The sequence below is a fragment of the Vibrio sp. 10N.261.55.C5 genome, assembly GCF_041470505.1.
Classification (GTDB): Bacteria; Pseudomonadota; Gammaproteobacteria; order Enterobacterales; family Vibrionaceae; genus Vibrio; species Vibrio crassostreae_C.
In genome coordinates, this window is record NZ_JBFRMS010000057.1 from 1 (window position 1) to 57,671 (window position 57,671).

56 protein-coding genes, 1 riboswitch and 1 other annotated feature (1 of these 58 running past the window's edge) are annotated in these 57,671 nt (G+C 44.3%); of the genes, 16 read left to right on the top strand and 40 right to left on the bottom strand.

Annotated features, from left to right (window positions below; translation table 11 throughout):
• Positions 1 to 146: 146 nt before the first annotated feature.
• Entirely contained in the window at positions 147 to 989 is an 843-nt protein-coding gene (gene focA, locus AB4263_RS20060; RefSeq protein WP_065583873.1) for a formate transporter FocA, read from the bottom strand.
• 363 nt (positions 990 to 1,352) lie between these two features.
• Positions 1,353 to 2,660, bottom strand: a complete 1,308-nt coding sequence (locus tag AB4263_RS20065) for an ATPase (protein ID WP_372098771.1) — start codon at positions 2,658 to 2,660, stop codon at positions 1,353 to 1,355.
• Positions 2,661 to 2,917: 257 nt separating this feature from the next.
• On the opposite strand from AB4263_RS20065, the gene AB4263_RS20070 reads away from it, so the two are divergent.
• The 3 genes from AB4263_RS20070 (at position 2,918) to AB4263_RS20080 (ending at position 4,775) form a co-directional block, all read left to right on the top strand.
• On the top strand, positions 2,918 to 3,148 hold the full coding sequence (locus AB4263_RS20070; protein WP_017060280.1) for a TIGR02647 family protein: 231 nt from the start codon (positions 2,918 to 2,920) through the stop codon (positions 3,146 to 3,148).
• Positions 3,149 to 3,262: 114 nt separating this feature from the next.
• Entirely contained in the window at positions 3,263 to 4,117 is an 855-nt protein-coding gene (locus AB4263_RS20075; protein WP_372098772.1) for an NAD(P)H-binding protein, read from the top strand.
• On the top strand, positions 4,110 to 4,775 hold the full coding sequence (locus tag AB4263_RS20080) for a YdcF family protein (protein WP_372098773.1): 666 nt from the start codon (positions 4,110 to 4,112) through the stop codon (positions 4,773 to 4,775). The genes AB4263_RS20075 and AB4263_RS20080 overlap by 8 nt, the downstream gene beginning before the upstream one ends.
• Before the next feature lie 149 nt (positions 4,776 to 4,924).
• Here AB4263_RS20080 and AB4263_RS20085 read toward each other — a convergent pair whose 3' ends face one another.
• A complete protein-coding gene (locus AB4263_RS20085; RefSeq protein ID WP_017060277.1) occupies positions 4,925 to 5,503 on the bottom strand; it encodes a thymidine kinase in 579 nt (192 codons plus the stop codon).
• Positions 5,504 to 5,601: 98 nt separating this feature from the next.
• On the bottom strand, positions 5,602 to 6,987 hold the full coding sequence (cysS, locus tag AB4263_RS20090; RefSeq protein ID WP_017060276.1) for a cysteine--tRNA ligase: 1,386 nt from the start codon (positions 6,985 to 6,987) through the stop codon (positions 5,602 to 5,604).
• A gap of 189 nt (positions 6,988 to 7,176) precedes the next feature.
• On the opposite strand from cysS, the gene AB4263_RS20095 reads away from it, so the two are divergent.
• The 4 genes from AB4263_RS20095 (at position 7,177) to AB4263_RS20110 (ending at position 10,474) form a co-directional block, all read left to right on the top strand.
• The gene (locus AB4263_RS20095; RefSeq protein ID WP_017060275.1) at positions 7,177 to 7,671 is read left to right on the top strand and encodes a peptidylprolyl isomerase; all 495 of its coding nucleotides are present in this window, start codon (positions 7,177 to 7,179) and stop codon (positions 7,669 to 7,671) included.
• Positions 7,672 to 7,749: 78 nt separating this feature from the next.
• Entirely contained in the window at positions 7,750 to 8,484 is a 735-nt protein-coding gene (lpxH, locus tag AB4263_RS20100; RefSeq protein WP_017060274.1) for a UDP-2,3-diacylglucosamine diphosphatase, read from the top strand.
• 123 nt (positions 8,485 to 8,607) lie between these two features.
• Positions 8,608 to 9,825 carry an EAL and HDOD domain-containing protein gene (locus AB4263_RS20105; RefSeq protein WP_372098774.1) on the top strand — a complete coding sequence of 406 codons (1,218 nt, stop codon included), beginning with the start codon at positions 8,608 to 8,610 and terminating at the stop codon, positions 9,823 to 9,825.
• 136 nt (positions 9,826 to 9,961) lie between these two features.
• The gene (locus AB4263_RS20110; protein WP_017060272.1) at positions 9,962 to 10,474 is read left to right on the top strand and encodes a YchJ family protein; all 513 of its coding nucleotides are present in this window, start codon (positions 9,962 to 9,964) and stop codon (positions 10,472 to 10,474) included.
• A gap of 217 nt (positions 10,475 to 10,691) precedes the next feature.
• On the opposite strand, the gene hisIE is transcribed toward AB4263_RS20110, so the two are convergent.
• The 9 genes from hisIE to AB4263_RS20155 all read right to left on the bottom strand — a co-directional run bounded on the left by hisIE (position 10,692) and on the right by AB4263_RS20155 (position 19,938).
• Complete coding sequence (hisIE, locus tag AB4263_RS20115) at positions 10,692 to 11,342, bottom strand: bifunctional phosphoribosyl-AMP cyclohydrolase/phosphoribosyl-ATP diphosphatase HisIE (protein ID WP_017060271.1); 651 nt, start codon at positions 11,340 to 11,342, stop codon at positions 10,692 to 10,694.
• A complete protein-coding gene (gene hisF / locus AB4263_RS20120; protein WP_017060270.1) occupies positions 11,339 to 12,112 on the bottom strand; it encodes an imidazole glycerol phosphate synthase subunit HisF in 774 nt (257 codons plus the stop codon). Before hisF ends, hisIE begins: the two co-directional genes overlap by 4 nt.
• Complete coding sequence (gene hisA, locus AB4263_RS20125) at positions 12,094 to 12,831, bottom strand: 1-(5-phosphoribosyl)-5-[(5-phosphoribosylamino)methylideneamino]imidazole-4-carboxamide isomerase (protein WP_012604374.1); 738 nt, start codon at positions 12,829 to 12,831, stop codon at positions 12,094 to 12,096. The genes hisF and hisA overlap by 19 nt, the downstream gene beginning before the upstream one ends.
• A 43-nt stretch (positions 12,832 to 12,874) precedes the next feature.
• Complete coding sequence (hisH, locus tag AB4263_RS20130) at positions 12,875 to 13,489, bottom strand: imidazole glycerol phosphate synthase subunit HisH (protein WP_017060268.1); 615 nt, start codon at positions 13,487 to 13,489, stop codon at positions 12,875 to 12,877.
• Between the two features lie 9 nt (positions 13,490 to 13,498).
• On the bottom strand, positions 13,499 to 14,587 hold the full coding sequence (gene hisB / locus AB4263_RS20135) for a bifunctional histidinol-phosphatase/imidazoleglycerol-phosphate dehydratase HisB (protein ID WP_372098775.1): 1,089 nt from the start codon (positions 14,585 to 14,587) through the stop codon (positions 13,499 to 13,501).
• 131 nt (positions 14,588 to 14,718) lie between these two features.
• The gene (gene hisC / locus AB4263_RS20140) at positions 14,719 to 15,759 is read right to left on the bottom strand and encodes a histidinol-phosphate transaminase (RefSeq protein ID WP_017060266.1); all 1,041 of its coding nucleotides are present in this window, start codon (positions 15,757 to 15,759) and stop codon (positions 14,719 to 14,721) included.
• Positions 15,760 to 15,768: 9 nt separating this feature from the next.
• Positions 15,769 to 17,070 carry a histidinol dehydrogenase gene (hisD, locus tag AB4263_RS20145; RefSeq protein WP_017065318.1) on the bottom strand — a complete coding sequence of 434 codons (1,302 nt, stop codon included), beginning with the start codon at positions 17,068 to 17,070 and terminating at the stop codon, positions 15,769 to 15,771.
• Positions 17,070 to 17,966 carry an ATP phosphoribosyltransferase gene (gene hisG, locus AB4263_RS20150; protein ID WP_017060264.1) on the bottom strand — a complete coding sequence of 299 codons (897 nt, stop codon included), beginning with the start codon at positions 17,964 to 17,966 and terminating at the stop codon, positions 17,070 to 17,072. The genes hisD and hisG overlap by 1 nt, the downstream gene beginning before the upstream one ends.
• 53 nt (positions 17,967 to 18,019) lie before the next feature.
• Positions 18,020 to 18,155 (bottom strand) — a sequence feature (His leader region).
• A gap of 190 nt (positions 18,156 to 18,345) precedes the next feature.
• A complete protein-coding gene (locus tag AB4263_RS20155) occupies positions 18,346 to 19,938 on the bottom strand; it encodes a Na+/H+ antiporter NhaC family protein (protein ID WP_017060263.1) in 1,593 nt (530 codons plus the stop codon).
• A 112-nt stretch (positions 19,939 to 20,050) separates the two neighbouring features.
• Positions 20,051 to 20,228, bottom strand: a riboswitch (Lysine riboswitch).
• A gap of 364 nt (positions 20,229 to 20,592) precedes the next feature.
• Here AB4263_RS20155 and AB4263_RS20160 point away from each other — a divergent pair.
• Positions 20,593 to 21,003 carry an H-NS family nucleoid-associated regulatory protein gene (locus AB4263_RS20160; protein WP_017060262.1) on the top strand — a complete coding sequence of 137 codons (411 nt, stop codon included), beginning with the start codon at positions 20,593 to 20,595 and terminating at the stop codon, positions 21,001 to 21,003.
• 194 nt (positions 21,004 to 21,197) lie between these two features.
• Here AB4263_RS20160 and AB4263_RS20165 read toward each other — a convergent pair whose 3' ends face one another.
• On the bottom strand, positions 21,198 to 22,502 hold the full coding sequence (locus tag AB4263_RS20165) for an inosine/guanosine kinase (protein ID WP_017060261.1): 1,305 nt from the start codon (positions 22,500 to 22,502) through the stop codon (positions 21,198 to 21,200).
• A 102-nt stretch (positions 22,503 to 22,604) separates the two neighbouring features.
• Positions 22,605 to 22,874 (bottom strand): hypothetical protein, encoded by a 270-nt coding sequence (locus AB4263_RS20170; protein WP_010439986.1) that lies wholly within the window; start codon positions 22,872 to 22,874, stop codon positions 22,605 to 22,607.
• Between the two features lie 204 nt (positions 22,875 to 23,078).
• Here AB4263_RS20170 and mnmA point away from each other — a divergent pair, with 204 nt between their 5' ends.
• From mnmA to purB, 3 genes are all read left to right on the top strand, one after another.
• Positions 23,079 to 24,215, top strand: coding sequence for a tRNA 2-thiouridine(34) synthase MnmA (mnmA, locus tag AB4263_RS20175; protein WP_017060260.1), 1,137 nt, complete (start codon positions 23,079 to 23,081; stop codon positions 24,213 to 24,215).
• A gap of 43 nt (positions 24,216 to 24,258) precedes the next feature.
• Positions 24,259 to 24,876, top strand: a complete 618-nt coding sequence (gene hflD, locus AB4263_RS20180; protein WP_017060259.1) for a high frequency lysogenization protein HflD — start codon at positions 24,259 to 24,261, stop codon at positions 24,874 to 24,876.
• Positions 24,877 to 25,019: 143 nt separating this feature from the next.
• Positions 25,020 to 26,390, top strand: a complete 1,371-nt coding sequence (gene purB / locus AB4263_RS20185) for an adenylosuccinate lyase (protein WP_372098776.1) — start codon at positions 25,020 to 25,022, stop codon at positions 26,388 to 26,390.
• A gap of 314 nt (positions 26,391 to 26,704) precedes the next feature.
• On the opposite strand, the gene htpX is transcribed toward purB, so the two are convergent.
• Positions 26,705 to 27,568 carry a protease HtpX gene (gene htpX, locus AB4263_RS20190; RefSeq protein WP_372090168.1) on the bottom strand — a complete coding sequence of 288 codons (864 nt, stop codon included), beginning with the start codon at positions 27,566 to 27,568 and terminating at the stop codon, positions 26,705 to 26,707.
• Positions 27,569 to 27,845: 277 nt separating this feature from the next.
• Here htpX and AB4263_RS20195 point away from each other — a divergent pair, with 277 nt between their 5' ends.
• A complete protein-coding gene (locus tag AB4263_RS20195) occupies positions 27,846 to 28,013 on the top strand; it encodes a hypothetical protein (protein WP_017060256.1) in 168 nt (55 codons plus the stop codon).
• A 114-nt stretch (positions 28,014 to 28,127) separates the two neighbouring features.
• On the opposite strand, the gene bioD is transcribed toward AB4263_RS20195, so the two are convergent.
• Genes bioD through bioB form a run of 4 tightly spaced genes read right to left on the bottom strand, consistent with a single transcriptional unit; the run spans position 28,128 to position 31,862 of the window.
• Positions 28,128 to 28,811 carry a dethiobiotin synthase gene (bioD, locus tag AB4263_RS20200; protein ID WP_017060255.1) on the bottom strand — a complete coding sequence of 228 codons (684 nt, stop codon included), beginning with the start codon at positions 28,809 to 28,811 and terminating at the stop codon, positions 28,128 to 28,130.
• Positions 28,808 to 29,611: a malonyl-ACP O-methyltransferase BioC gene (gene bioC / locus AB4263_RS20205; RefSeq protein WP_017060254.1), complete on the bottom strand. Its 804-nt coding sequence runs from the start codon at positions 29,609 to 29,611 to the stop codon at positions 28,808 to 28,810. Before bioC ends, bioD begins: the two co-directional genes overlap by 4 nt.
• The gene (bioF, locus tag AB4263_RS20210) at positions 29,612 to 30,823 is read right to left on the bottom strand and encodes an 8-amino-7-oxononanoate synthase (protein WP_372098787.1); all 1,212 of its coding nucleotides are present in this window, start codon (positions 30,821 to 30,823) and stop codon (positions 29,612 to 29,614) included.
• Entirely contained in the window at positions 30,810 to 31,862 is a 1,053-nt protein-coding gene (gene bioB / locus AB4263_RS20215) for a biotin synthase BioB (protein WP_136974658.1), read from the bottom strand. Before bioB ends, bioF begins: the two co-directional genes overlap by 14 nt.
• Before the next feature lie 159 nt (positions 31,863 to 32,021).
• Between bioB and bioA the strand changes: the two genes are divergently transcribed.
• Positions 32,022 to 33,299, top strand: coding sequence for an adenosylmethionine--8-amino-7-oxononanoate transaminase (gene bioA, locus AB4263_RS20220; RefSeq protein WP_372058558.1), 1,278 nt, complete (start codon positions 32,022 to 32,024; stop codon positions 33,297 to 33,299).
• Between the two features lie 124 nt (positions 33,300 to 33,423).
• On the opposite strand, the gene AB4263_RS20225 is transcribed toward bioA, so the two are convergent.
• The 7 genes from AB4263_RS20225 to lrp all read right to left on the bottom strand — a co-directional run bounded on the left by AB4263_RS20225 (position 33,424) and on the right by lrp (position 42,484).
• Positions 33,424 to 33,732 carry a DksA/TraR family C4-type zinc finger protein gene (locus tag AB4263_RS20225; RefSeq protein WP_372098777.1) on the bottom strand — a complete coding sequence of 103 codons (309 nt, stop codon included), beginning with the start codon at positions 33,730 to 33,732 and terminating at the stop codon, positions 33,424 to 33,426.
• Positions 33,698 to 34,798, bottom strand: coding sequence for an ISAs1 family transposase (locus AB4263_RS20230; RefSeq protein WP_136987121.1), 1,101 nt, complete (start codon positions 34,796 to 34,798; stop codon positions 33,698 to 33,700). The genes AB4263_RS20225 and AB4263_RS20230 overlap by 35 nt, the downstream gene beginning before the upstream one ends.
• Positions 34,799 to 35,116: 318 nt before the next feature.
• Complete coding sequence (gene serS, locus AB4263_RS20235) at positions 35,117 to 36,424, bottom strand: serine--tRNA ligase (protein WP_372098778.1); 1,308 nt, start codon at positions 36,422 to 36,424, stop codon at positions 35,117 to 35,119.
• A gap of 142 nt (positions 36,425 to 36,566) precedes the next feature.
• Positions 36,567 to 37,922 (bottom strand): replication-associated recombination protein A, encoded by a 1,356-nt coding sequence (locus AB4263_RS20240; RefSeq protein WP_017060249.1) that lies wholly within the window; start codon positions 37,920 to 37,922, stop codon positions 36,567 to 36,569.
• A gap of 64 nt (positions 37,923 to 37,986) precedes the next feature.
• Complete coding sequence (lolA, locus tag AB4263_RS20245; protein ID WP_372098779.1) at positions 37,987 to 38,583, bottom strand: outer membrane lipoprotein chaperone LolA; 597 nt, start codon at positions 38,581 to 38,583, stop codon at positions 37,987 to 37,989.
• Between the two features lie 75 nt (positions 38,584 to 38,658).
• Entirely contained in the window at positions 38,659 to 41,826 is a 3,168-nt protein-coding gene (locus AB4263_RS20250) for a DNA translocase FtsK 4TM domain-containing protein (RefSeq protein ID WP_372098780.1), read from the bottom strand.
• Between the two features lie 163 nt (positions 41,827 to 41,989).
• Entirely contained in the window at positions 41,990 to 42,484 is a 495-nt protein-coding gene (gene lrp, locus AB4263_RS20255; protein ID WP_004734558.1) for a leucine-responsive transcriptional regulator Lrp, read from the bottom strand.
• A gap of 156 nt (positions 42,485 to 42,640) precedes the next feature.
• On the opposite strand from lrp, the gene ald reads away from it, so the two are divergent.
• Positions 42,641 to 43,765, top strand: coding sequence for an alanine dehydrogenase (gene ald / locus AB4263_RS20260; protein WP_017065311.1), 1,125 nt, complete (start codon positions 42,641 to 42,643; stop codon positions 43,763 to 43,765).
• Between the two features lie 155 nt (positions 43,766 to 43,920).
• Here the strand turns inward: ald and AB4263_RS20265 are convergent, their stop codons facing one another.
• Positions 43,921 to 45,123 (bottom strand): methyltransferase, encoded by a 1,203-nt coding sequence (locus AB4263_RS20265; RefSeq protein WP_372098781.1) that lies wholly within the window; start codon positions 45,121 to 45,123, stop codon positions 43,921 to 43,923.
• Between the two features lie 140 nt (positions 45,124 to 45,263).
• Entirely contained in the window at positions 45,264 to 46,238 is a 975-nt protein-coding gene (gene cysB, locus AB4263_RS20270; protein WP_017060244.1) for an HTH-type transcriptional regulator CysB, read from the bottom strand.
• Between the two features lie 322 nt (positions 46,239 to 46,560).
• Here cysB and AB4263_RS20275 point away from each other — a divergent pair, with 322 nt between their 5' ends.
• Both AB4263_RS20275 and miaE read left to right on the top strand, forming a co-directional pair.
• The gene (locus AB4263_RS20275; RefSeq protein WP_372098782.1) at positions 46,561 to 47,325 is read left to right on the top strand and encodes a DNA repair protein; all 765 of its coding nucleotides are present in this window, start codon (positions 46,561 to 46,563) and stop codon (positions 47,323 to 47,325) included.
• A gap of 143 nt (positions 47,326 to 47,468) precedes the next feature.
• On the top strand, positions 47,469 to 48,224 hold the full coding sequence (gene miaE, locus AB4263_RS20280) for a tRNA isopentenyl-2-thiomethyl-A-37 hydroxylase MiaE (protein WP_102393839.1): 756 nt from the start codon (positions 47,469 to 47,471) through the stop codon (positions 48,222 to 48,224).
• A gap of 103 nt (positions 48,225 to 48,327) precedes the next feature.
• Here the strand turns inward: miaE and pyrF are convergent, their stop codons facing one another.
• From pyrF to AB4263_RS20335, 11 genes are all read right to left on the bottom strand, one after another.
• Complete coding sequence (gene pyrF, locus AB4263_RS20285) at positions 48,328 to 49,023, bottom strand: orotidine-5'-phosphate decarboxylase (RefSeq protein WP_017060241.1); 696 nt, start codon at positions 49,021 to 49,023, stop codon at positions 48,328 to 48,330.
• A gap of 124 nt (positions 49,024 to 49,147) precedes the next feature.
• On the bottom strand, positions 49,148 to 50,323 hold the full coding sequence (lapB, locus tag AB4263_RS20290) for a lipopolysaccharide assembly protein LapB (RefSeq protein ID WP_017060240.1): 1,176 nt from the start codon (positions 50,321 to 50,323) through the stop codon (positions 49,148 to 49,150).
• A gap of 12 nt (positions 50,324 to 50,335) precedes the next feature.
• Positions 50,336 to 50,608, bottom strand: a complete 273-nt coding sequence (locus AB4263_RS20295) for a LapA family protein (RefSeq protein WP_017060239.1) — start codon at positions 50,606 to 50,608, stop codon at positions 50,336 to 50,338.
• Positions 50,609 to 50,737: 129 nt separating this feature from the next.
• On the bottom strand, positions 50,738 to 51,022 hold the full coding sequence (gene ihfB, locus AB4263_RS20300; RefSeq protein WP_017060238.1) for an integration host factor subunit beta: 285 nt from the start codon (positions 51,020 to 51,022) through the stop codon (positions 50,738 to 50,740).
• 121 nt (positions 51,023 to 51,143) lie between these two features.
• On the bottom strand, positions 51,144 to 52,814 hold the full coding sequence (gene rpsA / locus AB4263_RS20305) for a 30S ribosomal protein S1 (protein WP_010439921.1): 1,671 nt from the start codon (positions 52,812 to 52,814) through the stop codon (positions 51,144 to 51,146).
• A 106-nt stretch (positions 52,815 to 52,920) separates the two neighbouring features.
• Positions 52,921 to 53,601 (bottom strand): (d)CMP kinase, encoded by a 681-nt coding sequence (cmk, locus tag AB4263_RS20310; RefSeq protein ID WP_017060237.1) that lies wholly within the window; start codon positions 53,599 to 53,601, stop codon positions 52,921 to 52,923.
• Positions 53,602 to 53,893: 292 nt separating this feature from the next.
• Positions 53,894 to 54,640 (bottom strand): 3-deoxy-manno-octulosonate cytidylyltransferase, encoded by a 747-nt coding sequence (gene kdsB / locus AB4263_RS20315; RefSeq protein ID WP_017060236.1) that lies wholly within the window; start codon positions 54,638 to 54,640, stop codon positions 53,894 to 53,896.
• Positions 54,640 to 54,819 (bottom strand): Trm112 family protein, encoded by a 180-nt coding sequence (locus AB4263_RS20320; RefSeq protein WP_004736429.1) that lies wholly within the window; start codon positions 54,817 to 54,819, stop codon positions 54,640 to 54,642. The genes kdsB and AB4263_RS20320 overlap by 1 nt, the downstream gene beginning before the upstream one ends.
• Complete coding sequence (lpxK, locus tag AB4263_RS20325; RefSeq protein WP_372098788.1) at positions 54,800 to 55,807, bottom strand: tetraacyldisaccharide 4'-kinase; 1,008 nt, start codon at positions 55,805 to 55,807, stop codon at positions 54,800 to 54,802. The genes AB4263_RS20320 and lpxK overlap by 20 nt, the downstream gene beginning before the upstream one ends.
• Positions 55,808 to 55,820: 13 nt before the next feature.
• A complete protein-coding gene (msbA, locus tag AB4263_RS20330; protein ID WP_102321278.1) occupies positions 55,821 to 57,569 on the bottom strand; it encodes a lipid A ABC transporter ATP-binding protein/permease MsbA in 1,749 nt (582 codons plus the stop codon).
• A 31-nt stretch (positions 57,570 to 57,600) separates the two neighbouring features.
• Positions 57,601 to 57,671: the final stretch of a DNA internalization-related competence protein ComEC/Rec2 gene (locus AB4263_RS20335; RefSeq protein WP_372098783.1), read on the bottom strand. 2,260 nt of this gene lie beyond the right edge of the window; the window shows 71 of its 2,331 coding nt (coding positions 2,261-2,331); its start codon lies off the right edge, out of view; it ends in the stop codon at positions 57,601 to 57,603.

Genomic DNA, 57,671 nt, shown 5'->3' on the forward strand with positions numbered 1-57,671 from the left:
GCCATGCTCGGCGCACCAAATAAAAAACGGCCTGCAATGCAGGCCGTCTTGTAAATGTCATAAGTCAGTTCAATGTTTCCACTCTGAGCTTTAACTAATCTTGTCACTGAGCTAGTCACACAAGCTTTGTTGATCCGCCATCTTTATTAATCGCGTAAATAAATCAACCAATACCACATGCCAACAAAGATACCGCCGCCGATGATGTTACCGATAGTAACGGGCAGCAAGTTGTTCATCAGAAAGTCCATCATGTTTAGGTCAACATAGTCTGCTGGATTAGCCCCTGTCATTGTCCAGAATTCAGTTGGAGCAAATGTTTTGATACCGATAGCTAAAGGAACTTGGAACATATTCGCAATACAGTGCTCAAAGCCCGATGATACAAACATCGCGACAGGTAAAATCAGTACTGCAATTTTGTCAGTCAGTGTTCGTCCACTAAACGTCATCCATACCGCGATACAAACCAATACGTTACACATGATGCCAAGCGCGATAGCTTGGATAAAACCATGGTGCATTTTGTGCTGAGAGATGGCCATGGCATTCAAACCCACTTGCCCATGGTCAAACATGTACTGTTTAGTCAGAAGCATGCATGCCACTAGCAATAAAGCACCAATAAGGTTACCGATATAAACGGTCGCCCAGTTCTTGACTAGGGTTCCCCAGCTAATCTTGCCACTTGCGCGAGCAACAAGAGTGAGCACCGAACTGGTAAACAGTTCGCCGCCAGTAACAACAACGAGGATTAAGCCCAAGCTAAATGCAAGGCCACCTAGGACGCGAGTAATACCCCAAGGTAAATCACCAGCGCCAGTGGTTACAATTGTGTAGAACACAAACGCAATACCGATATGTATGCCAGCTGAAATCGCTAGGAGAAAAGATTTGGTTGGATCTTTGGTTGCTTTACCTACGCCAATATCTGCAGCGCGCTCAGCCATTTGTGGCGGTAATAATGAGTCAAATTGGTTCAGATTCATGATGATTTACATTTTGAAACATGTTGTCGGGAGCGCGATAATCCTCTCTTTCATTTCTGAATTCAAGAGCTATTTTAGGCACAAAATAGCTCTCACAGCCTTGTTGAAAGCAAATAGTCCGAGTTATTCCAAATTCATACGACTTTAGTAGTAAAAAGAAAACTCTGCTGAATGATTAGTTATCAGCATAGAAAATAACACATCTATAAATATCAACAAGTTACGTTAAAAATCAAAGAATAACGTACACTAAAATGGCTCACAGAGCGCTTTTATTTCTAGATTTTGACATAGATCAACAGAACGTAAAAAAAACGCCCTAAGGCGCTTTTAACTCAATCACAAATAAAGAAATTAGTGATGCTAAACCGAAGGTTCAATCACTTCTTCTGATGATTGTTCTAGGGTTGAATCTTCTAGAGTAGATTCAACAGCTGGGGACATCACATCAGAGTCACTTTCGTTGGCCACTTTGCCACCTAAGCTTTTCAAACTATCCACTAACTCTTCTAAGCTTTTAATGTGAGCATCACTCTTGGTAATCTGCTCACCGAGCAACTCACTGTGCTTGGTTGCTTCAGACAGTTGCTGCGCTTGCTTCTGGTTTTCAGACTCCAGCTTAGCTAATTGCTCAGTCAAAGTTTTAATCTCTGACTTTAATGACGCCGTCATGTCTGAGCCTTTCAGCGCTTTAACACTCGCTACAATTTTTTGAGACTGAAGACGCAATACAACATCACGGTGATCTTCATCATTAACCACTCGTGAAATGCTCAATAACTGGTTCTCTGCATTCAAAACCGACTGTTCGAACTGGTCGCCTTTTACGCTCGCCAGCACTTTGACTTCATGAGCAACACTGCGTACGTGGTTTAATTCGAACTCCGCAGCGTGAACTGCGTCTTCAATGATAGACTTTTCACGGGGACTGGCTTTCACTTGGCTTTCTGCCAAAGCAATTTGAGATGCCGCTTTAGCAAACGTCAGTGGAACAACGTCATCGAAATCTTCATCTTCCAAGAACTCTAATTCGTTCTTCAAAGGTTCGATGTATTTCTTATGCGCCACTTTAACTTCTAGTAAGCGAGCATTGTTAAGAAATTCCACCTGCGCTTCTTGAGCGTCTTCAAGCTCATCGACCAGCACATACTCGAACAACTCGCTGTATTCTGAATACAAACGTTTGTAGCTCGAGGTAAACATGGTATCTGCGCCAAGAAACTTCAGGTAATCCATTTGGACAATCGAATCCGCGAGTACTCGGTCAGCCTTCTTCTTTAGCACTAATATCGAGTCATAATTTGATTTGATCAACGCAATTTTTTCATCAAAAGCTTCAGCGTAAGTCAGGCTCGAAAAAATGGAGTAACTCTTGGTTATCCGAGTTTCGTCTTTAAGTAAGTCCGCATAAATGCTTTCAGCGTCATCCCATGCGTCTAATAGTTCATTGTAATTCTCTGGTGCATAGAGAGACAATTGGCCGTGGTCTGCGAGCTTAGCCTCCCATTCGGAGTAAACGCTTTGGACAGACTGAAATGAACGGACCTCGATTGTAGATTCATTATTGTTGTTTGTGGTTTGGTTCGCGTCTGTCTGCTCTGAGGGTGTACTTTGACAACCTGAGATAGCAAATAGCATACTGATCGTTAATGCTACTTTGTTCGCTCTCACTTATGCATATCCTTTTTATACAATATTCGCTCAATGCAAATTATTTCTAGTCACAATATATTACAACCACTTAGCAATAAACATCACTGATGATTTAAGTGGGTGCAAATCACCCAATATAACCAAAATAAACTCATCACTCGATGATTAATCAATCAATTTGGTATCACTTATCAATTCTCTTTATTTGCTATTGCCTGAGCCGAGAATGCGCACTAAGGTGAAGGTAGAGAACGTTATGAATATATAGGTCAATTATGAAGTACAACGCTGAACATATTGCTGATTTAAACCTCCTTCTTCAATTTGATGTAAGTAGTGCAGCTACTGGAATTAAAGTCCATCAAGAGGCAGCTCAAGAAACTCAAGACGCTGTTAAGCGCCTATTCGAAAAAAACCTTTGTACTCAGCCAGACGGCGGTTACCTAACAGATGAAGGTATCGAGATGGCAGAGCGCGCAGACAAGCTTCTTCGCGTACTAAACTAAAGCTCCATTGTTCTAGTAAAAACTCCACTTGCTTCGGCCGTGGAGTTTTTTCATTTTTGGGCAAAGCTTTGTTAGGCTTATTGTAAATTCGTCATTTGCAGTTGTGAGGAACACATGGCTTCTATATTTATTGTCGGTGCAGGATGGGTAGGTGCACCTTTATCTGAACATTTAGAAAAACATGGTAACCGAGTAGTGGTCACGAAAACGACCCAAGCGGGAGCAGATGCCATTGGTAGCGAACAAATTCCATGTGAAGTGTTTAGCTTTGATTCATCCGATCCACAACAGACTATCGGGCGACTCTATTCATTGTTACTCGAAAACAACACTGAAATTGTGATTGGCAGCTTCCCTCCTGGCTTTAGAAAAGGAGCAGGACAAGAGTATGCCGACTACTGGCAGCAACTCACCAATGCATGCCAAAAGGCCAACATTAAAAAGCTCATTATGGTTAGTTCAACTACGGTATACCCAACTAAGCCGGGTGTGCTGAACGAGCTGGATGCATCACTCCCTCTTTCGACCTCAGATAACGAGCACGCGTCTTTATTTTCCGATAACGCACGAATCATGCTGCAAGCTGAACAGTCAGTGATTGATTCCGGTATCGACTACACCATTCTTCGCTTTAGTGGCTTAATCGGCCCAAGCCGTCACCCATCACGCTTCGCAAGCAAGTTAAAACAAGTCAGCACTCAAGCTCCAGCCAACATGCTGCACCTTGATGATGCAATTGGTGCTGTCGATTTCGCTATCAGTCATCTGCACAATGAAATAGTTAACGTGACCACACCAAATACAGTCAGTAAGGCGGAGTTTTATGCCGCGGCACTGAAAAGCGCCAACAGCAGTGAGCCTCTGCCCGCTGTTGTTGATACCCCAGACAAGTTAATCTCTTCGAAGAAGATTCTCGACTTAGGTTATTCATTTAAATTCGAATCCACACTGGACGCACTTCATGACTGAACAATCTATTGCTAACAAAAATCCCAACATAAAACTGCATCGCTCAGTCGACACCCTTTGGAACTTTATGTCGATGGGTCACAAGGTTACGCCTTCCGACTGTATCTTTGTATTGTGTAGCAACGATACTCGCGTAGCTGAATATGCAGCCGAGCTTTATCACCAACAGATCGCGCCTTACATCGTTTTTTCTGGCGGTGTGGGGCGCTTTACCGAAAGAAGCTTTGAACGCTCAGAAGCAGAAACATTCGCTTCTATCGCACGAGATTGTGGCGTGCCTGACTCTGACATTATCATAGAGAAACACGCAACAAATACTGGGGAAAATGTACGATTCACTCATGAGTTGCTGGCAGAAAAAGGGTTATCGCCGAAGAGGCTAACCTTAGTTCAGAAGCCCTTCATGGAGAAACGTACCTACGCAACCTTCAGTAAACAATGGCCTGACGAAACTTCCGAGATTACCGTGACGTCGCGATGGCAAACTTGGGATGATTACTTTAACGAAGAGTTGCCGTTAGATATGGTGTTAGGCGCATTAATTGCTGATTACGAGCGAATCAAATCCTACCCAGAGAAAGGCTTTCAGATTGAGATGCCGATTCCCGACGACGTTGACCACGCCTATCAAGCATTGAAGAAGCTCGGTTTCGAATAAGCAAAAGTTAGACTTTGAACAAAGTAAAAGCTCGGCAGGAAATAAAACAAAAGCTCGGCTTGGAAGAAAGCAAAACACAGGCCCAATAAACAAAAACGGTGACACTTGGTCACCGTTTTTCGTTCTTTCGCGTTAGCAAATAGATCGGCTTATTTACCCAACGCTTCTTTGTAGTGCAGACGGCAAACAGAAACGTATTTGTCGTTACCGCCAATAGCCACTTGGTCGCCCTCAGCAATCGCCACACCGTGCTCGTCGGTACGAATTACCATGTTCGCTTTACGGCCACAGTGACAAATTGTTTTAAGCTCAACAAGTTTATCTGCCCAAGACAGTAAGTAACGGCTACCTTCAAACAGTTCACCCAGGAAATCGGTACGTAGGCCGTAACAAAGTACAGGGATGTGCAGCTTATCAACCACTTCTGTTAATTGGTACACCTGCTCCTTCGATAAAAATTGGCACTCATCGATCAAAACACAATGACGCTTTTCTTCCTCATTGAGCTTTTTGATCGCATCAAACATGTTGGTGTCATTTTTAAACAGCTGAGCTTCAGATTGCAGACCAATTCGTGAGCTCACTTTACCGATACCATAGCGATCGTCCAAAGCTGCCGTAAAGATCACTGGCGTCATGCCACGTTCTTGGTAGTTGAATGAAGATTGAAGAAGCGTTGTTGATTTACCCGCATTCATTGCCGAGTAATAAAAATACATCTGAGCCACAGAAATATTCCTGTTAATTAAAAGTTGAAGATAGAAAAGGTGAAAATAGAGAATTCGTGCTAGAAAAAAGGGCTGAAAATCAGCCCTTTTTATAAGATTTACTTACGACGCCAAGTCGTGCCTTCTGGGCCATCTTCCAGAACAATACCCAACTCGTTTAGCTTATCACGTGCAAGGTCGGCATTTGCCCAATCCTTTGAAGCACGAGAGTCGTTACGCAGTTTGATCAACGCTTCGATTTCAGCCACTTCGTCGTCGTTACCTGCCGCATCACCTTGTAGGAAGGCTTCTGGCTCTTGGTGAAGAATACCGATGATGTCTGCTAGTTCACGCATCAATGCACCCAGTCCGCTTGCTTTTTCAATGCTTTCAGGCTTGATACGGTTGATTTCACGAGCCATTTCAAACAGTACTGAATAAGCTTCAGGTGTGTTGAAATCATCGTTCATCGCTGTAGAGAATCGAGTCACGTACTCTTCGCCACCGGCAGGAGCGGCTGTAAGGTCTAGGCCACGAAGTGACGTGTATAGACGCTCTAGTGATGCGCGAGCTTGGTTTAGGTTATCTTCGCTGTAGTTTAGCTGGCTACGGTAATGACCAGACATTAGGAAGTAACGTACTGTTTCAGCATCGTAATGTGCTAGCACGTCACGGATAGTGAAGAAGTTACCTAGTGACTTAGACATCTTCTCTTTGTCTACCATCACCATACCACTGTGCATCCAAGTATTTACATACTGAGTGCCGTGCGCGCAGCAAGACTGTGCGATTTCGTTTTCGTGGTGAGGGAACTGCAGATCTGAACCACCACCGTGGATATCGAAGTGGTTACCAAGAATAGACGAGTTCATTGCTGAACATTCGATGTGCCAACCTGGACGACCCGGGCCCCATGGCGATTCCCATGTAGGTTCACCTGGCTTAGACATCTTCCAAAGAACGAAGTCTAGTGGGCTGCGTTTTGCAGATTCAACATCAACGCGAGCACCCGCTTGAAGCTGATCAAGGTCTTGCTTTGAAAGCTTACCGTATTCGTCGAATTTCTTTACTTCAAACATCACGTCGCCGTTGCTTGCAACGTATGCAAAACCACGTTCAATCAGCTTTTCAACAAGCTCGATGATTTCAGTGATGTATTCTGTCGCACGAGGCTCAACATCTGGACGCTTCATGTTCAATGCATCAAAGTCAGCGTGCATCTCACCGATTAAACGCTCAGTCAGAGAGTCACAAGACTCACCGTTTTCGTTAGCGCGTTTGATGATTTTGTCATCGATATCTGTGATGTTACGAACGAAATTCAAATCGTAACCAAGGTAACGAAGGTAACGAGTTACTACGTCGAAAGAAACGAACGTACGACCATGACCAATATGACAGAGATCGTATATGGTTACCCCACAGACATACATGCCGACTTTGCCAGCTGTAATTGGTTTGAATTCCTCTTTCTGTCTTGTGAGCGTGTTATATATCTTCAGCATGATCTCTATCTATTTTATGGATTAATCAAAATAAGCTCGCAGTATAACAAGTCATACCTTAATAGGTAATCCCTAAAAGCAGGAATTACCTCAAACATCCGAGTTAAGTTAATGATTTGGTGATTTGAAAGTCTGCCAACATGCGCTAGAATTCGAACTTCATATTAAAAAGACAGTAAGGTAACAATCATGATCATCCTTCACACAAATTTTGGTGATATCAAAGTTCAACTTAACGAAGAAAAAGCACCAGAAACAAGCGCAAACTTTCTACAGTATTGCCGTGACGGTTTCTACGACAACACACTATTCCACCGTGTTATCGATGGTTTCATGATTCAAGGCGGCGGCATGACTTCTGGCCTTAAAGAAAAGGCAACTCGTGCAACGATCAAGAACGAAGCAAACAACGGTCTAGCGAACAAAGTTGGTACGCTAGCAATGGCTCGTACTATGGAACCGCATTCAGCGAGCTCTCAGTTCTTCATCAACGTTAACGACAACTCTTTCCTAAACTTCCGTAGCGAAAGCCTAGACGGTTGGGGCTACTGTGTATTCGCAGAAGTTGTTGAAGGCATGGACATCGTAAACAAGATTAAAGGTGTTAGCACTGGTTCTATGGGTATGCACCAAGATGTACCTCTAGAAGAAGTGATCATCACTGGTACTACAATCGAAGCTTAATTCATCGCTTTCGGTTAGTATTGATGAGCCGATAAAATCAGGATATAGGGAGCGAATCGCTCCCTTTTTTTTAGACCTATGAAAACATATTTTATATCAGATCTGCACCTTTCTCCGTCACGAGAAGACATCACAGACTGCTTCTTAACCTTTATGAAGAAAGAAGCCGTAGAAGCGGATGCACTTTACGTATTAGGTGACCTTTTCGAATTCTGGATTGGTGACGATGATAAGAGTGAATTCGCGACTTCTATCCGCCAAGCGTTTATCGACTTAGTGAAAACAGGCGTGCCTTGTTACTTTACTCAAGGGAACCGCGACTTCTTAGTCGGCAAAAAATTTGCTAAGCAAACGGGCGTACAACTTCTCGACGAAGTTTCTACGATCGATATCTACGGGCAAAAAGCGGTAGTATTGCATGGAGACACTCTATGTACTGAAGATGTAAAGTACCTCGCCTTTCGCGAAAAAGTGCATCAGCCATGGTTACAATGGGTCTTCAACCGAATTCCATTTTTCATCAAGAAGAAAATTGTTTCAAAGGTTCAATCAGATATCAAAGATGACAAGCAGACCAAGTCTCTCGACATCATGGATGTGACACAGCAAGAAGTCGAAGATGTGATGGAACGAAACAATGTCGATCTGATGATCCACGGCCATACTCACCGCCCAGACATCCATACATTTAATGCTAACAATTGCACTAAAACCCGTATCGTACTTGGCGATTGGTATACGCAAGGCTCAGTGCTGGTGTTCACGCCGCAAAGTTTTGAACTACAGAATCGAGCGTTTAGCAATAGCTTTTAACATCACGCTTAAACTTTCACTTTGATTATTATTGTCGGTCAGACTTTCTTAGAAAGTGTATGGTAATTTCTAGTGAATTAGCTATTATCTCTCTACCAGAAATAAACCGAACACAGTACTAAGTTGAAATATTCATACGTAGCGCGTCAACCAATACTCGACACAGGCAAGAAAACCATAGGTTACGAGTTGCTATTCAGGGATGGTCCTAAGAACACTTTCCCTGAAGTAGAGCCGGAGCTCGCTACTAGCCGTTTGCTTTCCGATCACTTCTTATCGACCCACTATAATACGTTGGGTGATAAGCTTGGGTTCGTGAACTTCCCATATGCAAGCCTAATCAACTTAGTCCCTACTCTGTTCCCCAAAGAAAGCCTCGTTGTTGAGGTTCTTGAAGACTGCGAACCAACAGACGAATTACTTGAAGCAATCAAAACCATCTTTGACGCGGGTTATACCATTGCGCTAGACGACTTTGTGCCAAGTAAAGCTTGGAAGCGCTTCTTACCCTACGTTTCAATTATCAAGTTCGATATCCGTTTAACGCCAATTGCCAAAGCAGCGATGTTTATGAACTCTCTCAAAGGGCTAGATATCAAGTTCCTTGCTGAGAAAGTAGAAACGTACGAAGAATACCAAGAAGCGAAAAAAGCAGGCTTCACCTACTTTCAAGGTTATTTCTTTAGCAAGCCAGAGATGATCCAAACGCGTGCGCTCAACCCGGCATTCCTGACGACCGTTCAGCTGTTAAAAGAGATTACGCACGACCCTATCGACTTTGGTGAAGTAGAGCGTTTGATTACGCTCGATGTGACCATGTCGTATAAGCTACTTACCTACGTAAACTCCGCTGGCGGTTCACCAACAACGATTCGTTCATTCCGCCAAGCGCTTATTTACCTTGGTGAACAGAAACTGCGTAAGTTCGTTTCACTGGTGGCTATCGCATCCGCGAAAGAAGATAAGCCGGACTCACTTTATGGCTTAGCGGTAATACGCGCACGTCAGTGTGAACTCTTGGTTGAGAAGATGAATGTTAAGGTTGAGCCTGGACAAGCCTTTTTGACCGGTATGTTCTCTCTGTTGGACTCACTCTTTGACCAACCATTGAAACAAGTACTCGATTCAGTGCCGATCGACATCGAGATCAAACAAGCCTTGATTCAACGTAAAGGTGTGTTAGGTGCTGTATTGGCGATGGTGGTTGCGTATGAGCAAGCTCGTTGGGAAGAAGCGACTCGTATTCGCCAGCTTCTCAAACTGAGTGAAGCTCAACTTGGTCAAGCTTATGACGAAGCGACGACTTGGGCTCAAGAGCTATTGTCTCCAGCCTTGAAATAGTAAACTTCGCGCTAACACTTTGATAATTTCAATAACTTCAACAGAAACTAAACTTTGGTGAGCGATCGTTTCTTGGTAAACTCCCACGCATTCACTTATGGCCTCTTAATAGAGGCCATTTTTACAGGATCTGACTATGTCTTTATGCCCATGCGGTAGCAAAAATACTTACCAACAGTGCTGTGAATCAGCGCACCTTCACCACAGTGCTGTTGAAACGCCTGAACAGTTGATGCGCTCTCGTTATTCAGCGCACGTGTTGGGTTTAGTTGACTATGTTGTTGCGACTTACCACCCTAGCTGCAACGCAGAAGCGCAAAGAGAAGGTATTGCCGAATCTATCAACAGTGATTGGGCAGGACTAGAAGTCATCGATACTGCGGTAGGCTCGCACCAAGACGAAGGCTTTGTTGAGTTTAAAGCTTACTTCAATGAAGAAGGCGCACAATACTGCATGCAAGAACGCTCTCGCTTTATACGTGAAGACGGTCTTTGGTACTACATTGATGGTACCTTCCCAGAGCAGGAACAAACTACACAACCAGAAATTGACCCACGCTTAAATCAAACCGTTGAGAGCTTTAAAATCGGCCGTAATGATCCGTGTATTTGTGGCAGTGGTAAGAAATACAAGAAGTGCTGCGGGTAACTCGTTCGACTAAGAAGTCAGATTAAGAGAAGAGATTCCTGATGTCGCTTAGGCTCCTCGGAATGACGCAAAGTCAGAGGTTAGAAAAGTGACGTAGGGCTTAGAAATCTTGAAATCTTGAAATCTTGAAAATTAAAAAACTAAAAAGCCCCGTAAACATGTTTGTTTGCGGGGCTTTTGTCTGTCTTTTACGCGGTTCTATTAATCTAAAGAGAGCTTACTTATGACGCTCTTTCAGCTTGTTTACCACATCATCCATCGATAAGCCTTGGTCTTGAAGAAGAACCATTAGGTGGTAAATCAAATCTGCTGATTCACACACTAACTCCGCCTTATCGCCCGACGTCGCCGCAAGCGCGACTTCAACGCCTTCTTCGCCCACTTTTTGCGAAATACGCTTGGTGCCACGGGCATATAGACTGGCAGTATAAGAAGATTCAGGATCGGCGTCCTTGCGGGCAGCCAATAGCTGCTCAAGCTGATGAAGCCACACCATCTGAGACTCTTCTTGTTTGTCTCCATCCCAACACGTTGTTGTACCTGTGTGGCACGTTGGACCAATGGGATTAACTTTAACCAGTAAGGTGTCGCTGTCACAGTCCAAGGCGATGTTTTGCAGTTGCAATACATTGCCCGACGTTTCACCTTTCGTCCAAAGACGCTCTTTTGTGCGAGAGAAAAACGTCACATTGCCAGTTTCACCCGTTTTCTCAAGTGCGGCTGGGTTCATGTATCCCATCATTAGCACTTGGCTTGACTGGTAATCTTGAACAATCGCTGGCACTAAGCCATCTACTTTTTCCCAGTTAATACGCTCTGACAATGCGCCTACTTCTGTTTTTGATAAGCTTACGGGTTCAAAACTCATAGTCGCACCTCTACATCTTGTTGTTTTAAATACTGTTTAAGTTCACCAATATTGATGACTTGTTTGTGGAATACCGAAGCCGCAAGTGCTCCATCCACGTTGGTCTTTTTATAAGCTTCAGCAAAGTGCTCCATTGCACCAGCGCCACCAGAGGCAATCAATGGCACATTACACACTTCACGCACCATGTTTAACTGATCGATATCATAGCCGTTACGAACGCCATCTTGGTTCATCATGTTTAACACAATCTCACCTGCGCCACGCTTCTGTACTTCCTGCACCCAATCTTTGGTTTCCCATTTGGTTGCTTTAGTACGCGCTTCATCGCCTGTAAATTGGTAAACCTGATATTTACCGGTTTCTTTGTCGAAGTATGAATCGATACCGACAACGATACACTGAACGCCAAACTTATCAGCAAGGTCAGTAATCAGCTGTGGATTAGCCAATGCCGGTGAGTTGATTGACACTTTATCCGCACCAAACTCAAGGATGCGCGCTGCATCTTCTGCTGATTTAATACCACCAGCGACACAGAAAGGGATATCGATCACTTCAGCTACGCGTTTCACCCAGCTTTTATCGACCACACGGCCATCACTTGATGCGGTGATGTCATAAAATACCAATTCATCGGCGCCCTCTTCTGCATAGCGTTGTGCTAGCGGAACGATGTCACCAATAATTTCGTGGTTACGGAACTGAACGCCCTTAACCACTTGTCCGTCACGGACATCCAAACAAGGGATTATTCGCTTTGCCAACATGCAAATGCCTCCTCTGCGGTAAACTTGCCATCAAGTAGCGCACGACCCACAATCACACCCGCAACACCGCTGCCTTTAAGCGCTTCGATATCAGCTAGGCTGCCAATGCCGCCCGATGATTGGAATTGCACTTGTGGGTACTGCTTACAAAGATCAACATAGAGCTCTACGTTTGATCCTTCTAGCGTGCCGTCACGTGAAATATCGGTACACAGCACGTGTTTAAGGCCAACCGTGAGGTAGTCTTCAATCAGCGCTTCAATAGTCACACCTGAATCTTCTTGCCAACCTGAAATCGCCACTTTACGTGTGCCGCTTTCATCAATGTTGATGTCTAGAGCCAGCACGATTTTTTCCGCGCCATACTTCTCCATCCAACCTTTCACCAACTCAGGTTGCTTAACGGCTGTAGAACCAACCACAACGCGCTGTGCGCCAGCTTCTAGCAGATCAACGACATCTTGTTCGTTACGCACGCCACCACCAATCTGGATGTTCGCAGGCGTGCTAGCAAGGAGCTTAGCAATCAAGTCTAACTGACGAGCCGTTGTGTCTTTTGCGCCCGTTAAGTCAACAAGGTGCAGCCAGCCAGCGCCAGCTTGGTGGTACAGATTAAACTGCTCTGCTGGGTCTACTTTGTATTCTGTTACTTGCCCGTAGTCTCCTTGGAATAAGCGAACTACTTGGCCTTCAATTAAATCTAACGCGGGAATAATCATTTACATTCCTTATATGGCAACGTTAGCCGCTGCCTAATCCTTATTACAATTCCAAGAAGTTCTGAATCAGCTTAGAGCCAGCTTTCGAAGATCGCTCTGGGTGGAACTGAACACCATAATAATTGCCACTTTGAACCGCCGCAGTGAACGGATTACCGTAATCACATTGTGCGATTGTGTAGTCGCCCACTGGCATTGCGAAGCTATGAACAAAGTAGAAGTATTCGCCTTCTTCAATGTCTTTAAATAGCGGGTGATTAGGCGTTGCTGTTACTGTGTTCCAACCCATGTGTGGTAATGGTAAGTCGCCCGTTTCAAGTAAACGAACTTCGCCATCACACAAACCTAGGCATTCAACTAACTCATCAGCCTTTTGACCTTTCTCTTGAGACAGTTTGCCTAACAGCTGCATACCTAAACAGATACCCAGCAGAGGCTTCTCAACTTGCTTGACAAGGGTAACAAGGTCACGCTCTTGCAGGTTCTTCATTGCCTCACTTGCTGTACCTACACCGGGTAGGAATAGCTTGTCGGCAGCAAGAACAACTTCTGGTTCTTTTGAAATTTCAACTGCGTAGCCCAGACGTTCAATCGCAAACTTCACCGATGAAACGTTGGCACAACCAGTATCAATAATAACGACTTTTTGCTCTTTCATACCGAACCCTTACAGAACGCCTTTGCTGCTTGGTAACTCGTTACCTTCAACTTTGATTGCTTGGCGAAGAGTACGGCCAAACGCTTTGAACAGGCTCTCAATGATGTGGTGATCATTATTGCCATCAGAAGAAAGGTGTAGCGTACAAGCCAATGTATCAGTTAGAGAACGGAAGAAGTGAACCACCATCTCGGTTGAAAGATCACCCACTTGCTCACGGCTGAACTTAGCATCGAACTTCAGGTATGGACGACCAGAAAGGTCTAACGCACACTGAGCCAAACACTCATCCATTGGTAGGCTGAAACCAAAACGGCCAATACCACGTTTGTCGCCTAGTGCATCTTTCAATGCTTGGCCTAAAGCCAGAGCGGTATCTTCGACTGTGTGGTGATCATCAATGTGCAGGTCGCCCTTCACAGTCAGGTTCATTTGGAAACCACCGTGTGTCGCGATTTGATCAAGCATGTGGTCGAAGAAACCCATGCCGGTATCGATCTTGTTGCCACCGGTTTCATCAAGGTTTACTGCAACCTTGATATCGGTTTCTTTAGTAGTACGAACTACTTCAGCAATACGCGCATTAACCGTCAGATCTTTAACGATTTGTGGCCAGTTAAGCGTGCCTTCAGTTTCCGCATCCGGGCCATATTGAATACCGCGGATAGCCATGTTCTCTGCCAGTTGAAGATCCGTCATTCGGTCGCCAATCACAACAGAGTGTTGGAAATCGACTTTACCGCCTTGTAGGTACTCTTTAACCATACCCAGTTTAGGCTTACGGCAAGAGCAGTTGTCTTCGTCAAAGTGAGGGCAAATAAGCACGTCGTCAAACTTAACGCCTTGAGATTCGAAGAACTCCATCATCATATTGTGTGGTGCATCGAAATCTTCTTTTGGGTAGCTATCGGTACCTAGACCATCTTGGTTAGTCACCATCACTAGATGGTAACCAGCGTCTTGCAGTGCAAGTAGGCTAGGAATTACTCGCGGTTCGAATTTTAGCTTGTCTAAACGATCTACTTGAAAGTCAACTGGCGGCTCTACAATTAAGGTGCCGTCACGGTCTATAAAAAGTATTTTCTGTTGTTTACTCACTTGAACTTCCTTTTAATTTTAAATCTGGTGGCCTAGCTAAAATCAAACGCTAACCCAAAATATTGGTTTCACTTGCCAATCTGCGATTAATCAACTCAAACTGGCAAATGTTATTACTGGTAAGCCTTTCGTTACTGATAAAAGTTACGAATGAATCCAAGTGTCTTTTCGCACTCTTCGCGGTTACCAATACTAATACGAACACAGTCTTCAATAGGTGAATTACGCAAAATAATGCCCGTATCCCAAGCCGCTTTAAATAACTCATCGCCGTTCGGGAATTTCACCAGTAAGTAGTTACCCCAGCCATCAAAAACCGTCACTTGAGGCATACCTAATAGACCCGCCTGCAAATACGCTCGGTTAGCACTTAAATCTAGAACTTGGAACTTAGCTCGCGCTAGTCCTTGCTCTGAGAGAGCTTGAACGGCAATGTCAGCAACAGGGATTGGCACAGGATAAGGAGCGATCACTTTCAACAGTACATCGATAAGCTCTTTATTCGCTAGCGTAAAGCCACAACGTAAGCCCGCCAAAGCAAAGGCCTTCGACAAGGTGCGCAGAATCGCTAGGTTTGGATATTGCTCAAGCAAATCAACGGTTGACGCTTCTGGACAAAAATCGATATACGCTTCATCCATCACCACAATCGCTTTGTCTTGTGTCATTTCAAGCAACTTGATGATGTCTTTGCGATCAACCAAATTACCGGTTGGGTTATTTGGGCTACAAACAAACACCACTTTTACGTTGTCGAGCTGAGCTTCGATAGCTGGAAGATCCAATTGCCATTCAGAAGTCAGAGGCACAACTTTACGCTCAACACCAATCGTCTCTGCACTGATTGCGTACATACCGTAAGTAGGTGGGCAGTAAAGAATAGCGTCTTCGTTCGGCTCACAGAAAGCACGAATCAGTAATTCAATACCTTCGTCAGCACCACGCGTTGTCAGAGTTTGCTCTGATTTCACGCCTGCGTATTGAGCGTAAGCATCAATCAGCTCTTTTGGCTGACATTCGCTGTAACGGTTAAGACGAGACAAGTTCAGGTTGTACTCGTTATCAAACGGAGATTCGTTGGCGTTTAGCCATACATCACCAGTACCGCCTATGCGTCTTGCAGACAAGTAAGGTGTTAGAGCCTGAACTTGTTTTCTTGCTAACTTTTCCATGCCCTACCCTTATTTCGCTTTATTTAACTTTTCAACTCGGATAGTCACAGCGCGTTTGTGTGCATCCAAACCTTCGGCTTCCGCCATTGTTACTACTGTTGGCGCTAGGCCTTTCAACCCATCGGCTGTTAGCTCCTGCACCGTCATTCGCTTAGAGAAATCAGCCAAACCTAGGCTTGAATACGTCTTGGTATAACCGTAAGTCGGAAGAACGTGGTTTGTGCCGGATGCGTAGTCACCTGCAGATTCTGGAGACCAGTCACCAAGGAAAATTGAGCCTGCATTATCTAGCAATGGCAGCAATTCACGTGGGTTCTTGGTTTGAACGATCAAGTGCTCAGGACCGTAGAAATTCGAAATCGCAATCGCTTGAGTGATCGATTCAGCAATGATGATTAAGCTTGAAGCCAATGCTTGCTGAGCGATGTTCGCACGAGACAGTTCTTTCAGTTGCTTTTGAACCGCTTCTGTTACTTGGTCTGCAACCACTGGAGATGGAGTTACCAATACTACTTGAGAGTCAGGCCCGTGTTCCGCTTGGCTCAACAAATCCGCTGCAATGAAGTCTGCATCAGCCGTTTCATCAGCAATCACTAACACTTCAGATGGGCCAGCTGGCATATCAATAGCTGCTCCGCGGAAGTCATTACTCACTTGGCGCTTTGCTTCCGTAACGTAGGCATTACCTGGGCCGAAGATCTTATCGACTTTAGCCACACTCTCGGTACCGTAAGCCATTGCTGCAACCGCTTGACCACCACCAACGTTGTAAACTTCGTCGATCTTACAAAGCTTAGCGACATACAAGATTTCATCAGCGATTGGCGGAGGTGAACAAAGCACAACCTTACGACAACCTGCGATTTGAGCAGGAACACCTAACATAAGAACCGTTGACGGTAGTGGCGCACTGCCACCGGGAATATAAAGGCCAACAGTATTAATCGCGCGCGTCACTTGCTCACACACAACACCAGGCTGTGTCTCAACCTTAATTGGCTGCGGCTTTTGAGCTTCGTGAAACTTAGCAATGTTGCTATAAGCTTGCTCTAACGCTTGCTTCATCTCTGGTGTTAGACGAGCACACGCCTCTTCAATCTCACCCGAACTGACTCGGATAGATTCTGGAGTTACACCATCAAACTTTGCAGTCAGCTTTTTAAGCGCGGCATCGCCTTCATTTCGTACTTTTGCAATAACATCAGAAACAGTCGCTGTGATGTTTGCACCTTCAGTAATAGCTGGACGCTCTAATACCGAGTCTTGCTGTGATTCACTTAAAGATTGCCAAACAACGGTTCTCATCGTCACTACCCCATCATTTTTTCGATTGGTAATACTAGAATCGAGCTTGCACCCAACTCTTTCAGCTGTTCCATTGTTTCCCAGAACAAGTTCTCTGTACTTACTAGGTGCACGGCAACTTTGTCTTTGTCTGTAGATAGAGGAAGAACCGTTGGATCTTCAGCACCAGGCAGTAGTGCTTTGATTTGCTCTAGTTGAGAGGTTGGCGCGTGAAGCATGATGTACTTCGACTCTTTCGCTTGTTGAACACCCTGCATACGAGTCAGTAGTTTTTCAATCAGTGCGGTCTTGTCTGCGTCGAAGTCGCCAACACGTTGAATCAGTGTTGCTTTCGATTGGAAGATAGCTTCTGCTTCTTTTAGGCCGTTCGCTTCAAGCGTTGCACCTGTAGAAACTAAATCAGCGATAGCGTCTGCAAGGCCAGCGCGAGGCGCGACTTCAACCGAACCTGTTAGCATACAAGTGCTGAACTCAACACCCTGCTCGTCCATGTAGGCTTTAAGTAGTTGTGGGTAGGTTGTCGCAATACGTTTGCCCGCTAAGTCTTGTGGGCCGTTGTATTCTTCGTCTTTATTAATAGCGATTGAAAGGCGGCAACCACCGAAGTCTAAACGACGTAGTGTGCGGAACTCTGAAGGCTCTTTAAGAGCAACACGATCTAGACGAACTTCTTCTAGTTCATTTTCACCGATGAAACCAAGGTCAACTACACCATCCATGATAAGACCTGGGATGTCGTCATCACGAACGAGTAACAAGTCGATTGGCATATTTAGTGAGTGAACCACTAGGCGCTCACCCATGATATTAAATTTAACACCACATTTTTTAAGTAGGTCTTGGCACTCTTTACTTAAGCGACCTTTCTTTTGAATTGCGATTCTTAGGCGTTGTGTCTGCATTGCTGTATCCCTGTGCAAATATTTGAATTTATTGATTATTTAAAAGCGCTAAAACTAAAAAACCCTCGGGGACTTTGTCATCCCGAGGGTTTAAATCTAAATTCTTTTGACTTAACCTCCGGGAGTAATCTTGCTCCCGGGTATACGTAAATCTCCCCGAAAGACTAGATAGGGTGATGATGGTGATGAATGTTCATTACTAATTTACGCATACTTATCAGCTCTTAGGTTGTTTGCTGTCTTGTCTCCACACTAACTAAGCTGACATCCTTTTTCAACCATTTATTCGAACTTTTTTCACGAAACTTAAAATTAAATTAACAGGCACAAAAAAGGGAGGCAAACGCCTCCCTGATAGTTTACTGATTAACTTTCAATTTTAGCTTTTGCACGTCGCCATTTTGCAGCGAGAGAAGTAAGCCAATGCAAAACATACAGCAACAAACGTTAGAGACGCTGCGCCAAATGCGATGCCAATTGAAGATGTCATACCTAGAGTGATGAAACCAATGCACGATACGAACGCTACAGACAACGCGTATGGAAGCTGAGTCGAGACGTGGTCGATGTGGTTACAACGAGCACCAGTAGAAGACAGAATCGTCGTATCTGAGATTGGAGAACAGTGGTCACCAAATACTGCACCCGCTAGAACCGCACTTAGCATTGGAAGAATCAGTGCGATATCCGATGCTGCAGCCATATCACCCGCGATTGGTAGCATGATACCGAACGTACCCCAAGATGTACCTGTAGAGAACGCCATAACGCCCGCTAGAAGGAACAACATAACCGGTAACCAGTGGTAATCAATGCTGCCTGTTACTAGAGACGATAGGTAAGAACCCGTTTTCATGTCGCCGATAACAGAACCGATAGTCCATGCAAACACAAGAATCAGAATCGCGCCAAACATAGAGCTAGCACCGATCCACATTGTTCTTGCGATATCAGTCATAGATAGCTTTTGCTTGAATACTGTCGCTAGTGCTACTAGTAAGCCAATAACACCACCGTAAACAAGAGACTTACCTACATCCGTGTTTTCGAATGCGCCTAGAAGGTTGAATGCTTGGCCATCAGCAGCCAGCGCTTGGCCGCCTGTGTAAAGCATTGCAGCCACTGTCGCTACAATTAGCGATACGATTGGCATAACAAGATCAGAAACTGAACCGTTTTCGCTCTCTTCGATATCTAACTCTTCGTTTAGATCGTGAGCTTGCTTTTGATCGTTGTCACCTTCAAAGCCACGGCCTTGAGATGCTTCGATCTCATGCTCACGCATCTTACCAACGTCTAGACCGAACCATGCTACTGCGAATACCATTAGTAGTGCGAATACAGCGTAGAAGTTCATTGGGATAAGACGAACGTAAGCACCCAGTGCAGAATACTCTGTCACACCGTGTGTCACTAAGATGCCACCAATGATCGTGATGATGTAAGCACCCCAGCTAGAAGCAGGCATGATCACACACATAGGAGCAGCAGTTGAATCTAGGATATAAGCAAGCTTAGCGCGAGATACATAGAAGCGGTCTGTTACAGGACGAGAGATAGCACCAACCGCTAGGCTGTTAAAGTAGTCATCAACAAAGATGAATACACCTAAGAAAGCAGCAAGTAGTTTTGAACCACGTTTGCTCTTAACGCGAGACTGTGCCCACTCCGCGAATGCGCGAGTACCGCCAGACAGTGTTAATAATGCCGTTGTCATTCCAAGAATAATTAGGAATGCAATGATGCTCATGTTCCAAGTGTTGATGCCACCATCTTCGATGAAAACACCAGATGCTTTAGTAAACACGTAGCTAGCTGCGTTACCTACTGAGTAATCAGCAAGTAGAATCGCACCCATGATGATACCGACACCCAAAGAAACCAATACACGGCGGGTAACAATAGCAAGGCTCAAAGCCACAAGGGGCGGAAGCAAAGATAAAGGTGATGTTGCAAAATCTATTAAATTCATGATCTTCAAAAACCAGTTTTTTATTTGGCTAGAGATCTACTGCAGACAAACTTGATACGGCTGACCAAGCTCATGTTGAACTAAGCGAAAGGGAAGTGAACACTTCACCCAACCCTACAGTAGCGCTCCATAGTTTAAAATTAAGACTATGGCAGTGTTGTACCTATTGAGCACAACCCCAGCAAATTGCTTAGATATACAATTTACTTCGGCAATTACACCTTTCATTCCCGTTCATTGGCATCACCCCAACGGAAGTTACTTTTTATAATTGCACCTCTACGTGCGATAACATTATTAACCGTGTAAACCAGAGTTTAACAACAAATTAACCAACACCTCGCATCAGGTAGCCGCAATTGTACTCATCAAGAGCAACAATGCAACATATCATTCCGAGAAAAATAGCTTTTTGTTAATGAACTAATCAATAGAAGAATAGTCTACATAAGTTGACTACTCCACCTGTCACATATCATTTTTTAAGATATTCTTAATAATTATTATAAATTCAATAGAAATACTGCTCTGAATTTTCAACTATTCATCTCACTTTTATATTTAAATATGTAATAGAAGAAATACTATTTGTTTTATTCCTAGGCTCTGTTTATTATTAGGAAGATTATTTAGTTTACCTTGATGGAAAATATCATGTCTGAATTAACAAAAACTCTATTAAATATCCGCAGCCTTCGTGCGTTCTCACGTGAATTAACTCTTGAGCAACTTGAAGAAGCGCTAGACAAGCTGACTATTGTTGTACAAGAGCGTCAAGAGTCTGAAGCTGAAGAGCGTGCTGCTAAAGCAGAGCAAGAAGCTAAGCTTTCTGCTATTGCTGAACAAATTGCAAAAGACGGAATTGATGTTGCCGATCTTATTGCTGCACTTTCTGGTGAAGCAAAATCTAAAACAACAAAAGCTAAACGCGCTCCTCGCCCAGCGAAATACAAATACGTAGACGCAAACGGCGACGAGAAGACTTGGACAGGTCAAGGCCGTACGCCTTCAGCTATCCAAGAACAGCTAGATGCTGGTAAATCTCTAGAAGAGTTTGCTATCTAAACATTTAGTTTACTTAGTGAGTAATCAATTACACGCTAAGCGATAGAATTAATATTTAAGTCGACCAAAGTATTATTTACGACTTCAATATATTCAGAAACAAAAAAGGCTCCTTTCGGAGCCTTTTTTATATTTGTACTATCAGTATTAGAAACCAACTGATACTGATAGTACTACTGATTAAAGAAAGTAACTTATCTTTCCCAGTACGCTTCTTCTAGGCTATCTTCTCTTTCAGGAAGGCCACGAGATAAACGTGGAGAGTGTTGAACCAACACTTCATAGCTAGCACGGTTAGAATATTTACAAACTTGTGAGAACGAAGAGTACGTCAAGAATGAATGTTGGTGTTTACTTGAGTTTGGCACGTTTTCTTTGTGGTACTTATTAGCAGCCATATCATGTAATAAAGCTGATAACGCAGCATCACCTGCACCATTGGTATTTTTGATCTTTTCTGGTCCACCCATGTATGGCGCAATGTGCGAATACACTTTAGTTGGGTTTTCACATAAATCTTTATGCGCAGGACGGCTAAATTCAAAACGGTTGAATTCCGCAATTGAACCTGGAAGTAAAGGCAGTGACGTTTCACGCTTAGCTGCATCTTCTGTATAACCAGCCATAAATAGGCCAACAGGTCCCGCAGTACATAGAACAAGGTCTACCCAGTCTAGCGCTTTATCTGATGCAGCCAGTGGATCGCTTTCACCCGTTAACGCTTCAGCTTCGTCTTCATTCATTGCAACAACCGTTACGTGTTGCTCAAGGAAATCTTTCCAGAATTCTGGATCATCTTGAATAACGAACTTAGTACCTAGTGTAAGAACGACTGGCACATCGTATTTCTTCGCGTATTCGATCGCTTTCATTGTTGCTTCAGGCATCGGGTCGCCTGGCTTACAGCGAACTAAATAAGCCGTTAAAACTAAAGCAGAAGCACTTTTGAAGATTTTTTCAGGAATGCTTTCTGGTTTTAATTGGTTCATTTGTCCTTCGCTAATTGCGAAAGTACGTTCACCGTCTTCTGTAATTAATGCAAAGCAGCGGCCAATTGCGCCATCTACCCCTTGTAAATGGTTCAGATCCATTCTGCTTGATGTATTACATAAATAGCGATAACCGTAACTACCAATCTTAATATCTTGGCTCATTACACCTAACAGTGTAGAACGGTCATCCGCTAGCACTGAATAGTTGTGTAATGTGTTACCAATTGTGCCACCAGCGTATTCATTGGTAATCAGGCACTGCTCTTTTAATTCTTGATACAAAGATTCAGCGGCTGCGTCGCCAATAACCAGTGAATGTCCCTTGCTCAAACCATACTTCTCAATAAGTTCAGAACTCACCTTTGCTTCAATATCCACCAATGTTTGGTCAATACCGATAATATGAGTGCGTGACATTCTTTTACTGCTTTGAGCTTGGCTCACTAGAGGATCACGAGCGTGAACCGGAAAGTAGTGCTTTGATTTACGTTGTCCAGGGAATTTCATAGGGCTAGTCTAAGTCAAGGGGAAATAGGTGGCGGATTCTACCGCGCTATATTTAACGCGGCAATCTTTCAAACTATAGCAAACGTTTGCTGAAGGTTTTTTTTATTCGCCTTCCATAAAGCTTAAATCAGGCAGCATGCCCAAATGCTCCGCGTAACGTTTTTGATTAAACTCCGCGCCGTTTTTCATAACGTCAAATACTTCAATTGCCAGTGCACATGCCATAGCCGCAATTGCTTCTTCACGTGGAGTGCCTGTCATCATTAAACGCATCAACGTCTCTTTCACTTTCACTGGTTCGCCATCTTCAAGCTGGTTCTCGATGATCTCAATCAGCTCTTCTTCTTGCATAAATTCATTTTGTTCAGACATTTTTTTATCTCAGGTCTTGGATTTCGAGCGACTATGCCACATATACTTCTGACATCCTAGCGACTCACCTCGCTCTCATGCGATTCTCTAACAAAGTCAGCGCACTATTTGTGCAAATGAAACTGTGATTCCGGTCTCGGATCTGTCACGGCGTTTCTCTTTCTGTTAGAATCTGCGACCAAGTAATAGTAATGGTGTTTAGACATGTCAGATATCAGCTCTGGAAACAGCGAAAAGAAAGTAATTGTCGGTATGTCCGGCGGTGTAGATTCGTCAGTATCGGCGTATCTTCTTCAGCAACAAGGCTATCAGGTAGAAGGCCTTTTCATGAAAAACTGGGAAGAAGACGATAACGAAGAATACTGCACGGCAGCTGAAGATCTTGCTGATGCTCAAGCGGTATGTGACAAACTAGGTATCCACCTTCACACTATCAACTTTGCTGCAGAATACTGGGACAACGTATTCGAATACTTCCTTGAAGAGTACAAAGCAGGTCGTACACCTAACCCAGATATTCTTTGTAACAAAGAAATCAAATTTAAAGCATTCTTAGAGTTTGCGGATGAAGTGCTAGACGCAGACTACATTGCGATGGGTCACTACGTTCGTCGTACTTTCCCAACTCAAGAAGAGCTTGATGCTGGCGTAAAACCAGAAATGCTACGCGGTCTAGACAGCAACAAAGACCAAAGTTATTTCCTATACACGCTAAGCTCAGATCAAGTGGCACGCAGCCTATTCCCTGTCGGTGAATTAGAGAAGCCAGAAGTGCGACGTATTGCTGAAGAGCAAGACTTGATCACAGCTAAGAAGAAAGATTCAACAGGCATCTGCTTTATCGGTGAGCGCAAGTTCACTGAGTTCCTAGGCAAATACCTACCAGCACAACCGGGTAACATCGAAACACCTGAAGGCCAAGTGATTGGTCAACACCAAGGTTTGATGTACCACACGCTAGGTCAGCGTAAAGGCCTTCATATTGGCGGCACTAAAGGTGGTGGCGGTAACGAAGAACCATGGTTTGTTGGTGAAAAAGACCTTAAGCGTAATGTACTTATCGCAGTACAAGGTAAAGACCACCCTCTTCTGAAATCAGAAGGCTTGATCGCATCTCAACTTCATTGGGTAAATCGCACACCAATTACTGAAGTTATGACATGCACGGTAAAAACACGTTACCGTCAAACAGATATTCCTTGTACAATCATCCCAATTGATGATGAGAACATTAAGGTTATTTTTGATGAGCCACAAATCGCAGTGACCCCAGGTCAATCTGCAGTGTTTTACCAAGGCGAAGTATGTCTTGGTGGTGGTATCATCGAAAAGCGCATCTAATCAATCAAACGACAAACGATAGAAGACAACTAGGAGTTACTACGTGGCTAATACACTTTATGACCGTACTATTGCTTTCGCCGGAATTTGCCAAGCTGTGGCTTTGGTTCAACAAGTAGCGAAAGACGGCCATTGTGATAAAGATGCCTTTGAAGCTTCACTCAGTGCCATTTTAAATACCAACCCATCGAATACCGTGGGCGTATTTGGACGTGAAGCGAACCTAAAGCTTGGCCTTGAGTGCTTAGTAAAAGGTATCGATAGTACTCCAGCAGGTAGCGATATCACGCGTTACATCATCAGCTTGATGGCGCTTGAGCGTAAGCTGTCTTCTCGCAACGACTCTATGTCTCAGCTTGGTGACCGCATTCAAACTGCAGAGCGCCAAACTGAACACTTTGATCTGTTTGACGAGCAAATGATCAGCAACCTTGCAAGTATCTACCTTGATGTCGTCAGCCCTATCGGCCCTCGCATTCAGGTTTCTGGTACTCCGTCTGTACTTCAGCAGACATCGAGCCAACATAAGGTTCGCGCACTGCTTCTATCAGGGATTCGAAGCGCTGTGTTATGGCGTCAAGTTGGCGGTAAACGTCGCCACCTTATCTTCGGTCGTAAGAAGATGATCGAGCAGGCTCAAATCCTACTAGCTCGAATGTAGTTTATTAGCTCGCGCCTCGTCGCGAGCTTGTTTTTTGTATCAACACAACTCTCACGCAAACGATTGCGCAATGTGCGTGACAATTGAGATTGTTACTGGTATAAACCTCTCAAAATTTAGAAAACTCAATTCAGGAGAACACCATGGAACTGTCAGCATTGACTGCTGTTTCACCAGTAGACGGCCGTTACGGAAGTAAGACTATTGCATTACGCAGCATCTTTAGTGAGTTTGGACTACTAAAGTACCGCTCTATCGTTGAAATTCGTTGGTTACAAAAGCTTGCAGCAACTGATGCAATCAAAGAAGTACCAGCGTTCAGTGCAGAAGCTAACCAGTTTCTTGATGAACTAGCCGCTAACTTCAGCGAAGAAGATGCTCTACGTATCAAAGAGATCGAGCGCACGACTAACCACGACGTTAAAGCGGTTGAGTACTTCTTGAAAGAGAAAGTTGCTGGCGTTCCTGAACTTCACGCTGTAAACGAATTTATTCACTTTGCATGTACTTCTGAAGACATCAACAACACCTCTCACGCGCTTATGCTTAAAGAAGCTCGTGACACAGTGATTCTTCCAGAAATCCGTAACGTAATTGATGCTATCAAAGCACTTGCGAACGAGTACCGTGATATTCCATTACTGTCTCGTACACACGGTCAGCCAGCTTCTCCTTCTACTATGGGTAAAGAGATGGCTAACGTTGCGTACCGTATGGAACGTCAATACAAGCAAATCGAAAACGTTGAGATCCTAGCGAAAATCAACGGTGCTGTAGGTAACTACAACGCACACCTTTCTGCATACCCAGAAGTTGAATGGCACCAGTTTAGCGAAGAGTTCATCACTGAATCTCTTGGCGTAACTTGGAACCCGTACACAACTCAAATCGAACCTCACGATTACATCGCTGAGCTATTCGATGCAATTGCTCGTTTCAACACTATCCTTCTAGACTTCGACCGTGACGTTTGGGGCTACATCGCTCTTGGTCACTTCAAGCAGAAGACTATTGCTGGCGAAATCGGTTCTTCGACAATGCCGCATAAAGTTAACCCAATTGACTTCGAAAACTCTGAAGGCAACCTTGGTCTAGCTAACGCTGTATTTGGCCACCTAGCACAGAAACTTCCAGTTTCTCGCTGGCAACGTGACCTAACTGACTCTACGGTTCTTCGTAACCTAGGTGTGGGTGTTGGCTACGCAATCATTGCATACACTTCGACTCTGAAAGGTATTAGCAAGCTTGAAGTTAACCGCGCTGCGCTACTTGCTGAACTAGACAAGAACTGGGAAGTATTGGCTGAACCAGTACAAACAGTAATGCGTCGTTACGGCATCGAAAAACCATACGAGAAGCTAAAAGAGCTAACTCGTGGTAAACGTGTAGATGGCGAAGGCATGCGTGCATTCATCGATGGTCTTGAGATCCCTGAAGACGAGAAAGTTCGCCTGAAAGAGATGACTCCAGCGAACTACATCGGCCAAGCAATCGAGCTAACTGACAAACTGTAAGGTTCGAATTTCGAATCACAGAATAGACTAAGGCTTCCCATGTGGAAGCCTTTTTGTTGAGCGGAACAAAGTGTATTGAGCACAAGAGACGTCAGCAAAATAATACAAAGCAACCCAGTATCATTACCCTACTCATCTCAATCCGTGCGATATCAACCAATCAATATCGTAATGCTTCATCACCAGTAACCCTCTATCGCCAGACACCTATTCCTCGAATACTTACTGTCTTAGATGCCAAGATCAAAAAAGACCTCCCGAAGGAAGCCTTTCAAATGTATCTTGTCGATTAGCGACTGAAGAATACGTAGCGATTACATGTTACGTAGAGAAGCAATACGCTTGTCTAGCGGCGGGTGGCTCATTAGAAGCTCAGTTAGAGACTTCTTACCGTTGATACCAAACGCCATCATAGAACCTTCTAATTGTGGCTCGTGGCTCACTTTTAGACGCTCGAGCGCTGCAATCATCTTCTCTTTACCTACCAAGTGCGCAGCACCTGCATCGGCATGAAACTCACGATGGCGGCTGTACCACATCGTAATGAAGCTTGCTAAGAAACCAAATACCAATTCCAACACCATAGACACACCGAAGTACACCATCATGTTGCTGCCACCCTCTTCTTCGTTGTCATTCGACGCAACAATGTTGGCGATAAAACGAGATAGGAAGATAACGAACGTGTTCACTACACCTTGCATTAACGTCATGGTCACCATATCACCGTTCGCGATGTGGCTCACTTCATGCGCTAATACTGCTTCAGCTTCATCACGCGTCATGTTGTGCAGCAGGCCTGTTGATACTGCTACCAATGAATCGTCACGCTTAGCACCTGTCGCGAATGCGTTGATGTCTGGCGAGTCGTAGATCGCCACTGTTGGCATACCAATACCAACTTGTTGAGATTGACGGCTTACCGTCTCCATCAACCAATGTTCTGTTTCGTTACGTGGGCTTTCAATGACCATGCCGCCTACCGAGCGTAGCGCCATTTTCTTCGACATCATTAATGAAATGAATGAGCCGCCAAAACCAAATACCGCAGCCATCACCAATAAACCTGAGAGGCTACCGGGTTGCATACCTGTAACTGCGTATACAACATTAAGAACAACACTTAGTACCAATACAACCGCTAGGTTAGTTGCAAGGAACAACATTACTCGCTTCATTACTTATCTCCGCATGAAAGCTGTTTTTATAAAACTTATTGTTATAGACAAGGCAGACAGCAATAGATTCCAACCTTGAAGACTTATACTTACTTATACATATAGTCTTAGATTAAGAAAACAAGGTTAAGCATTAAATTGCAACATTTGATTACGAGACCGTATCCGAATTAAATCCACTCTATTAGACCTAAGTCGTATGGTGTCGATATAACAATCCGTTTACAGTGACTTCAGATGATTTATTGGCTAGTCCATGTACAAAAAGGAAAGGATCATGGTTGAAGGTACTAACACTCAAATGGCTATCGATTTACTGTGCTGTCACCTAGGGATTACTGAAGAAGAAGCGAAAAAGCAGGTTGGAATCCTAACACCGCAAACGGCACAGACAAAAATCACAGAAACTCAGCAAGCTTTAATGGGACTGACTAAAGAACATTAGTTCTAAGCTTGTTTATTAAAAGACCGGTTGTTTATCAACTCAAGGTCTAAAGGCTTAAAATAGCAAAAGGGCTGCAATCGCAGCCCTTTTCTTATTTAGTACATAACGTGGTAATTAAAGCGCAAGCAAAGGCTGCACATCAATGTACTTACCAATGTTTTTAGACTTCGCTTTTGGGACGTAAGGGATTTCACCTAACTTAGGTGCACCTAACTTATCTTCAAGCATCGCAATAATATCTGCGTAGTGCTCAGTACCTGGATTGATACGGTTTGCGACCCAACCTACTAGGTTTAGGCCATCAGCACGAATCGCTTCTGCCGTTAATAGAGCGTGGCTCAAACAACCAAGTTTAATACCCACAGTCAGTACCACTGGCAGTTGCTCTTTTTTAACCCAGCTAGAAAGATATTCATCGTCTGAAACCGGGACTCGCCAACCACCAGCACCTTCAACTAACACGATGTCAGAGTTTTTCTTATGCTCTTCTAGCTTCGCTGATAATACCGCCTCATCAATTACAACACCATCATGCTTAGCAGCGATGTGAGGCGATGATGGTAGCAACAACGCGTATGGATTGACGTCTTCGTAAGCAATATCTTGCGTCGCCGCTTCTTGAAGATGCAGTGCATCACTATTACGTAGTCCTTCAGGGGATTTTTCACTCCCTGCAGCAACTGGCTTGTAACCAATTGTTGATAAATCTTGTGCGGCCAAAGCTTGAAGAATCGCTTTTGAAACCACAGTTTTTCCCACTTCGGTATCCGTACCTGCAATGAATAATGCATCAATCATAATTGAATAACCCCTAAACAAACTTGATATGTTGCTGGTAAGAAACCTTGATGGTTCTTAAACTCTCGATATTCCCGATCAACAAGCTGCAACATGCGACGACTTGTTAAACCTTGTGAGCGACCACTTACGTGATTAGCGCCGATACCTTTAAGGTCGCGCATCAGTTCAAACGCAGTGTCGTACCAAACGGTGATGGTGGGCAAGTCTAGTTGATGAACGGTACAGCTAGATTGCGCTAACGCAATTTTTACCTTATTGATTGTAATAAAATGGTTAACGTGTTGATGTGCGTCAATTTTGGACCACGACTTTTTCAGTTCAAACAGCGACCCATCAAGCAAAGTTGAGAAAATAACACGCCCACCAGCCGCTGTAACACGCTTCATCTCTCTCAAAGGCGACGACAAATCGTCACACCATTGCAACGCAAGGCTAGAGAAAACGATGTCAAAGCACCCATCTTCAAACGGCAATTGTTCGGCATCGGCTTGTTGATATAAAGATACAGATGCACCACACCGCTTCTCTGCTGTTGCTAGCATTCCAACAGAAAGATCAGCGCAAACCACTTCGGCGCCTCGTTTTACAAGTTGCTCGGAGAAATAGCCAGTACCACAACCTAGATCCAGCACCTTAAAGCCTGACAGATCGCTGGGTAATTTATCCAGTAATCGGTGGCCAACATCGCGTTGAAATTCAGCGTGTTTGTCATAGGTTGTTGCCGCTTTACCAAAGGCTTCGGCAATCGCACTCTTATCTTGGCCAACGTAATTATGCACTACTGCTTCTTGTGACATTTACTGAGCCTCTTTATTTGATTCAAAGCTTGGATGGATACCCGGTTCAGTGCTTAAGTCGATGTTTCGTTCAATGGCTTGATGCAACGACCTGGTTAACTGGAGAATCTGTTTTGGGCTATGGTTAGCTGTTAACGTGATTCGTAATCGAGCAGTTCCAGCAGGTATGGCTGGCGGCCTTATTGCGGTCACCCAAACTTGGTTGCGCTTTAATTCTTCTGCAACGGAGAGCGCAGCCTGAGCCTCACCGATCACAAATGGCTTAATCGGAGTCTGAGTATCCACAAAGCCTTTCAAGCCGCTCACCTGCTCTGCATAGAGAGACCCTAACTCAGTCAGCTTTTCTCGGCGCCACTCTTGAGTTTGAGTCATCTTACAGGCATGAGATAAAGCCACCGCTTGTGAAGGTGGCATCGCCGTCGAGTACACATGATGACGAGCAAACTGAGTTAAGTAATCACCCACTTCTGACGAACAAAGAATCGCAGCACCAGAAACGCCAAATGCTTTGCCAAAGGTCACCACCAAAATATCGGGGGAGATTTGTGCTGCACTGCAACTCCCAGCTCCTTTATCACCTAATACGCCGATACCGTGGGCATCATCAACCGCCAACCAACTGTCGTATTGATGAGTCAGGTTAGATATCTGGCTGAGAGGCGCTTGATCGCCGTCCATGCTGAATACGCCCTCAGTGACGACCAAGGATTGTAGAGATCGGCTTAATAGAGACTCTAGATGCTGCGTGTCGTTGTGTTTAAAGCGTTTCATGGTTGCATGAGAAAGCATCCCCGCTTCCATCAAAGAGGCGTGATTAAGCTTGTCTTGCAGCAGAGAGTCGTCTTTTTCGAGCAGAGAAAACAACAAGGCTTGGTTCGCACTGAAACCAGAACTAAAGAGAATCGCACGTTCAAAGCCCAACCATTCACACAGCTGAGCTTCTAAATTTCTATGAGCAGGACTAAAACCCGTGACCAATGGCGATGCCGCACTGCCAGCACCATAAAGGGAAAGCCCCGCTTGCCACGCCTCTACCAATTCAGGGTCGTTCGCCAAGCCTAGGTAATCATTACTCGAAAAATTAATAAAGCGAGAACCTTCGCAATTAAGCAAAGGACCATTACTGTTTTCGAGCACTTTAAGTTGACGAGTTAGCCCCTGCTCACGGCGTTGAACAAGGGCATCTTTGATACGGGATTTAAACAGTGGCATCGTAGAACATGTCATCTTTCGTTGGACGAGCAGCAACGCGCTCCACTACTTGATCTAACAGTTCGTTTTCTTGAATTTCATCAGGCTTCTGAGCCACTTGTTGGCTGTTGATGCCTAACTTCTTAAACAGCTGCATGTCCGTGTCTTCATCTGGGTTTGGCGTAGTCAGTAGCTTACAACCGTAGAAGATAGAGTTCGCGCCAGCCATGAAGCACATCGCCTGCATCTGTTCATTCATATTCTCGCGACCTGCAGATAGACGAACCGCTGACATTGGCATCATGATACGAGCAATCGCAATCAACTTAATGAAGTCAAAAGATTCAACATCATCGACGTTTTCCATCGGTGTGCCTTTCACTTTCACGAGCATGTTGATTGGCACACTCTCAGGGTGTACCGGAAGGTTCGCTAGCTCTACCAGCAGGCCTGCACGGTCATTGGTACTTTCGCCCATACCAATAATGCCACCAGAACAGATCTTCATACCGGCATCACGTACGTGAGATAGCGTATCTAAACGATCTTGGTAAGTACGAGTGGTGATGATGCTGCCGTAAAACTCGGGAGACGTATCAAGGTTATGGTTGTAGTAATCCAAGCCTGCATCCGCTAACTCGCCAGCTTGATCAGGGGTTAACATGCCTAGTGTCATACAGGTTTCTAGACCCATACCTTTCACACCTTTGATCATATCAGTCAAGTGAGGCATATCGCGTTCTTTCGGGTTTTTCCACGCCGCGCCCATACAGAAACGAGTCGAGCCCGCGTTCTTGGCTTTTTGCGCCGCATGCAAAACACGCTCTACTTCCATTAGGCGTTCTTTGTCGACATCCGTTCGGTAGTGAGCACTTTGAGGACAATACTTACAGTCTTCAGGACAAGCACCGGTCTTAATCGATAGAAGCGTACTCACCTGCACGTGGTTGTGCTCTTGGTACTGTCTATGAACCACTTGAGCTTCAAACATTAAATCCATAAACGGTTTTTCAAGCAGCGCTGTTACTTCAGCAACTGTCCAGTCATGACGAACTTCCACGTGTCGATCCTTTTTTATTATTTGATGTTTCATCTCTATCAATAGAGATTGCATTTATGCTTGGCTAGTCTACCGACAAGCTTTAGACTGTCAACACATTGATAATATCAAAAGTTTACATATGGTTGTTTTTTAACCGCACCAAGAATGGAAGTTACTATGGATCTCGCCTTTGATCGCCAGCATATCTGGCATCCCTACACATCAACGTTAACACCTCTGACCTGCTATCCAGTCACCAACGCAGACGGTGTTCACCTAGAATTAGAAGGCGGAAAACGAATTATTGATGGTATGTCATCTTGGTGGTCAACCATCCACGGCTACAATCACCCTGAGCTAAATGCTGCGGCTCACAGTCAAATCGATAAGGTTTCACACGTTATGTTTGGTGGTATCACCCACCAGCCCGCTATCGATCTATGTAAGAAGCTTTTGAATCTCGCGCCAAGTAATCTTGAGCATGTATTTTTGGCCGATTCAGGTTCAGTAGCCGTAGAAGTTAGCCTAAAAATGGCACTGCAATATTGGCACGCTAAAGGACAACCTCGTTCAAAGTTCCTCACACTAAGAGATGGCTACCACGGTGATACCTTTGCGGCGATGTCAGTGACCGACCCTGACAACTCGATGCACAGCCTCTACAAAGGCTTTTTACCGGAACATATTTTCGCTGATTCACCAAAAACAGGCTTTTGGGATGAGTGGAACTCAAGTGACATCGATAGTTTTAAAGAAAAGCTGGCAGCACACCATCAAGAAGTCGCAGCGGTGATCTTAGAGCCAATCGTTCAAGGGGCTGGTGGCATGCGCATCTACCACCCTGAGTTCCTAAAACAAGTTCGCTTACTGTGTGATGAATTCAACGTATTGCTGATCTTGGATGAGATTGCGACCGGGTTTGGCCGTACAGGGAAACTATTCGCTTGTGAGCATGCCGATGTTCAACCGGACATCTTATGCGTAGGCAAGGCTTTAACTGGTGGTTATATGACATTGTCAGCGACGCTGGCGAGTAAAGAAGTTGCTGACACGGTATGTGGCGGTGAAGCGGGCTGCTTTATGCACGGGCCAACATTCATGGGTAACCCATTAGCTTGCGCAGTCGGTGCGGCAAGTTTATCCATCATCGAGCAAGGTCATTGGAAAAATCAAACTCAACAGATCGAACAGCTTTTCTCTGAGTTGCTACCACCATTGCGAGAGCATGATCTTGTCAAAGACGTTCGCTGGTTGGGCGCGATTGGCGTCGTTGAAACCCACACACCTGTCGATATGGAAACCATCCAAGCTCACTTTGTAGAGCAAGGCGTTTGGATCCGTCCGTTTGGTAAGCTAATTTATATGATGCCTCCGTTTATTATCAAACCACAACATATTGAGCAATTGGTCGCTGCTATCGACACTGCATTACAAAATACTCATTGCTTTAAATAAGGCGTTTATTGCTCTAAACAAGAGCGACGATTATTTCTATATATCTTCATTAATAAATCATTTAATTAAACTAAAAGGCCTTACATAAAAGTAAGGCCTTAACTGCTTGAAGGTAACCGTCAGTTTAACGTAATTGGCTATCTTTACTTGCTCGACGGTTAAACAATGAATGTCGATGTACGTCATGCTCTAATATTGACTGACATTCTATACACAAACGAACGCCTTTGATCGCGCGTCGTCTTTGTTCCGGAATCTCATCACCACACTCATCACAATAACGCAAACCCTCACCACCTCGAAGGTTTCCTCTTACACGAGAGATCTCATCATCAATGGTATTTTGTATTTGCTGGCTGACACTATCGTCACCAGGGCGGGAGCACACTTTGTTCAATTTATAACCCAAAGAAGACTCGTGCCCGATAATCATCGTTCCATCCCGCTTTTTTCAACTTCACCTTTTGACTTGGCGCACCGCAATCACATTGCTTAAGCATGTTCATTACAAAGCGTCTGAACAACGCTATGTTCTCAACGGCACCATCCAAAGTGATTCGAGAGCTATCCTCTTTAAAAACAACATCTAATACGTAGTGTTGGCTGTTTTCAATTCGCCAGTGTTGACGAATATAATGACCAAGTAATTTGTGATTCGGCGACATGGAACTTATGTAGTATGACGTATCTACGGTGCCTTTCCCGTTTATCACTCGGTGGCGTTCCACTGCTATAATGCTTCTTACCGTCGGCCATTTCTTTGCTAGTTCTTCGGGCAACTTAGCCTTAAGTTGAAAAACGTATCGCTCTTCGTTACGACCATGATGTGTCTCTTTGATTTCAGTGACTATTTTCTCTTTCCTAGCATCGAAGATAGCCTGAAACTGTTCAACAACAGCCGCTCTTAGTTTCGGTTGGTTGTTCTTCACTTGAACAACAACATGCGCTTTCTTTTCTTTTATCTTCTCTAGGGTTTCGCGCTGGCAATGCAGCGCATCAATCGTGACCACACTGCCTTTTACATTTATAACATCAAGCATTTGGCGCACAACACTGATCTCGCCATTCTTGTTTTCCGTCGGTTTTTGGCTCAGAACAAGGCCACGCTCAGTGTCATATGCCGTGACCAACTGCAACGCTGTTTTCCTGTCATTTCGATAAGAGCCACGCAGGACTTTTCCGTCGAATGCGATTATGGGTTTATTTTGGTTGGCTCTTTGTTCGTTTATCCACAAGGCCAACGCTTCAAGCAATGACTCCGCAACAACTGAGCGTAATATGCGTGCTATTGTGTGTCGTCGGGGGATTCCATGTTTGAATGGCCTGTACTTTCTTAACCAGCTTAACTTCTCTTCCCCATAAAATTCAATGTCTTGCCATCCTTCGCACCCAGATGCAATAGCACTAATAACGAGGAACATAACGTCAATAAGGTCATGTTTTTGGTTAATGTCAGAACGAGTATCTTCGATGACGGATAGGTGCTCAATTAAGTTCAAAATGGCTGTCTAGCTAAGGGTTTGACGCTATTAGATCATATTTGTTAACAAAGTGCGATCCCGCCCTGCTATCGTCACCAGCCCATCCTACGGCCATAAGCCCTCCTCAGTATTTGAACGAGAAAATCTATACCTACCGCGGTAAGAGCATATTATAGCCACATTTAAGGATTGTAATAATTATCAAAATCAATAAAACACTATTACACATAGGTAACAAAAATTATTTATTTCTCGCCACTGCACTATTCTATAGGCAATAAAAAACCCAGCCTGTTGGCTGGGTTTTATAAGTAACCTAATGCTTAATCAATCTAATTAACCGATGTGCGTTACGCCGCCCATGTATGGTTGAAGTACTTCTGGGATAGCAATACGGCCATCTGCTTCTTGGTTGTTCTCAAGGATAGCAACCATAGTACGACCAACAGCAAGACCAGAACCGTTTAGTGTGTGTACAAGTTCAGGTTTTTTCTCGCCTTTACGACGGAAACGAGCTTGCATACGACGCGCTTGGAAATCCCACATGTTTGAACAAGAAGAAATCTCACGGTAAGTCTCTTGTGCTGGAACCCATACTTCTAAGTCGTAAGTTTTCGCAGAACCGAAGCCCATGTCACCTGTACATAGAATCACTTTACGGTAAGGAAGCTCTAGAAGTTGAAGTACTTTCTCAGCGTGGCCAGTTAGCTCTTCAAGCGCTGCCATTGAGTCTTCTGGCTTAGTGATTTGTACTAATTCAACTTTATCGAATTGGTGCATACGGATAAGACCACGAGTGTCACGACCGTAAGAACCCGCTTCAGAACGGAAACACGGCGTGTGAGCTGTCATCTTAAGTGGCAGTTCAGCTTCATCAGTGATCGTGTCACGAACCATGTTCGTTACCGGTACTTCCGCAGTAGGGATAAGCGATAGAGTCTTAAGAGGTACGTCACTTACTTGCTCAGTTAGCGGGCTTGTGTGGAACAAGTCTTCGCCGAACTTAGGAAGTTGACCAGTACCGTAAAGGCTATCGTGGTTCACTAGATACGGTACGTACATTTCTGTGTAGCCGTGCTCATCAGTGTGAAGGTCCAGCATGAACTGAGCAATAGCACGGTGTAGACGTGCAAATTTGCCTTTCATCACGATGAAACGAGAACCCGAGATTTTAACTGCGCTAGCAAAATCAAGACCGCCAGACATTTCGCCAAGATCGACGTGATCTTTCACTTCAAAGTCGTAAGTCTTAGGTTGACCCCAACGAGAAACTTCTACGTTATCCTCTTCATCTTTACCATCTGGCACTTCTGCATCAGGTAGGTTAGGAATAGACATTGTGATCGTTTCTAGCTCAGATTGAAGATCAGCCAATGCTACTTTAGCTTGGTCTAGTTCTGCGCCTAAGTTGCCTACTTCTGCAAGGATACGCTCAGCTTCTTCATGGTCGCCTTTTGCTTTCGCTTGACCAATGGACTTCGATCGAGAGTTACGTAACGCTTGTAGCTCTTCAGTTTTCATCTGAAGGGACTTACGTTTTTCTTCAAGTTCACGAATTGTCTCTACATCAAGGGTGAAGCCTCGACGTGCTAATTTTGCCGCTGTTTCATCCAGCTCAGCTCGAAGTAATTTAGAATCCAGCATTGCTAATCCTATGCTTTAGTTATTTGAATATTCAGTAGCTTGCTACTGAATCACTGCTAAACCCCTAAAACTGGTGTTATTTCGACCAATTTATAACGATTTAATTGAAATTTTATGACTAGGTAACGATATCCAAAAAAGACTACTTTTCATAGCGTTTTTGTGGGCTTTTTGCGTCCAAATCCGCCAGATAATCTAGCTTCTCGCCAATTTTGGTCTCTAAGCCTCGTTTTGTTGGGAAATAGTATTGCTTCTCTCCCATTTCAGGAGGCAGATACTTTTCACCAGCGGCGTAGGCTCCTGGTTCGTCATGAGCATAACGGTATTCTTGCCCGTAGCCCATGTCCTTCATCAAAGTTGTCGGTGCATTTCGCAAATGATGCGGCACTTCATATTCAGGAAGATTGTGAGCATCTGTTAACGCTTGCTTCCACGCGGTGTAAACGGCGTTACTCTTTGGTGCACATGCGAGATAAACAACCGCCTGCGCAATCGCACGCTCCCCTTCAGCAGGGCCAATGCGCGTGAAGCAATCCCAAGCCGACATCGCTACCTGCATGGCGCGAGGATCAGCGTTACCGATATCTTCAGAAGCAATCGCCAGCAAGCGTCTAACGATATACAAAGGATCACAACCCGCAGCAATCATTCGTGCTGACCAGTACAAGGCCGCATCAGGGTTTGAGCCACGAATTGACTTATGAACCGCGGAGATTAGGTCGTACCAAATATCACCCTTGTTATCGAAACGAGCGACTTTCTCACCAGCCACTTCAGCCAACAACTGCAAGGTTATCGCTTTCTCGCCTTTATCGTTGTCTTCTGCCATGTCATACAGCAGTTCAAGGTAGTTAAGCGACATACGCGCGTCGCCGTTAACCAGTTCTGCAAGGCGATCTAAAACATTATCAGCAAAATCAACAGGCACATCACCTAACCCACGTTGCTTATCTTCAATCGCTTGGCGAATGACAAGAGAAATATCATCTGTGTTCAGGGACGTCAGTTTGTAGACACGCGCACGTGACAACAAAGCGTTGTTCAGTTCAAAAGATGGGTTTTCTGTCGTCGCACCAATAAAGGTCACGGTGCCATCTTCGATATGAGGCAGAAAAGCATCTTGCTGACTTTTGTTAAAGCGATGGACTTCGTCCACAAACAGGATGGTTCTGCGCCCTGCTTGCTTGTTCTCGCGCGCTTTTTCAATTGCAATACGAATGTCTTTTACGCCCGAGGTTACCGCCGATACGCGTTCCACTTCAGCATTCGCATAGTTTGCTGCAACTTCGGCTAACGTCGTTTTACCGGTGCCCGGAGGCCCCCACAAAATCATCGAGTGGATATGGCCCGCTTCCAACGCTCTGCGAAGTGGTTTACCTGGGCCTAATATATGCTGCTGACCGATGTACTGTTCGACAGTTTCCGGTCTCATACGAGCAGCAAGGGGACGAAAATCTTCGTCCCCCGCAAAATCTAAGCTGTAATTACTCAATTGCAATCTCTTGATTCGTTGATGGCATTAATGCCTATCGACGTACTACCAAACGATCTGCTTGTTTAGATCAGTTTCTTTGGTCGTCGACCTCGACACCTTCCGGTGCCACAAAAGTAAAGCGGTCTGCTGCAGGTTTACCCAAATCAACATTGCTAAAGGTAAACTCACCTTTTTGACCGTCTTGTTCAATCACATTAAAGCCCTGAACAATGCCCTTTTCGGTGATATTAATCTGGAAGTCGCCCTGATTAGAATCGACAGCAGTTGGCGTTAGCGTGAATTGGTTACCCGTTTGCACCACATTATAGTTATCCCAATCACTTTCTTGGTTACGTGTAAGCAGGACAAAAGGTGTCTGTGATGTCGCTTGCTCTTGCCAATAAATGCTCACTTGCTCAATGAACGGGCTGTAGTACCACAAGCTTTGGCCATCAGATACCAACAAGTTTTCATCAGGGAACGTGGTCTCCCAGCGGAATAGGCTTGGGCGTGCAATCTCTACCGTGCCCTCACCTTCCATAACAACATCACCATCAGGGCTGGTCACGACTTGTTTAAAGTCAGCGCTGAAGCCTGCGTTTAATGCCAAGCGGCTACTCAACTCTTCTTTCGGAGAAGCAAACACTGAGAAGCTCATAAATAAAAGTGCGAATACTTTTTTCATCAATAATCCTGTTAGAACATAAGTCGGTCATATTTTCGATTTGACCGACTGAATAGTTATGAGTTCCTACCGGAACTAATCTTTTGGTGGCGCTGGTGCTAAGACTTCTCGGTTACCGTTATGACCTGGAGCACTTACGATACCTTGAGCTTCAAGTTGCTCGACAATACGTGCAGCACGGTTGTAGCCAATCTTGAATCGACGCTGTACGCCTGAAACTGAGCCACGACGTGAATGAACAACGTGTTCTACCACTTGATCAAACAGAGGATCGACCTCTTCATCACCTTCCATCTTCTCACCCGGAAGCAAGGTTTCTGGGGTTTGTTCGCCGTTGGTGATTTCATCAATATAGTTTGGCTTACCACGCGCTTTCCAGTTATTCACGACTGCGTGTACATCGTCATCAGATGCAAAGGCACCGTGAACACGAGTTGTATGGCTAGAACCAGGAGGCAAGTAAAGCATATCACCCATGCCCAATAGTGATTCCGCACCACCTTGGTCAAGGATAGTTCGTGAATCCGTTTTAGTTGATACCGTAAAGGCCACACGGGTTGGAATGTTCGCTTTAATAAGACCAGTAATAACATCCACTGATGGACGTTGCGTCGCTAGAATCAAGTGAACACCCGCCGCACGTGCTTTTTGTGCCAAACGTGCAATCAGTTCTTCAACCTTCTTACCAACCACCATGATTAGGTCGGCAAATTCATCAACGATAACCACAATGTAAGGCAGTTTCTCAAGCAATGGCGCTTCTGGGTCCATGCTGTCGCCCGGCTTCCACAGTGGATCGTGAATTGGGTGACCCGCTTCCGCTGCCATCTTAAGCTTATCGTTGTAACCTTTAATGTTACGAACGCCTAATGCTGACATCAGCTTATAACGTCGTTCCATCTCGCCAACACACCAACGAAGGGCGTTCGACGCATCTTTCATGTCGGTTACCACTTCAGACAATAGATGAGGAATACCCTCATAAACCGATAGCTCAAGCATTTTCGGGTCGATCATGATGAAGCGAACATCTTCCGGTGATGCTTTGTAAAGCATACTCAGAATCATTACGTTCACACCTACCGACTTACCAGAACCGGTTGTACCTGCAACCAGAACGTGAGGCATTTTCGATAGATCAGCAATAACGGCTTCACCAGCGATGTCTTGTCCTAGAACCACTGTCGTTGGCGATTTCGCTTCTTGGAACTGAGGGCTAGCAACCACGTCTGAGAAGAATACCGTTTGGCGACTCATATTCGGCAGTTCTAAGCCAACATAAGGTTTACCCGGAATCACTTCTACGACACGTACTGCCAATGCAGAGAGCGAACGCGCTAAGTCCATAGAAAGGCCCGAAATACGGCTTACTTTCACACCTGGAGCAAGATCCAGCTCGAATCGAGTGATTACTGGACCTGGGAAAATATCAACCACATCTGCCTTGATCTTATAGTCCGCTAGCTTAGATTCAACAAGACGAGCAATTGCCTCTAATGCGTCACGGTCAATAAAGGTTTCACGCTTTTCAGGGTGGAATAACAATTCAAGTGTTGGTAATGGCTCAGCAGGCTTCGGTAAATTAACATCTTGTTGAACCAAGAACGGGTTCTGCGCCGCTGCCATATTCGCTTGTGCTTCAGAGACAATGCTTTGGAATGCGGCGACATCTTGATCTTGATGCGCAGGTTCTTCTTCCGTTACTTCTTCCCAAGGAAGATCAATAGTTGGCTCTAGGTTTTGCGCTGTTGGCTGTTCAGGTTCTGAATGTTCTTCTTGATAAGGGAAAGGTTCAAACTGTTCTTCGATTAATGCTGCGTCAGCTAATTCAGCTTCAGCCTGTTCTGATTCAAGCTCTGAGCCCTGTTGGTAGCTTTGCTCTTCCGTTACATCAAATGGTGAAGCTTGTGCAGAGAAATCGTCTTCCACAGTTGCTTCTGGCTCACCCATTGGTGAAGCGTATAGAGATTCTGGCTGAACATCTTCAACATCGAATTCATTCGTTACTTCTGGCGAGCTATTGATCTCTGGTTCTGCACTTTCAAGAGCCATATCAGTAGAGGTAACGTCTTGTTGCTCATTCTGCATGTATTGCTGATACGCGATTTGAGATTCATGCGCATCAACCTGTTCTTGCTCCGCAAGATCATCTTCATACATAGCGGCGTTTTCTAGCTGCTCGATAGTGGCATTAAGCTGCTTCGAGCGCTCAATACCTTCTTCTAACGGTTCTTCTGGCGCTTTGTAAACAGGTGCTACAGGGATCGACGCAGGTGCAACTTGAGGTTGGCGCTGAACCTGAGGTTCTTCTTGTTCTGAAGCTTCTTGCTTCGCTGGCGCCTCAACAGGCATGTGAATATTGTAATGACGCTTCGGCGATGCAGCATTGTCTCGCGCATTTGTCGCCACGTCTGACGAATCATTGGTCGCAGAAAAACTCATCGCAGGATCTAGCGGATCATGCTCTGTTGATTCTTTGTTGCCTTCTATAGCAGGAACATCGCGGTAAGTTGGCGCTTGATGCTGGTGATGACGTTCTTCGATTAAATCGCGGTCTGCTGATTCTCTTAATTGAGGCTCAAGCAGCTCTTGGTCTTGTCCACGAGCCTTATTAACAGCAGACGTGAAGAATTTGATGGCACATTCACCCAACCATTCCACAATACTTAACCAAGAAATACCGGTTAATAGAGTAAAGCCAGCCCCCCATAAGAAAAGAAGAACCAGCGTACTACCAAGAACATTCAACGTTGGAAGTGCAAGGCTTGTTAAAACGTCACCTACCACGCCACCGGATGAAAAGTACCAGATGTCGTCAAAGTTGATATCCGCTAAACCACAACTCGTAAGAATTAGGATAGTCAGGCCAAGTAAGCGAGTGCCCCACAGCATGAAGTCGATCTGCTCGTCTTCATTACGTTTGCGGAATAAAACCCACGCAGCAACCGTCACTAAGATAGGCAGAGGGTAAGCCAAAGAGCCAAATACGAAGAAAAGCGTATCCGCCAACCAAGCACCTAGGTAGCCACCCGCATTTTGAATGTCACCACCCCACGCCGTTTGCGACCATGATGGGTCTGCAGGACTAAAAGTTAATAACGCAACGGCAAGTAGAATAGAGAAGAGAACACCGAGAATCAGACTGCACTCTTTGAGACGTTGAGAACCACTCAAACGAGGAGACTGAGGCTCTTCACTCGTTTTAATGATTGTTTCTACTTTATTACTGCTCTGCTTGAACATAAACCAACTTAATAATTAAACGGGATAAAAACATCTCGAGCGGCCAAAGCCGCTCGTTTCAATGAAACTACTGTTGATTTAACCATATCAAACAGAAAAACCCAATTCCAGAAAGCAAGAAAGCGGAACAAATGTCCGCTTTCTTTCATTTCACCAATTGTGACTAACGAGTTTTAATCACAAGTTGATTGGTTTGTTTCACTTCTTCCATTACTACGTAAGTTCGAGTGTCGTTTACGCCCGGTAGACGAAGTAACGTATCACCCAGTAGCTTACGGTAAGCACCCATATCAGATACACGTGTTTTTAGAAGATAGTCAAAATCACCCGACACTAAATGACACTCTTGGATGTCATCCAGTTTCTGCACAGCGGTGTTGAATTGTTCGAACACATCTGGCGCACCACGGTTCAACGTAATTTCAACAAACACTAAAAGTGAAGCATCAAGGTACTGTGGGTTCAGCAACGCTGTGTACCCAGTAATGTAACCTTGACGTTCTAAACGACGAACACGTTCAAGACATGGAGTTGGAGAAAGTCCTACTCGTTTTGAGAGTTCAACGTTTGAGATACGACCGTCTTTTTGCAACTCATTAAGAATGTTGCGGTCAATACGATCTAGTTCCTTGGACGGCTTCTTATAATTGTCTGCCATTTTTTATTCCACCTTATTACTTCCTTGCAAAAAAATATACTACAACTTTTTAATATTCAGTATCAAATTTTATCTAAACCTATCTATACTAGATATTAATTCGACAGAATTACCCTACACATAGATAAAACAACCAAAATAAAATGAGGAGTCAGGATGATCATTGGCGTACCTAAGGAAATCAAGAACCACGAATACCGCGTTGGTATGACCCCAGCTAGCGTGAGAGAACTAATCTCACACGGCCACCAAGTTTTTGTAGAAACCAATGCCGGTACTGGTATCGGTTTTTCAGACGATGATTACATCGCTGTAGGCGCATCCATTCTTCCTACTGCTGCTGACGTTTTCGCGAAAGCAGAGATGATTGTAAAGGTTAAAGAACCTCAAGCTGTCGAGCGAGCTATGCTTCGCGAAGGGCAAATATTATTTACCTATTTACACCTTGCACCAGATTTTCCACAAACTGAAGAGCTTATCAAGAGCAAAGCTGTCTGCGTAGCCTATGAGACTGTAACAGATAATATGGGTCGCTTGCCACTATTAGCACCAATGTCTGAAGTAGCTGGTCGTATGTCTATTCAAGCAGGTGCACAAACATTAGAGAAATCTAACGGTGGTTGTGGTCTTCTTCTTGGTGGCGTTCCAGGTGTTGAACCAGCAAAAGTTGTTGTTGTTGGTGGCGGTGTTGTAGGTGCTAACGCAGCACGTATGGCTGTAGGCCTTCGCGCTGATGTTACAATTCTTGACCGTAACGTAGATACACTGCGTCGACTTGATGAAGAATTCCAAGGTCGCGCAAAAGTGGTTTATTCTACTGAAGACGCCATTGAGAAGCATGTTCTAGAAGCAGACCTAGTAATTGGTGCAGTACTAATTCCTGGCGCAGCAGCTCCAAAATTGGTTACAAAAGAGCACATCGCTAAGATGAAGCCAGGTTCAGCAGTTGTTGATGTTGCAATCGACCAAGGCGGTTGTTTCGAGACTTCTCACGCAACCACTCACGCAGACCCAACTTACATTGTTGATGACGTAGTTCACTACTGTGTTGCAAACATGCCTGGCGCTGTTGCTCGTACTTCAACTTACGCACTAAACAATGCAACACTTCCTTACATTGTTAAGCTAGCGAACAAAGGCTACCGCGATGCACTTCTATCTGATGAAGGCTTCCTAGAAGGTCTAAACGTTATTCACGGTAAAGTAACTTGTAAAGAAGTTGCAGAAAGCTTTGACCTTGAATACGTAGACCCAGCAGAAGCAATCGCAATGTTTAACTAATGATGTAATGACTAACTGAACGCAATAATCTTCTCGTTGAAGCGTTCAGTTAACTCATACACATTAAACAAAAAGCCAGTACGACATTATGTCGCGCTGGCTTTTTTGCATTAATGGATTTAGTTCGTAAAAACACGTAACAGTACGGTTTACCACTAGCGCTCGATTTTAACCCCATGAATCAATAGATTTCTTGGCGTAATACTGCGTTCACAGAACTCTTCAATCGTAGCTTCATAACCTTGCTCTTGCAGATAGATAGCGCGATCTAAAGCCAGCCATATCTCTAATGGTCGTCTAAAGACTTGTTGAACCAAACTCAGCTTTTCCATTTCCCAGAAAAGCGCTTCGCCTTGAACTAAATAAGAGTCAAAATCAATCTCTGAACCCAGCGATAGCTCTTTCACTTCAGATGCCCAGCGGCAGAAGGATTCAAAACCCTCAGGTAACTCTGATTTTTTGATGCTCGGTACAGGGATGTATTCGTCAATATGGAGTTCAGCCTTAAGCAGTTGGCTAAAACCCAAACGGTAACTCATCTCTAGTTGACGATGTCTCTTTACTCTTTCACCACCAGTGACGGTTTCTTGAAGCGGGATTCTTAAATCGCTCTTACTTAACGTTAATACTGATTTTTTCGCGACAGAAGACATCGCTTGGTAGTTTTCGTCTCGAATAAGATGATAGCAACAAGGGGAAATCGTGACCGCGGGTAGCCCGTGTGACACTGACTTTTTAACTAACTCAACATGAAGATCGCCACAAGCATGAAGGGCTACGGCATGTTGGTTTGAGTTAAACACGTCATCGGCCTTGTCTGAAAACGCATCTCCTTGAACAAAATTCATCGCTAACTTTTGGTCATCCGCAATCTTTTGTCCGCTTTCGCATAACGATTGCTGCCATTCAAAGCTAGTGACTTTTTGATCCGATTGCTGAGATAGGATTCGACCAAGAAAGCCTTTACCAGAACACCATTCGAGCCACTCTTTGCCATGGTGATGGCATAATGCAGCCTCGCCCATTGCGACAATTTGATGTAGCTTTCGACCAGGAATACCATCAGCAGTACCACGTGGGAGGTCTAAACCAACCAAAGCAGTGTTATCGAACTGGATGTTTTGGGTAGCAGTTTCTAATTCAGGTAGGAAACGAGTCAGTTCCTCAATCAAAAGCTGAGGCTGCTCTTTTAAGGTTTGAATGCTTTCATTATCTAAGCTTTCTAACCAATCAACGAGTGGACGATTGACCTCTTTCCACGGCTGCTGTTGAGTTTGGCATAGGTGAAAAGGCTCTGAACGCCAGTAAATCTGGTGCTCTAGCAAAAATGAATCGAGTATTTTAAATCGTGAATGCATGCTTCCCCCTATGATGCGTGGATTGTAGGGGTAAGAGGTCGAAATGGAAAGGCTCGATAAAGAAAACGAAAACTAAAAGCCCAAAAGAAAAACGGCCTGCAAATACAGGCCGAATAAGAATCTAGATTTACACGACGAGATTAACGAACTGGCAGCTCGATATCTTTAAACATCTCTTCGATCTCTTCATTCGATTTCAAAGAAATAGCTTGCTCAACCACAGGGCGAGTTAAGTGCGGTGCAAAACGCTCCATGAAATCAAACATGTAAGAACGCAAGAAGGTGCCTTTTCTAAAACCAATGCTGGTTGTGCTCGCACCAAATAGATGGCTCGCATCAATCGCAACCAAATCAGTATCTTGCTCGTGGTCAATAGCCATACTTGCAATTACACCAACACCAATGCCCATACGAACGTAGGTTTTGATTACGTCTGCATCGGTCGCAGTAAACACAACACGCGGTGTTAAACCTACTTTGTTAAACGCGGTATCAAGCTCAGAACGGCCAGTGAAACCAAATACATAAGTCACGAGAGAGTAAGCCGCAAGATCTTCGATCGTGATATTACGCTTCTGTGCCAGGGGATGATCTTTGGTCACGACGATCGAACGGTTCCAGTGGTAACAAGGCAGCATAATCGCATCTTGGTAAAGGTGTAGCGCTTCCGTTGCAATCGCAAAATTCGCTGTACCTTTAGCGACGGCTTCTGACATTTGGCTTGGCGTACCTTGGTGCATGTGAAGCGATACTTTTGGATAGCGCGCCGTGAAACCTTTAATCACATCAGGCAGTGCATAACGAGCTTGAGTATGAGTCGTTGAAATATTCAATGTACCCATCTCTGGATGTGTGTGTTCACCCGCTACCGCTTTAATGCTTTCAACGCGCGCCAAAATCTCTTGAGAGATACGAATGATATCCTCACCCGCTTGGGTAACCTGCGTTAGATGCTTGCCGCTACGCTCAAAAATCTGAATGCCTAGTTCGTCTTCAAGTAATCTAACTTGCTTACTAATGCCAGGCTGAGATGTGTACAAACTCTCTGCTGTAGCTGAAACATTTAGGTTATGGTTTACAACCTCAACAATGTACTTCAGTTGCTGTAACTTCATATCTAACCTCGTAATCCTTTACTCATTTCTGTGCTAACTTATTTGCAAAGAGAGCGTTATAGTCGCGTGTAATATAATTAATAGTTATAACGCTTCGAACACAAAAATGACAGGAAAATTGAGTTTTTCTAGCTTAACAAACAAAAACATCACTAACGCTTTGCAACCCAACCCTCATTCTCATACATTAGTTGGTAAGTTTTGATTGCCGATTTCGCTCAACAAGAGATAATCAGAAATTGCAATTTACGAGTGCCGATACACAATGGAATCGTGTATCCTCTCCAGTTAGCTATAGAAAATAATAAGCAGACTCAAATATATGAATATTGGTTTAATAATCGTCTTAGTAGCCGTTCTTTTGGTGTTAATTTTAGGCTACAACATCATGCTTCAATATAAAGTTAAGGTAGAAACAGCGAAGAAACAGGAAGCTTCTCGTTATCTAACCATTATTGACGGTACAGAAGAACTGATTGGCAACGCTCATCACATGCCGTTTAGCCAAGATCTTCTTGTATGCTTAAACAATCGAATTCTTGATGCATTAGAAAACATGTATCAACTCGATCCAAAAAATAAGCAGCTTGCCCAACGCATTGAAAGCGTAAAACAACAAATCACTCAGCTAAAAGAGAACTACAAAGGTGGCGAGAGTACCGCTTTCCGCGTACCAAGTAGTGACAAGCAAGCGATCATGATGCTTAAGTTAGTTAAACGCCTGCGTGATACGGTGCGCAACGAGCACAATAAAGGCCGTTTCGAGACTCAAGCTTATGTGGTTGAAAATGCTCGCCTAGAAACAATTCAAATCCGTATTAACATTGAAAATGTTATCAAACGTGCAAACGATTCGATTTCTCGCGGACAACCGGGAACAGCGATTCAGCTATTACGCAAAGGTATTGATGCTTTGGCGACTAAGAACGACTCGTACTCTAATCAAGCCAAAGAAAAGCTTCAACAGATGCTTAACGAGCTTGACCAGAAACGCCAAGACAAAAACGCTCAAGATTTGCAGCAGATGGAATCTAAAGAACGAGAAGACGATATGGATGCCCTCTTCGGTCAGAAGAAGAAATGGTAACAGTCTAACTCAACACTTAAAGGCCGCCTTATTTACATTAAATAGGCGGCCTTTTTTGTAGCTGTTGAATTTCCTTTCTCTGTATAGGGAGATCTCTTGAGCTGTGATAAAATCCCCGCATTATCAACAAACTTTCCCTGACCATGTATCAAGAATTACTCGCTCCAATCCACTCTTTTCTTAAAGCCGAAACGCCAGATTCATGGATAGATGAAGCCAAAAAGCCAGAAAATCTTCACATCATTCTACGCGATCACATGCTGTGTGAACTTAAGGCGGCACAGAGTGCTTTATTCCTTATTCGCAAGTACGCCGTCGATAAAGAAAGCGCGAAGCAACTGAATGAATGGATTTTGCCATACGAGCAATTTGCTTACCGTCGTATCGGAGACTTAGAGTCTCTGCGTGGTAAAAGCAACGTATCCAAGCAAATCACAGCGAAAGAAGGCTGTAATTACGGTGCTGACCTAATCGATAAGATGGTTTTACTGATCAAAGAAGAGCTGCATCACTTCTACCAAGTCATGGAGTTGATGGAGAAGAAAGGCGTGACTTACCAGCCAATCGAGGCGGGTCGTTACGCTAAGGGCTTGATCAAACAAGTTAAGACTTACGAGCCTGATGCTCTGGTTGATAAGCTTATCATCGGTGCGTTTATTGAAGCTCGCTCTTGTGAGCGCTTCGCTAAATTGGCTCCTTTCTTGGAAGAAGACATGAAGAAGTTTTACGTGTCTCTACTTCGTTCAGAAGCTCGCCACTACCAAGATTACCTTGAGCTAGCAGAACAGATCGCAGGGAAAGATATTTCAGAGCGTATTTCGCATTTTGCTCAAGTAGAAGCTGATCTTATCACTTCAGAAGACAGCGACTTCAAATTCCATAGTGGTGCTCCGGTTTAGGCTCCACACAGAACATTCAGTCCAGTTTAGACTAATCCAGACTAAAAATTAAGGCCAGCAATTTGCTGGCCTTCTTTATTTATATCTCAATCCAAATATAGACTTAAGCAAGCGTACCGTTGATCTCTGCAAGTACAGCAGCAGGGTCTATCGCTTGCGTAATCGGACGACCAATAACAAGGTAGTCTGAACCTGATTCAATCGCTTTAGAAGGCGTCATGATGCGCTTCTGGTCACCAACATCTGCGCCGACAGGACGAATACCTGGAGTAACTAGCTTGAACTCTTGACCAAGTGCACCTTTAAGCAAAGAAGCCTCTTGTGCAGAACATACAACACCGTCTAAGCCAGAGTTTTTCGTTAGAGAAGCCAAGCGCATCACGTGTTGTTGTGGTTCAAGATCCAGACCGATACCCGCTAAGTCAGATTGCTCCATACTGGTGAGTACCGTTACACCGATTAACAGTGGACGATCTTTGCCATAAGGTTCTAAGATTTCGCGAGAAGCCGTCATCATACGCTCACCGCCACTTGCGTGTACGTTCACCATCCAAACACCCAGTTCAGCGGCAGCACGGACTGCTTTTGAACATGTGTTCGGGATGTCGTGGAATTTAAGGTCTAAAAATACTGAGAAACCACGCTTATGTAATTCACGAACAAATTCAGGGCCAAACAGGGTAAACATCTCTTTGCCCACTTTTAGGCGGCAAGATGCTGGGTCAATTCGATCGACAAAGGCTAACGCATCCGCTTGATTATCATAATCCAAGGCTACAATGATTTTTTGGTCGTTCATTTCATCTCCTAACGCAGTTAACTTTCTAAAAATTTCTAATCACCTAAGCAGGTGATAAATAACAGTCATAAAAATGCAGCCCGAAAGCTGCAATTAATAATTTGGTCTTAAAGTGACCACAAATCTATTCACCATCAAGCCCACGAATAGGCTTGATCGTCCCCCACCCTTTACATGAAGGGCAGTGCCAATACAAAGAGTGTGTCGAGAAACCACACTGACGACAACGGTAATGAGGCTTAACCTTAAGCTGTTCACCAACCATAGATTGAAGTGTGGTTAAGCTGTCTTTTGCTCGGCCTTCTTCTGCTTCCGCTAGGTGGTAATCGATTAATCGATAAAAACCTTTCATGGTTGGATTTTTAACAAGCTGCTTTGTCAGTAACTCTTGAGCAGAGCCTACATCTTCATGGTGAGCAACCAATTGCGCCAGCATCAGTTCGGCAGATACACCGGCTTTCTTCTGAATACACGCTTTGAGGAACTCGACCAATTGAGCTTCTTGTCCAAGCTTGTGGTAACACTCAGCAAGGGTTGGCAACACCTCACTGATAAAATCGATATCTTGTTCAAGTACCGATTCAAGACAATCAATTGTCTTTTGGTAATCTTCGTTCGCTAAGTGGAACTTCCCTAGTGCGATACTTGCGCGAACACATTTAGGGTCTTCAGAAAGCGCCTTCTTAAAATGCTGAAGCGCTTTAGAACGATTACCATCGGCTTGTTCTTGCATTGCAAGCTCACACCAGAAATGCGCGACTGTGGCACGCATCTTCATTTTTTTCTTGCCGAGCTTAACTAAGATATTTCCGTAATGGATAGCCTTGTTCCACTCACGGGTCTGCTGATAAATAGCCACCAACTGCTGTAAAGCGCCCTCTTTATGGTCAGGTTCTTCTACAAGTTGTTCAAAGATTTTTTCAGCGCGATCAAGGAAGCCAGAGACCATGTAGTCTTTAGCTAATTGTTGCAGTGCGAGATTTTTCTGATCGAGGGTAAGCCCCGAACGAGAGATGAGATTTTGGTGAATACGAATAGCGCGGTCGACTTCGCCTCTTGAGCGGAACAAGTTGCCCAAAGCCAAGTGAGTATCGATGGTTTCATTGTCTACTTGAAGCAGTTCAATAAAGTGATCAACCGCTTTGTCAGATTGATCTGACAGTAATAGGTTCAAACCCGTCACGTATTGACGGGAGATCTGGTGTGATTGCTTTTGTTTTTCTTGCTGAGCGTTACGATTACCCATATACCAGCCATAAGCGGCTGCGATGGGCAAAAGTAAGAACAGTAACTCTAACATCAAATATAGCCTTTAAGCTTTAGTATCAGCAGGGACCTGCTTTGATTGCTTATTGAGTTGCTTCTTCAAGCGATGAATTTTTAGCTGAGACCGCATGTGCATATTACCAAAGACTAACCAAGCAAGGGCGAAGCCTGAAACGAATACAACACCTAATAAACTTGATAGGTGGAAGTCACCTTGCGCTAGCAGATAGTTGAAATTCACAGTTGTTTGGTTTTGAGAGCCTAAAGCCAGTGCAATTAGGAAAAGTGCGATAACGGCGACTATTTTTATAATTTTCATAGTTCATCACTCATTGGTTGGTTAGCTGTACGATTATGCAGGAAAATTACTAATCAGACCACCATATTATGGTCATAAAAAAGCGGCATACATTATAGTATGCCGCTTTTCTTAATTCCGATAAGTAGGCTACATTCCTGAGTTTACTCGTTCACGCAGCTCTTTACCTGGTTTGAAGTGAGGAACGTATTTACCTTCTAACTCAACCTTGTCACCAGTCTTTGGGTTACGTCCAACACGAGGCTCACGATAATGCAGAGAAAAGCTGCCAAAACCGCGAATTTCGATTCGATCACCACTTTCTAGTGTTGAAGCCATATGCTCTAAAATGTCTTTTACAGCGTCTTCAATTTCTTTTGCAGAAAGATGCGTTTGCTCAGCGCACAGTCTCTCAATCAATTCAGACTTAGTCATAGTTACCCTCGTTGGTTTTCTTTTTAGAAATTATAGACCTATCGGAAAAATAAGCAAAAAAAAAGGAGCCTTACGGCTCCTTTCTTGGCTAGATAGCTATAATTCTCTTAATGAGAAGCTATTATTCGCCTTTAGCAGCTTTGAATGCGTCTGCCATTGCGTTACCGAACGCGCCTTCTTCAGACTTGTTCAGTGAAGCCATTGCTTCTTGCTCATCAGCTTCATCTTTAGCTTTGATAGATAGGTTGATTACGCGGTTCTTACGGTCTACACCGGTGAACTTCGCTTCAACGCTGTCGCCAACGCTTAGGATTAGAGATGCATCTTCGATACGGTCGCGAGAAACTTCAGAAGCGCGGATGTAACCTTCAACGCCTTCGATTAGCTCGATAGTAGCGCCTTTCGCGTCAACTGCAGTAACAGTACCGTTTACAAGAACACCTTTCTTGTTGTCAGCAACGTATGCGTTGAACGGGTCGTTTTCCATTTGCTTAACGCCAAGAGAAATACGCTCACGCTCTGCATCTACTGCTAGAACAACAGCAGAGATTTCGTCGCCTTTCTTGTATTCACGTACAGCTTCTTCGCCGGCAGCGTTCCAAGAAATGTCAGATAGGTGTACAAGACCGTCGATACCGCCTTCTAGACCGATGAAGATACCAAAGTCAGTGATAGACTTGATCTTACCAGTAACTTTGTCGCCCTTAGCTTGCATTTCTGCAAATGACTGCCATGGGTTAGCTTTACACTGTTTCAGACCTAGAGAGATACGACGACGTTCTTCGTCGATATCAAGAACCATAACCTCAACTTCGTCGCCAACATTAACAACTTTAGAAGGGTGGATGTTCTTGTTAGTCCAATCCATTTCAGAAACGTGTACTAGACCTTCAACGCCTTCTTCGATTTCAACGAAGCAGCCGTAGTCAGTTAGGTTTGTAACACGACCAGAAAGCTTGTGACCTTCTGGGTAACGCTTAGCGATTGCTACCCATGGATCTTCGCCTAGTTGCTTAAGACCTAGTGAAACACGAGTGCGCTCACGATCGAACTTAAGAACTTTAACTAGGATTTCGTCACCAACGTTAACGATCTCTGATGGGTGCTTAACGCGCTTCCAAGCCATATCTGTGATATGTAGAAGACCGTCAACACCGCCAAGGTCAACGAATGCACCGTAGTCAGTAAGGTTCTTAACGATACCTTTAACTTCAGTACCTTCTTGTAGAGTTTCAAGAAGTTCGTCACGCTCAACACTGTTTTCAGATTCGATAACAGCACGACGAGAAACAACAACGTTGTTACGCTTCTGGTCTAGCTTGATTACTTTGAACTCTAGCTCTTTGTTTTCTAGGTGAGCAGTGTCACGGATAGGACGTACGTCTACTAGAGAACCAGGAAGGAAAGCACGGATACCGTTAAGTTCAACAGTGAAACCGCCTTTAACTTTACCGTTGATGATACCAACAACAGTTTCAGCTTCTTCGCAAGCTTTCTCAAGTACGATCCAAGCTTCGTGACGCTTAGCTTTCTCACGAGAAAGTTGAGTTTCACCGAAACCATCTTCAACAGCGTCTAGAGCTACGTCTACTTCAGCACCAACTTCAACTTCAAGTTCGCCAGCAGCGTTCTTGAATTGTTCAGCAGGGATAGCAGATTCAGACTTAAGACCAGCGTCTACAAGAACGAAACCGTTCTCGATAGCTACTACAGTACCTTTAACGATGCTGCCTTGTTGGAATTCAGTTTCAGATAGAAACTCTTCAAAGAGTTGAGCAAAAGATTCAGTCATTATTTAATCTTCAATAATTAAACGTCCATGGGTATCCTACCGCATGGGGTTGATAAATTCGCCGGTCATCATCCTTGCGACCAACGTTCGTACTAGCTCGGCGAAATTACCCAGCCAGTTTCGATTCAATATAGTGTAGTGCTTTTTCTACTACCTGCTCAATATTCATTGAGGTGGAATCAAGCACTAGAGCATCCTCTGCAGGGCGAAGTGGCGCCACTGGGCGATTACGATCTCGGTCGTCTCGCTCTTGGATCTCGCTCAAAAGGTCGTCAAATTTAACATCTAACCCCTTCTGTTGCAACTGTTTAAGGCGGCGACTCGCACGCTCTTCAGCACTTGCATCTAAAAATATTTTCGCTTCAGCTTCAGGAAACACAACCGTTCCCATATCACGGCCATCTGCAACCAAACCAGGCGCAGCGCTGAATGCACGTTGACGACGAAGCAGTGCTTCGCGAACGCGAGGTAAAGCAGCAACTTTTGAAGCCGCCATGCCAGTCTCTTCTTTACGAAGTTCACCAGACACATCTTCACCTTCTAGGATAACCTTAACTAAGTCGCCTTCAGCAATAAACTGCACGTCTAAGTGTGTAGCAAGCGGTACTAAAGCATCCTCTGATTCAGTATCCACACCATGGTGAATTGCCGCTAAAGCCAATACGCGATAGATCGCGCCTGAGTCTAGAAGATGAAAGCCTAGCTTATCTGCTAGCAACATACACAGGGTACCTTTACCTGCACCACTTGGTCCATCAACCGTAATCACTGGGCTTTGAGAAGGCATCTTTTACTCCACGTTTTGTCGTAAGTTTTATTCTGTACTAGCGATTCGCCACTACTTTATAGGCGGCATATTATAGAGAAAAATTGGAACTCGAGCGAGGTAAATCTCAGATAATTCCGTGTTGATGATGCATAAACCAATGCAACTATCTCAATATCCGTTTGCTTAGGTTAATAAGACACGCACGCGCTTTTCGATAGCGCACTTTTCGATAGATAGAAAAAAGCCTCGCAATAGGCAAGGCTCATGATTTTTCATTTTGTAGAGCAAACAAGAATTCGCTCAAAGAAGCTTAACCAATAATAGCTCGAACCGCTTCTAGGTCTTCAGGCGTATCAACACCAGCCGCAGGTGCTTCCGCCGCAACGTCTACGTGGATTTTTTCACCGTACCAAAGTACTCGTAATTGCTCTAGGCACTCAATACGTTCAAGAGTGCTTGGTTCCCAGTTAATGTAGGTATTGATAAAACCCGCTCGGTAAGCATAGATACCAATATGACGAAGCAAAGGAGATTCCGCTGCAGTACCGTTGTTCGCGTAAGCATCGCGATCCCAAGGGATGGTTGCTCGGCTAAAATACAAGGCATAACCGTCTTTATCGGTTACAACTTTAACGGCATTAGGGTTAAACACTTCATCAGCATGAGTGATTTCCACACCTAACGTTGCCATCGGAGCTGTACTGTTAGCAAGATTGTTGGCAACCTGATTAATGATCGAAGGTGGGATAAGTGGCTCATCACCTTGAACATTCACGATAATATGATCATCAGGAATATTCATAACTTCAATCACTTCAGCTAGGCGTTCAGTGCCCGATTCGTGATTCGGTGATGTCATACAAACGGTCGCGCCAAATGCTTTAGCCGCTTTTTCAACTCGAGCGTCGTCGGTAGCGATAATAACGTTATCGGCACCCGCTTTCATTGACTGTTCGTATACCCATTGAATCATCGGCTTTCCACCAATGTCAGCAAGTGGCTTCCCTGGTAAACGGCTCGATTGGTATCTTGCAGGTATAACAACCGTATAAGACATTACTTACCCTCATCCATAGAAACGGTGCGAGCTTCAGGTTCTAAAAGAACAGGAATACCCTCTTTAATTGGGTAAGCAAGGCGATCAATTTTACAAACAAGCTCTTGCTTATCCTTGTCAAAAGTTAGTTTACCTTTACATACAGGGCAAGCAACGATCTCAAGTAGACGGTGATCCATAGTATTCCATAACCTCTTTTATTCTTTTTAAAATTTGCTGTTGCGAATCTTCATCGAACTGCGCAGAAACTGGAAGATACCACCAGTTATCTTGAGCATATTCTTCGCATTTTACAGCGTCTTTTTCTGTCATAATCAGATTCATACCTTTCTTAGCTAAGGCATGAAGTTCATCTTTATCAAAATCTTGATGATCGGCGAAACCCTGTGTGAATACCACATCACCATCAAGATCTTCCAATGTTTTAAAAAAGCGCGGTGGGTGGCCAATACCGGCAAAAGCAACCAGCTTCTGTAATTCTGCCACAGACCTTTTCTGACCAGTCTTTAGGTTAACCGCTTGGCTTGGAAGCAAAGACATCGAGAACTCTCGCCCATGCGCTTTACCGCCATTGTTAACCAAAAAGTCGACTTCATCTAAACGAGATACAGGCTCTCTTAACGGGCCTAAAGGAATTAGGCATTCGCTACCAAAGCGTCTTGCGCCGTCGATAACTGCAAATTCAATGTCGCGTTCAAGCGCGTAATGCTGAAGGCCATCGTCAGTGATAATCACATCAACACCTTTGCTCAGCAATGCTTTCACTGCGTTAGCTCGCACAGGGTCGACTGCGACTGGCGCACCAGTTCGCTTACGAATCAAGCGAGGTTCATCACCCGAATGCTCAGCTGAGGTATTTTCATCCAACACCAACGGATAACTTGGTGCTTTTGCACCGTAGCCACGAGATACGACTCCGGGTTTAAAGCCGTGAGCCTGAAGCATCTCAACTAACCAAATCACAACCGGTGTTTTACCATTTCCACCAGCAGTAATATTGCCCACAACAATAACAGGTAAAGGCGGGCGGTAGGTCTCTTTCTTCCCTGAGCGGTAAGCATCACGACGTTGACCACTAATCAATTTAAACAGCAGACTTAGTGGCCACAATAGCGGCCAGAGAAGATATTTCAACGGGTGATTGTTAAACCAAATCTTTTCGATCACAACAAGACCTAATTTATCCGCTGAACTGAATTCGGTGTAATTGTGCATAAGCACCATCATGCGCGATTAGCTCAGCATGTGCGCCCCTTTCTACAATATGTCCATCATCAACCACTAGAATTTCATCAGCTTGCTCGATGGTAGAGAGTCTGTGTGCGATAACTAATACTGTTTTGTCTTTCTGCAGCTCTTCTAATGCAGATTGAATAGCTCTCTCTGACTCTGTATCCAGTGCAGACGTTGCCTCATCAAGAATCAAAACCGGTGCATCTCTCAATAGCGCTCGTGCAATCGCAATACGCTGTCTTTGACCACCAGATAGACTCGCGCCATTCTCGCCCACAACCGTATCAATGCCATTTTCCATACCATCGATAAACTCACTTGCATGAGCAAGCTTAGCCGCGTATTCGATCTGTTCACGTGAATACTGTTCTTCTGCTGCGTAAGCGATGTTGTTAGCCACCGTATCGTTAAACAGATGTACATTTTGAGAAACGAGCGCAAAGTGCTCACGCAGATTTCTCAATTCGTAATCACGAATGTCGTGGCCATCAAGCTCAATTGAACCAGAGTCTACGTCATAAAAACGAGTAAATAGGTTGGCAATGGTACTCTTACCCGAACCCGATCGCCCAACAAGCGCAACCGTTTTACCTTTCGGTATATTAAAGCTGACCTTATCAAGTGCTGGTTTTTCTGCACCGTCATAAGTAAACGTGACATCTTTTACTGCAACTTCACCCGTTACAGTTTCAGGTTTCAACGTTCCTTTGTTTTGCTCGGTATCTAGATCCATCAAGCCAAATAGAGTCGTACTCGCAGCCATACCACGTTGGAATTCAGACGTTACGTTAGTTAACGCCTTTAGCGGACGTAATAGACCAAACATTGCAGAGAAGACAACGGTAAACGTACCAGGAGTAAGCTCGGCTTTAATAGAATCGACACTAGCAAGGAATAGAACCACAACAATCGCAACTGATGCGATCATTTGAATAATCGGGTTAGCGGCCGCTTGAGCAGTGATTAACTTCATGCTTTGTTGGCGCATTTGGTTACTAACTTTATCAAAGCGGTGTTTTTCTAGATCTTGACCACCGTAAGTTAGAACCACTTTATGCCCTTTCAGCATTTGTTCAGCTGAAGAAGCAACGTGACCCATGCTAGTTTGCATGTTCTTAGAGATCTTTCTGAATCGCTTCGATACGATACTGATCGCCCACGCAACCAAAGGCGCTACAGCAAATAACACCAAAGATAACTGCCAACTATTCCAGAACATCAGCGTCAACAAGCCAATAATACTTGCACCTTCACGGACAATACTGACTAACGCTTTACTGGTTGCTGCAGACACTTGCTCTGAATCGTAAGTAATTCGAGATAGCAATGCGCCTGTCTGTTCTTTATCGAAGAAAGAAACAGGCATGTGCATGAAATGGCTGAAAATCTTACGACGAATTTCCATCACCACATTGCCAGAGACCCAACTCAAGCAATAGGTTGAAACAAAGCCACTGACGCCACGAACGAACATCATGGCAAAGATAATAAGTGGAAGTGTACGTAAAAAGTCAGATTCAGCATTACCAAAGCCTTCATCAAGTAACGGCTTTAGTAAGGAAATCATATAGGTATCAGAAACGGCATTTATAATAAGCGCAATTACCGCAACACCTAGGCCGGCCTTATATAATCGAATATAAGTCCAAAGTCTTTTAAATGTGACCCAGGTAGTTTCATCTGTTTGTGTTGACATAGAATCGCTTAATTTTCTCACAATAATCTATCTATTCTACTCCCTTACGGAGCATCTGCCTATACCACTGCCCGCCTTGTTGTTCTCTAATCGCATGATATT

Excerpts from the sequence above, each read along its gene's own strand:
- htpX (WP_372090168.1), bottom strand. The coding sequence starts at position 27,568 with ATGAAGCGAGTAATGTTGTTCCTTGCAACTAACCTAGCGGTTGTATTG.
- msbA (WP_102321278.1), bottom strand. The coding sequence starts at position 57,569 with ATGTCAACACAAACAGATGAAACTACCTGGGTCACATTTAAAAGACTT.
- AB4263_RS20075 (WP_372098772.1), top strand. The coding sequence starts at position 3,263 with ATGGCTTCTATATTTATTGTCGGTGCAGGATGGGTAGGTGCACCTTTA.
- cysB (WP_017060244.1), bottom strand. The coding sequence starts at position 46,238 with ATGAAGTTACAGCAACTGAAGTACATTGTTGAGGTTGTAAACCATAAC.
- AB4263_RS20095 (WP_017060275.1), top strand. The coding sequence starts at position 7,177 with ATGATCATCCTTCACACAAATTTTGGTGATATCAAAGTTCAACTTAAC.
- ihfB (WP_017060238.1), bottom strand. The coding sequence starts at position 51,022 with ATGACTAAGTCTGAATTGATTGAGAGACTGTGCGCTGAGCAAACGCAT.
- lpxH (WP_017060274.1), top strand. The coding sequence starts at position 7,750 with ATGAAAACATATTTTATATCAGATCTGCACCTTTCTCCGTCACGAGAA.
- AB4263_RS20320 (WP_004736429.1), bottom strand. The coding sequence starts at position 54,819 with ATGGATCACCGTCTACTTGAGATCGTTGCTTGCCCTGTATGTAAAGGT.
- AB4263_RS20165 (WP_017060261.1), bottom strand. The coding sequence starts at position 22,502 with ATGAAATTCCCTGGACAACGTAAATCAAAGCACTACTTTCCGGTTCAC.
- kdsB (WP_017060236.1), bottom strand. The coding sequence starts at position 54,640 with ATGTCTTATACGGTTGTTATACCTGCAAGATACCAATCGAGCCGTTTA.
- bioC (WP_017060254.1), bottom strand. The coding sequence starts at position 29,611 with ATGTCACAAGAAGCAGTAGTGCATAATTACGTTGGCCAAGATAAGAGT.
- mnmA (WP_017060260.1), top strand. The coding sequence starts at position 23,079 with ATGTCAGATATCAGCTCTGGAAACAGCGAAAAGAAAGTAATTGTCGGT.
- bioA (WP_372058558.1), top strand. The coding sequence starts at position 32,022 with ATGGATCTCGCCTTTGATCGCCAGCATATCTGGCATCCCTACACATCA.
- rpsA (WP_010439921.1), bottom strand. The coding sequence starts at position 52,814 with ATGACTGAATCTTTTGCTCAACTCTTTGAAGAGTTTCTATCTGAAACT.
- focA (WP_065583873.1), bottom strand. The coding sequence starts at position 989 with ATGAATCTGAACCAATTTGACTCATTATTACCGCCACAAATGGCTGAG.
- AB4263_RS20170 (WP_010439986.1), bottom strand. The coding sequence starts at position 22,874 with ATGTCTGAACAAAATGAATTTATGCAAGAAGAAGAGCTGATTGAGATC.
- lolA (WP_372098779.1), bottom strand. The coding sequence starts at position 38,583 with ATGAAAAAAGTATTCGCACTTTTATTTATGAGCTTCTCAGTGTTTGCT.
- serS (WP_372098778.1), bottom strand. The coding sequence starts at position 36,424 with ATGCTGGATTCTAAATTACTTCGAGCTGAGCTGGATGAAACAGCGGCA.
- AB4263_RS20250 (WP_372098780.1), bottom strand. The coding sequence starts at position 41,826 with ATGTTCAAGCAGAGCAGTAATAAAGTAGAAACAATCATTAAAACGAGT.
- AB4263_RS20225 (WP_372098777.1), bottom strand. The coding sequence starts at position 33,732 with ATGATTATCGGGCACGAGTCTTCTTTGGGTTATAAATTGAACAAAGTG.
- AB4263_RS20110 (WP_017060272.1), top strand. The coding sequence starts at position 9,962 with ATGTCTTTATGCCCATGCGGTAGCAAAAATACTTACCAACAGTGCTGT.
- lrp (WP_004734558.1), bottom strand. The coding sequence starts at position 42,484 with ATGGCAGACAATTATAAGAAGCCGTCCAAGGAACTAGATCGTATTGAC.
- AB4263_RS20155 (WP_017060263.1), bottom strand. The coding sequence starts at position 19,938 with ATGAATTTAATAGATTTTGCAACATCACCTTTATCTTTGCTTCCGCCC.
- AB4263_RS20265 (WP_372098781.1), bottom strand. The coding sequence starts at position 45,123 with ATGCATTCACGATTTAAAATACTCGATTCATTTTTGCTAGAGCACCAG.
- hisA (WP_012604374.1), bottom strand. The coding sequence starts at position 12,831 with ATGATTATTCCCGCGTTAGATTTAATTGAAGGCCAAGTAGTTCGCTTA.
- AB4263_RS20295 (WP_017060239.1), bottom strand. The coding sequence starts at position 50,608 with ATGAAAATTATAAAAATAGTCGCCGTTATCGCACTTTTCCTAATTGCA.
- AB4263_RS20275 (WP_372098782.1), top strand. The coding sequence starts at position 46,561 with ATGAATATTGGTTTAATAATCGTCTTAGTAGCCGTTCTTTTGGTGTTA.
- hisF (WP_017060270.1), bottom strand. The coding sequence starts at position 12,112 with ATGTTGGCAAAGCGAATAATCCCTTGTTTGGATGTCCGTGACGGACAA.
- AB4263_RS20160 (WP_017060262.1), top strand. The coding sequence starts at position 20,593 with ATGTCTGAATTAACAAAAACTCTATTAAATATCCGCAGCCTTCGTGCG.
- bioD (WP_017060255.1), bottom strand. The coding sequence starts at position 28,811 with ATGATTGATGCATTATTCATTGCAGGTACGGATACCGAAGTGGGAAAA.
- miaE (WP_102393839.1), top strand. The coding sequence starts at position 47,469 with ATGTATCAAGAATTACTCGCTCCAATCCACTCTTTTCTTAAAGCCGAA.
- lapB (WP_017060240.1), bottom strand. The coding sequence starts at position 50,323 with ATGTTAGAGTTACTGTTCTTACTTTTGCCCATCGCAGCCGCTTATGGC.
- hisH (WP_017060268.1), bottom strand. The coding sequence starts at position 13,489 with ATGAAAGAGCAAAAAGTCGTTATTATTGATACTGGTTGTGCCAACGTT.
- ald (WP_017065311.1), top strand. The coding sequence starts at position 42,641 with ATGATCATTGGCGTACCTAAGGAAATCAAGAACCACGAATACCGCGTT.
- cmk (WP_017060237.1), bottom strand. The coding sequence starts at position 53,601 with ATGCCTTCTCAAAGCCCAGTGATTACGGTTGATGGACCAAGTGGTGCA.
- hisG (WP_017060264.1), bottom strand. The coding sequence starts at position 17,966 with ATGCAGACACAACGCCTAAGAATCGCAATTCAAAAGAAAGGTCGCTTA.
- hisC (WP_017060266.1), bottom strand. The coding sequence starts at position 15,759 with ATGGAAAAGTTAGCAAGAAAACAAGTTCAGGCTCTAACACCTTACTTG.
- pyrF (WP_017060241.1), bottom strand. The coding sequence starts at position 49,023 with ATGAACGACCAAAAAATCATTGTAGCCTTGGATTATGATAATCAAGCG.
- purB (WP_372098776.1), top strand. The coding sequence starts at position 25,020 with ATGGAACTGTCAGCATTGACTGCTGTTTCACCAGTAGACGGCCGTTAC.
- AB4263_RS20070 (WP_017060280.1), top strand. The coding sequence starts at position 2,918 with ATGAAGTACAACGCTGAACATATTGCTGATTTAAACCTCCTTCTTCAA.
- AB4263_RS20195 (WP_017060256.1), top strand. The coding sequence starts at position 27,846 with ATGGTTGAAGGTACTAACACTCAAATGGCTATCGATTTACTGTGCTGT.
- bioF (WP_372098787.1), bottom strand. The coding sequence starts at position 30,823 with ATGCCACTGTTTAAATCCCGTATCAAAGATGCCCTTGTTCAACGCCGT.
- cysS (WP_017060276.1), bottom strand. The coding sequence starts at position 6,987 with ATGCTGAAGATATATAACACGCTCACAAGACAGAAAGAGGAATTCAAA.
- hisIE (WP_017060271.1), bottom strand. The coding sequence starts at position 11,342 with ATGAGTTTTGAACCCGTAAGCTTATCAAAAACAGAAGTAGGCGCATTG.
- AB4263_RS20080 (WP_372098773.1), top strand. The coding sequence starts at position 4,110 with ATGACTGAACAATCTATTGCTAACAAAAATCCCAACATAAAACTGCAT.